This is a genomic window from Streptomyces sp. NPDC030840 (assembly GCF_055572015.1).
Genome location: NZ_JBVIEE010000008.1, coordinates 115,344 through 173,014, shown reverse-complemented (window position 1 = coordinate 173,014; position 57,671 = coordinate 115,344). Strand labels below are relative to the sequence as shown.

The window sequence follows — 57,671 nt, the reverse complement described above, 5'->3', positions numbered from 1 at the left end:
CCCCGCTCCAGGCCGAGATCAAGGATGTGGCGGCGGCGCGGGCGCTCGCCGAGGTGATGCTGCGCCGGGACCTGGTCTCGCGCGTGGAGGTCCTGTCCTTCCATGATGAGGCGCTCGCCGAGATCGCCCGGCTCGTGCCGGGCGTGCGCACCGCGCTGGTGGCCAGCCGGTACGGCACGGACGTCGTGGAGCGGGCCACGGCGGTCGGCGCGACCACGCTCGTGCTGAACATCCGGCGGATCACGCTGGAGATCGTCGAGCACGCCCGCAAGGCGGACCTGAAGATCATCGGCTGGGTGGTGAACACGCAGGACCACCTGCGGCTGGTGCGCGCGCTGCAGCTGGACGGCGCGACGACCGACTACCCGGAGATCAAACGCACCGGCCGCTTCACGGCATGACGGTCCCGCGGACGGTTCGCGGCCCTTACGCCAGCTCCTTGACCAGCAGCTCGAACTGCAGGTCGTCGCGCTGGGGGATGCCGAACCGCTCGTCGCCGTACGGGAAGGGCGTCATCCGTCCCGTACGGCGGTAGCCGCGCCGCTCGTACCAGGCGATGAGGTCGCCGCGCACGGAGATCACGGTCATGTGCATCTCCCTGGCACCCCAGGTCTCGCGCGCGACCCGCTCCGCCTCCGCGATGATGACCTTGCCGAGTCCGGCGCCCTGGAGCCGCGGGCTGACCGCGAACATCCCGAAGTACGCGTGGTCGCCGCGGTGCTCGAGCTGGCAGCAGGCGACGACGGCGCCGTCACGCTCTACCGTGAGCAGACGGCTGTCGGGCGACTTGATGACCGCGAGCACGCCCTCGGGGTCGGTGCGCTGCCCCTGCAGGATGTCCGCCTCGGTGGTCCAGCCGACGCGGCTGGAGTCCCCGCGGTACGCCGACTCGATCAGCGTGACGAGGGTGTCCACATCGGCGTCGGTCGCGTCGCGGAAGGTCAGGCCTTCGGCGGTGTCCATGGGGCGGCTCCGGATCGGTCGGTGGTACGGCGCGGGCACCGATGAGGGTAGCCCCCGGCCCACTACGCTTCCCCCGCATGGTCCACGTACTGAGCAGCCGCGTACTCCTGCGCCCCACCGACCCCGACCGCTCCCGTGCCTTCTACGGCGAGCAGTTGGGCCTTCCCGTGTACCGCGAGTTCGGCACGGGCCCCGAGCGCGGCACCGTGTACTTCCTCGGCGGCGGCTTCCTGGAGGTCGCGGGCCGCTCTCAGACTCCGCCGTCGCCCGCGCTGAAGCTGTGGCTCCAGGTCGCGGACGTGACGGCGGCGCACGAGGAACTGGCGAAGGCCGGGGTGGCGGTGCGCCGGCCTCCGGTGAAGGAGCCGTGGGGGCTGGTCGAGATGTGGATCGCGGACCCGGACGGCACGGAGATCGTGCTCGTCGAGGTGCCCGCGGACCATCCGCTGCGCTACCGCCCGGGGATCTGAGAGCCGCCGTTCACCGGCCGCGGCGCCCCGGCGCCGTCAGACGCGTGAGGCACCGAGTCTGCCCTCCAGCTGGATCAGCAACTCGCCCAGCAGCGCGGCCAGGTCGCGCTGCCGGTCGGCCTCGACCCCGGACAGCACGGCCCTCTCGTAGGCGAGTTGCTCGGGCAGGACCGCGTCGACGAGGTCGCGTCCGGCGTCGGTCAGCCGTACGTGCGCCACGCGGCGGTCGCGGGAGTCGCCGCGCCGTTCGACCAGGCCGCGTTCGGTCAGCAGCTTGAGGCGTTTGGTGACGGCGGCGCCCGAGGAGAAGGTCTCGCGGGCGATCTCACTGGGGGTCAGTTCATGGCCGGTGCGGCGCAGGGTGCCGAGGACGTCGAACTCGGGGCGGGCCAGCCCGGCGCGGCGCAGTGGCGCGTCCTCGGCCTGCTGCAGGAGTGCGGCACAGCGGTTCACCCTGCCGATGATCTCCATGGGACCGGTGTCCAGGTCGGGGTGGACCGTCTGCCACTGGCGCACCACCTTGGCCACCGTGTCCCCCGTGACCGTCCGCCCCTTGCCTGCCGTCATGCCGGTGTGCCCTCCGCAGCGTGCCGTCGTACCGTCGCCGCGAGCGTACGGTGTCCGGTTCGCTCGGCGCGCACGACCCGCTCCTCGGGCAGGGCACGTTGCCACCACTCCCCGGCCGCGGCGTCGACGGTGGCGCGCAGGTCGACGAGTGCGGCGGTGAGGCCACGGCGGGCGGCCGCCAGGGCGCCGGGGGTGGCCGAGGTGTCGGCGACGGTCCGGGCGGCGTGTTCGCGGGCGTGCTCCACGGCGGCGAGGGCTCGCTCGACACGGTCGCCCGCACGCCGGTTGGTGACGGCGACCGCCGCGACGAACCCCAGGAGAGCGCCGACGAAGGTGTCCAGGATCCGGTCGGTGACCAGCTCGGCGGGCCGCTCGAACCGTGCGAACTCGGTGACGAACAGCGCCATCGGCGTGACGCAGACGCAGCCGAGCCAGTAGTTGCGGCTGATCAGCGCCTCGGCGCCGAAGTTGAGAGCGAGGCAGCACAGCACGAGGGTGAGCGGACCGATGTGCGCGAGTGGGGCAACGGCCATGAAGGCCAGAACGCCGACGAGGTTGCCGACGACGCGCTGCACGGCCCGGTTCCAGGTGAGGGTGAGGTTGGCCTGGTAGAGCGAGGCCGCGGTGACCAGGGCCCAGTAGGGGCGGCCGACGCCGAGCGCGAGGGACGCGTACCCGGCGAGGGCACAGCCGAGCGCGGTACGGGCCGCGAGGGGCGCGAGCGGACCGAGGTCGCGCCACGACGATCGTGCGGGTACGGCCCGTTCCGCCTCCACGCCGAGGAGTTCGTCCACCGCCTCTCCCCGGGCTCGCACCCGCGGCACAGGGCCGGTGCCGCGCAGTGCGCGGGCCCATGCGCGCAGTAGCTCGGGCTCGGCGTCGGCGGGCGCGGCGAGCGCGACCTCCGCGCGGACCAGAAGCCGTTCCAGGGCGTGGCGGGGTGCCGAGCGGTCGCCGGCGGAGAACAGCGCCTGCCAGGCGGCCTGGAGCGCGGCGGCGCCGCGAGCCCTCGTTGACGCCCCGGCCGTCCCGGAGCCCGCCGTGGCGTGGGCGGCGGCCGCGTCGAGGGCCTGGGCGACGGCCCGGCGCTCCGGTCCGTACGGTCGCAGGAGACCAGGGGCCATGCACACGATCCAGGCCCAGGCGCCCGCCACGGCGGCGGGAACGAGGTGGCCGGGCACCTGGCCGAGGCTCTGCGGCACGAAGAGGGCCGCGGAACTGACGAACGTGAAGATGACGTTGGCGGGCGGCCCGATGCGGGTCGCGTCGCACAGCGCCTTCTGTACAGCGGCGAGCAGCGCGCCCACGGTGACCAGGACGACGGCGTCGGTGGTCAGCGAAGCCGTGACGAGCGCGACGCCGAGACCGCCGAGCATGCCCAGGACGACACCGGCGAGAACGCGGGCGCGCGCGGCGTACGGGCGGTTGTGGGCGTAGAGCGCGCAGAGCGATCCGGCCATCGCGTACACGGCGAGGTCGAGGCGGCCGAGCGCCACCAGCGTCAGGGTCGGCGGGGCGACCGCGGCGACGACGCTGAGCGCGGGCTTGAACCAGATGTCGGAGGGCCGCCCGAGGCTCAGTACGCCGGTGAGCGGCAGCCGGGGTGCGCGGGGAGGTCTGACATTGCCCATGGAAGAACCTTAGCAGGTGTTTTACTCGTAAACTTTTGCCGCATCTCCTTCAGCGTCCGCCCGGGCTTCCGCTCACCCGCGATGACCCTCCCGCACGCCCCCACGTACTCCTGTGCGCTCGCGTGCACACCGCGCGCGTGGGGCATGCCCTGACCGTCTGTCCGTCCTCCATCCGAACCGTCGAGCGCGGAGGTGCGCGGTGCACGGATCGGTTGCACCCGGCTGGCTGCTCGTCGCGCTGTGCGCGGCGGCCGGCGTCCACTGCCTGCTGCGGACCCGCAGCACCCTTGAGGAACAGCGCCGCGCCGCCGGTGGCGAGGCGCTCATGAGCTTCGGCATGGCCGCCATGGCGGTGCCTGCCGCCGTCCTGGCCCCGCCGCGCTGGGCGTGGGCGGCGTACGCGGCCGTGTTCGCCGCGGCCGCGCTGCACGCGCTGTGGGCGGCCAGACGGAGCCCGCACCACCTGCACCACTCGGTGGGCTCGCTGGCGATGGCCTACATGGCGGCGGTGATGGCCGACGCCCCCGGTGGTCATGGCGCGCACGCGCCCTCCGGAGTGCCCCTGCTGACCGGTGCGCTCCTGCTGTACTTCACCGTGTACGTTCTGTGGGCCGGCGCCCGCCTGATACCGGTGGCGGCCGTCACGGCAGGCACTCCCCCCGCCGGCGCCGTGGGCTGGGGCGACCGTCCCGAGGTGGCGCGGGCGTGCCGACTGTCGATGGGTATGGCGATGGTCGCCATGCTGCTGACGCTGTGAACGGGCCTCCCCCAACAGTCCGTCACCCCAGGGGCTGTACGAAACCGTGGTCTGCGTCACTTTGCCGCCCGCGGCCATGTCCCCGTCGGCCGCGTCACTCATAGGCTTCGCCCCATGATGGTCCCCGCAGCGCTGATGCTGCTCGGCGCCCTGACCGCCGTCGTCGCCCCGCGGCTGCTCGCCCGGGCCGACTGGCCGGACCGCGAACCGGTGGTCGCCCTGTGGATGTGGCAGTGCGTGGTCGTCGCCGTGCTGCTGTGCTGCGCGCTGTCGATGGCCCTGAGCGCGGCCGCCGCCTGGGTGGCCGTACGGGGTCATGTGTTCGCGCCGGCACCGCACGAGGTCGTGGAGGCCTACGCACTGGGCACGGGCGACCCGTGGGCCGCGACCACCGCCGTGGCACTCGCGTGCGGTGGCCTGTGGACCGCGGCGATGCTGGTCCGCGAAATCCTGCGGGCCCGTCGGCGCCGTCGGCAGCGGCGGGCCGAACTCCTGGTGCGCGCCCCGCTGTTGCCGGGCGAGGAGCCCGGCACCGACCGTCTCGTGGTCCTGGAGGGCGAGCGCAGCGACGCCTGGTGGCTGCCGGGGGCGGCTCCCCAACTGGTCATCACCACGGCCGCGTTGCGGCGCCTGAAGGGGCGGCAGCTGGACGCCGTCCTCGCCCACGAGCAGGGGCACGCGCGGGCGCGGCACGACTGGCTGCTGCACTGCTCGGCCGCGCTCGCGAACGGGTTTCCGCAGGTGCCCGTGTTCGCCGCGTTCCGTGACGAGATGCACCGGCTGGTCGAACTGGCCGCCGACGACATGGCCTCCCGCCGCTTCGGCCGCCTCACGATCGCCCTGGCACTCGTCGGGCTCAACGAGGACCGGGGGGTTTTCGGCCCTTGTCCGACCCCGGAGGCGCATGTCCCGCAGCGCGTGAACCGGCTCCTCACTCCCCCCGACCGGCTCACCGCCGCCCGGCGCCTGCGTCTGACGGCGGCCGCGGCGCTGGTGCCGGTCATCCCCCTGCTGGTGGCCTTCGGACCGGGGCTGCGGGCGCTCGGCTGACCCGTCGGAGCGCCTCCGCGCAGCGCGGCCGGGGTTCACGGGAGCCGTCCGGACATGACTCAACGAGCCGACCGGACGGGATGGTTCCCATCGCGCCACGTGAGGGGGACCTCACGCTTTGGCGTTGGCCTTCGGCCCCACTGGTCGGCGAGGATCGCTCTATGCACCCCGTGTCCGTCGACTCACCGCCCCGCCCGCCCGGCAGCCGGACCGTCGTTCGCGTCGCCGGCGCCCTCGCCCTGCCCTTCGTGCTGCTCCTGCTGCTGGTGACCGTCTCCTGGCATCCGCTGATGTCGCTCGACGGCGACGTCGCGCGCACCACGCACGGCTGGGCGGTCGAGGAGCGGGGCGTCACCCAGGTGTTCCGCGTCCTGACGGACTGGGTCTGGGACCCCGTCACGATGCGGCTCATCGCCGCGGTCACCGTCGTGTGGCTCGCGTGGAGGCACGCGGCCCGGATGCTCGCCGTGTGGGTGGCGGGGACCTGTGCCCTGGGCACCCTCCTGCAGCAGGGCCTCAAGGCCGCCGTCGGCCGGGAGCGGCCCGTGTGGCCGGACCCCGTGGACTCGGCCCACTACGCGTCGTTCCCCTCGGGCCACGCCATGACGGCCACGGTGGTGTGCGGCCTGGTGCTGTGGCTGCTGCACCTCTACCGCGCCGGACGCGTCCTGTGGCGGACGGCGGTCACCGTGTCGGTGGTCTCCGTCGTGGGCGTGGGTGCCACCCGGGTCTGGCTGGGTGTGCACTGGGCGTCCGACGTGGTGGGCGGCTGGCTGCTGGGCGCGCTGACCGTGGCGCTGGCAGTGTGGTCGTACGAGAAATGGCTTGGCGCGACGCGTCCTTGACCGGGGTGGGAGCCGGCACGAAGGATCCTCGTCATGACGATCAAAGCCGTGCTCTTCGACTTCTCCGGCACGCTCTTCCGTATCGAGTCCACCGAGTCCTGGCTCCGCGCGGTGCTGGCGGAGACCGGTGCCGCGCTGCCGGAGCCCGAGCTGATCCGGACCGCCGAGGCGCTGCAGAGGGCAGGTGCCCTGGCGGGCGGGGCGTTCCCCGAGACGCCGCCGGCAGGTGAGCTGGGCGCGCTGTGGGCGACCCGGGACCAGAGCGCGGAGCACCACCGGGCCGCGTACACCGGTCTCTCCCGGCAGGTGTCGCTGCCGGATCCGCGGCTGCACGACGCCCTGTACGAGCGCCATATGACACCGGCCGCCTGGGACCCGTATCCGGACGCGGCCGACGTCCTGGCCGGGCTGCACGAGCGCGGTGTGGCCGTCGGGGTGGTCAGCAACATCGGCTGGGACCTGCGGCCCGTGTTCCGGCACCACGGTCTCGACCCGTATGTGGGCGCCTACGTGCTGTCGTACGAACACGGCGTCCAGAAGCCCGATCCGCGGCTGTTCGCCGTCGCGTGCGAGGCGCTGGGCGCGGCGCCGGAGGACACGCTGATGGTCGGAGACCACCCGGCCGCCGACGGCGGTGCGGCGGCCCTGGGGTGTGCGGTGCACTTCGTGGACCATCTGCCGGCGGCGCAGCGGCCGGACGGCCTGCGGCCGGTACTCGACCTGATCGGCTGACGGCCCCGGCGGCTCTCGTACCCGTCCCGGACCATCCCCCGCGTGGCCCGGGACGGGCAGCTCAGGGCGCATCCACGCAGAGTGGTCACCCGGAGGCGCTGAGTATAGTTGACCGACAGCCGGTCAACGCAGGGGTTACAGGATCTCCCCACGCCACGCCTCGGTCAACGAAGAATCGCGGCAGCGTTGCCCGCAACAGCTTCCGCGGGCGGCAGTTGGACCCGTCAGTGAGCGCGGGTACGAGGAGACGACGCCCGGCGCCGAGATGACGCGACGTCACGCGCCGGGCCGGAGCGGGTGTCCCGCCGGGCCCCGGAGAGCCCGGCGGGACGCGTCGAGAGACGCGTGTCAGGCGGATCAGCCGAAGTAGTCCGGCTGCGTCTGCACGTTGAGCTCACCCAGGCGCACCCACTTGGCCGGGTCCGTGCGGCGGTCGCTGATCTTCAGGACGTCGAGGCCCTTGGCGATGTCGTTCGAGTAGATGTACCCGTTGTAGTAGTACGCCGACCACGAGCCGGCGGTCGTGACCTGATCGGTGGTCAGCGGACCGCGCTCGAAGTAGGCGATCTCCTTGGGCTTCGAGGAGTTGGTGAAGTCCCAGACGGAGACACCACCCTGGTACCAGGCCTGGACCATGATGTCCCTGCCCTTGACCGGGATCAACGAGCCGTTGTGGGCCACGCAGACCTCGGTGTCGGCCTGGTGGCGGTCGATCTTGAAGTAGCTGCGGAAGACGAGCTTGCGCTTGTCGCCCTTGCCGACGATGTCGTAGATGCCGTCGGCACCGCGGTTCGGGCCGATCTCCGCGTTGCAGGTGGCCGCGCCGCCGCCACCCAGCTCGTCGGTGAAGACGACCTTGTTCGCCCTCTGGTTGAAGGTCGCCGAGTGCCAGAACGCGAAGTTCACGTTGTCCTGGACGCGGTCGATGACTTTCGGGCGCTCCGGGTCCTTGATGGAGAACAGGATGCCGTCGCCCATGCAGGCGCCCGCCGCGAGGTCCCTGGAGGGCAGCACGGTGATGTCGTGGCAGCCGGTCGTCTTGGACACGCCCGGGTTGGTGGGCCCGCCCGGGTTGCCGCCGCCGTCCGGCCCCTCACCGGGGAAGAGCACCGGGAAGCCCACGACCGCCGCCTTCTCGGGCGCCTTGCGCGGCACCTTGATGACCGAGATGCCGTCGTGCGGCGGCTGACAGTCGGGGAAGGATGCGCTCGGCGAGTACGAGGAGACGTACACGTAGACGTTCTTGCGCTCGGGCACCAGCGTGTTGGTGTGGGAGCCGCAGGCGGTCTCGACGGCGGCGACGTACCGCGGGTTCCTCTTGTCGCTGATGTCGAAGACCTTGATGCCCTCCCACGAGGACTTCTCGGTCGCGGGCTGCGTGGTGCTGTTGCAGGAGCTGTCGCTGCGCGAGGAGTCCGTGGACAGGAAGAGCAGGTTGCCGGAGACGGAGATGTCGTTCTGCCCGCCCGGGCAGAGCACCTGGGACACGGTCTTCGGCGCCTTCGGGTTGCTGATGTCGAAGATGCGGAAGCCGTCGTAGTTGCCGGCGAAGGCGTACTTGCCCTGGAAGGCCAGGTCCGTGTTGGTGCCGGGCAGCGCGTCCTTGGGGATGTTCGTGACGTGCTGGATGTTGTCGGAGTGGACGATCTCGTCCACTCCGGGTATGTCGCCGCTCTCGATCGCCGCCCTCGCGTCGGCGGCCTCGCTCTTGGAGACCTTCTTCGGCGCGGCGGGGCTGTCCCCCGGGTCGGGGGTCGCGGCCGCCGGTCCGGCCGTGAGCAGCGCGGCCAGGAGCCCTGCCGCGGTCGCGGCAACTCCGAGGCGTCTGCGGCGGGTTCGCAGGTCGTTCAACAGGGTCACTGTGTCCTCCCTCGTAGCCGTTCCCACGGGAACGGTTCACGGACCACCGAAGTATCGTCTGCATCATGCACAGATCAACAGACGGCAACGCACTCGTAATGAATCTTTTTTGATCACACGCGCGTCGAACCGTGCTAGACCGGTCATCAACACTCACGAGGTGTACGTCAGTTCGCGTGTCCCAGGAGGTCACTGTGCTCGTTCGCCGTACGTCCCGTACGCCACTGGTCGCGGCGTTACTGGTGTCCGCCTCGCTCGCGCTGGCGGGCTGCGACTCCGGGTCCGACTCGGGCCAGGACGCCGACTCGGCCAGGTCGACCGGGCCGAAGGTGATCGCTCCCGGCGAGCCGGGCGAGGCCGCGGAGACCCTCTCCGCGGAGGAGGCCGCGGAGCACCGGGCCGAGGACGACTCCCCCAACTCCGCGGACTACGCGTACGCGCGGATGATGATCAAGCACCACTCGCAGGCCCTGGAGATGACCGGACTCGCCCCGAAGCGCGCCGAGTCGACCCAGGTGAAGCGCCTGGCGGAGCGGATCTCGGCCGCGCAGCAACCGGAGATCTCCACCATGAAGAGTTGGCTGAAATCCAACGGCGGGGAGAAGAAGGGCACTTCGGGCGAACACGCACACGAGGCGATGCCGGGAATGGCGACCGAGGCGCAGCTGAAGAAGTTGCGCGCGGCGAAGGGGAAGGCGTTCGACCAGCTGTTCCTGACTCTGATGATCACCCACCACGAGGGGGCGGTCACGATGGCCACGGACGTGAAGGCGCAGGGCAACAACATCCTGGTCGAGGAGATGGCCGACGACGTGATCGCACAGCAGGCGGTGGAGATGAGCCGGATGCGCGAGATGCTGTGACGGCGGACGCAGGCGAGCGCGCCCCGTGGGGGCGCGCGGCTGCCCCGATATGCGGCTCCGCCGCGATGAGGGTCCCCCCGATCGAGCGAAGCCGAGAGGGGGAGCGACCAGCCACGACGCACCGTCGGACAAGGCCGTGCTCCCGGCCGAGCGCTCAGCGCCGCTGGTGACGTGACGTCAGGAAGCCCTCGTCGCGCGCTCCGGCGATCAGCTTGAGCGATCTGCGGCGGCTGTGGCCGGTCGCGCGCATCACCGCGAGGACCGGATCGGCTCCCCGCTCTTGGGCGGCGCGGTACTCCTCGGCGACGCGACGCGCCCCCTCCACGCCCTGCGGCCAGGCGAGCCGGGCGCCGCACGCCTCGAAGAGCGGACCTTCGACCCAGTCGGCGAGCACGGTCAGGTCGTCCAGGGACAGAGGCGGCTGGGCCCGCACCTCCTCGATGACGACGTGCTCCCCGGCCACCACGGCCAGCAGATCGACACGGGCGCCGTCGGGGAAGGCCAGCCGTGCGTTGTACCAGGCGGTGGCTCCGTCGCGCTCCTGCACTTCCCACGCGGGCCACACGGAGACGGCCCCATCCGTACGGTCTCGACCGGAAAGGTGGACAAAGGATGCTTCCAGCACATGCGCAACGTAAGTGCATCATCACACCCGCCGCCACCACCACGCGCGCCGGGCCCCGTACGGCACCCCGTCAGCGCAGTGAGGTGCCACCCCGTCGGGTGGTATGCGCGCGCTGCCCTCCCGTCGTGGGCGGCGCGGTGCGATGCTGAAGGCATCAGCGATCTCCTCGCGTAAGGAGTTCCGCCGTGCTGCGTGTCGCCGTCGTCGGCTCGGGACCGAGCGGGGTCTATGCCGCGCAGAGCCTGGTGCAGCAGGATCCCGCGGTGCGCGTCGACGTACTGGACCGTCTGCCGTGCCCGTACGGCCTGGTGCGGTACGGGGTCGCGCCCGACCACGAGAAGATCAAGTCGCTGCAGAACAACCTGCGCGCCGTGCTGGAGCACGAGCGGGTCCGCTTCCTCGGCGGCGTCGAGGTCGGTCCGGCCGGGCTGCCGGTCGAGCGGCTGCGGGAGCTGTACCACGCGGTGGTGTACTGCGTGGGGGCCGCCACGGACCGGCGTCTCGGCATCCCGGGCGAGGAGCTGCGGGGCAGCTGGTCGGCGACCGAGTTCGTGTCCTGGTACAGCGCGCACCCGGACTCTCTCGCCGACGGGTTCGTGCTCGGGGCACGGGCGGCCGTGGTGATCGGCGTGGGGAACGTCGCGGTGGACGTGACCCGGATGCTGGCCCGGGGCGCGCCGGAGCTGAGGCCCACCGACATGCCGCAGGCGGCCCTGACGGCGCTCGCCGCCAGCAAGGTCGCCCAGGTCCACATGGTGGGCAGACGCGGCCCGTCGCAGGCCCGCTTCACCACCAAGGAGCTGCGCGAACTGGGTGCGCTGCCGGACACCCGGGTGAGCGTGAACCCCACGGAGCTGGAGCTGGACCCGGCGTACGTCGACCCGTCCGGGCTCCCCGCACCCCAGCGCCGCAACGTGGAGGTGCTGCGCGGCTGGGCTTCTCCGCCCGCGGGGGACGACCGGCACAGCATCCGGCTGCGCTTCTTCCTGCGGCCGGTCGAGTTCCTCGCCGACGGCGACCGGGTGTGCGGGGTGCGCTTCGAGCGGACGGAGCCGGACGGGCGGGGCGGGGTGACGGGCACCGGGCGGTACGAGGAGATCGAGGCCCAGCTGGTGCTGCGTTCGGTGGGGTATCGCGGGGTGCCGCTCGACGGGCTGCCGTTCGACGCCGAGCACGGCACGGTGCCGCATCTGGCCGGGCGGGTGCTGCGTGAGGACGTGGTGGCTCCGGGCGAGTACGTGGCCGGATGGATCAAGCGGGGTCCGACCGGCGTGATCGGGACCAACCGGCCGTGCGCCAAGGAGACGGTGACCTCGCTGCTCGAGGACGCCCCCGTCCTCGTCCGGCGGGAGGTGCCCGACGACCCGCTCACCGCGCTGCGGGCGGCGGGAATCGCGCCCGTGGAGTGGTCCGGGTGGCAGGCGATCGAGCGGGCCGAGGCGGAGCTCGGGGCCTCGCTCGGGCGGGGTGTGGTGAAGCTGCCGGACTGGGAGTCGCTGCTGGCGGCGGCGCGGACGGCGCACGGCTGAGCCACGGCTTCAGCGGGTAGGGCCCTCTTCGGTGGGCATGACACCTGGCGGCAACGGCGCCGAAATCAACAAACTGTTCAAGCGCCGTACGTTCTCCTGCTGTCCGGAAGTCCCTCACTCGCCCCGCTCGCCGCCGCTCCTGGAGTGCCCATGGCCGCCCCTGCCCCCGTTCACCCCGTGGACGAGGTCCCACCCGTACGCCAGTTGGCCGCCTTCGGCCTGCAGCACGTGCTCGCGATGTACGCGGGCGCCGTCGCCGTGCCGCTGATCGTGGGCGGGGCGATGAGGCTGTCGTCCGCTGACCTGGCGTATCTCATCACCGCGGACCTGCTGGTGTGCGGGATCGCGACGCTCATCCAGTGTGTGGGTGTGTGGCGGTTCGGGGTGCGGCTGCCGATCATGCAGGGCTGTACGTTCGCGGCCGTGTCGCCGATGGTGCTCATCGGCACGGAGGGCGGGGGCCTGCCCGCGATCTACGGGTCGGTGATCGTCGCCGGACTCGCGATCATGCTGCTCGCTCCGGTGTTCGGCCGACTCCTGCGCTTCTTCCCGCCGCTCGTCACGGGCACGGTCATCCTCATCATCGGCGTCTCGCTGCTGCCGGTGGCCGGGAACTGGGCCGCCGGCGGGGTGGGCGCCAAGGACTTCGGTGAGCCGGAGAACCTGGCGCTCGCCGCGTTCGTCCTCCTCGTGGTGCTCGGTGTGCAGCGGTTCGCGCCCGTGTTCCTGAGCCGGATCGCGGTGCTGATCGGCATCGGTGTGGGGCTCGCGGTCGCGGTGCCGTTCGGGTTCACGGACTTCAGCGGGGTCGGGGACGCCGACTGGCTGGGCATCAGCACGCCGTTCCACTTCGGGGCGCCCACGTTCCATGTCTCGGCGATCGTGTCGATGCTGGTCGTGGCCCTGGTGACGATGACCGAGACGACGGGTGACCTGATCGCGGTGGGTGAGATGACCGACCGGAAGGTCGAGTCGCGTTCGCTCGCCGACGGGCTGCGGGCCGACGGCTTCTCGACCGTCCTCGGCGGTGTGTTCAACACCTTCCCGTACACGGCGTACGCCCAGAACGTCGGCCTCGTCGGCATGACCCGCGTGCGCAGCCGCTGGGTCGTCGCCACGGCGGGCGGCATCCTCGTGCTGCTCGGTCTGCTGCCCAAGCTGGGTGCGGTGGTCGCGGCGATCCCGGCGCCGGTGCTCGGCGGCGCGGGCCTGGTGATGTTCGGCACGGTCGCGGCGAGCGGCCTGCGCACGCTGGCCCGGGTGGACTTCCGCGGCAACCACAACATGACGGTCGTGGCGGTCTCGGTGGCCGTGGGGATGCTGCCGGTCGGGGTGCCGACGGTCTACGACAAGTTCCCGGAGTCGTTCCAGACGGTGATGGACAGTGGGATCAGCGCGGGCTGCCTGACGGCGATCGCGCTGAACCTGCTCTTCAACCACCTGCCCGCGAAGGCCGGTGCGGCCGCCGAGGCGTCACGGGAGGACAAGGCGTCAGGGGAGGACGAGGCGTCCCGCGAAGGCGAGGCGTCCCGCGAAGACGTCGGCCGGGCCGGACGAAAGCCGGTCGAACGACAGCAGGTGTCAGAGGCCGAAGGCCGCCAGTGACGGCGCGCCGACGGGGAGCGACTGCTCCGCCCAGATCGTCTTGCCCGTGCCGCTCGGACGGGTGCCCCAGCGGTCGGTGAGCTGGGCGACGAGGAGGAGGCCGCGGCCGCCCTCGTCGTAGGTGCGGGCGCGCCGCAGGTGAGGTGAGGTGCTGCTGGCGTCGGAGACCTCGCAGATGAGGGACTGTTCGCGGATGAGGCGCAGCTGGATGGGGGCGCCGCCGTAGCGGATGGCGTTCGTGACCAGTTCGCTCACCACGAGTTCGGTGACGAAGGCGGCGTCGTCGAGGCCCCATTGCTCCAGCTGCTCGGAGGCGTGCCGGCGGGCCGTCGCCACCATGGCCGGATCGGAGGGCAGGTCCCACACGGCCACCTGCTCCTCATCCAGGGCCCGGGTGCGGGCGATGAGAAGGGCCACGTCGTCGGCGGGGTTGTCGGGCAGGAGGGACTTCAGGACGGTGTCGCACATGACTTCCAGGCTCTCGGCCGGGACCGTCAGGGCGGAGCACAGGGCTGCGGTTCCCGCGTCCACGTCGAAGGTGCGGGCCTCGATGAGACCGTCGGTGTAGAGGGCGAGGATCGAGCTCTCCGGCAGTTCCAGTTCGGTGGCCTCGAACGGCAGCCCGCCTACGCCGAGCATCGGGCCGGCGGCCACCTCGACGACATTCACGGTTTTGTCGGGGAGGACCACGACCGGTGGCGGATGGCCGGCGGAGGCGACCGCGCAGTGCCGGGACACCGGGTCGTACACGGCGTACAGACAGGTGGCTCCTATCTCACCGCCGGTGTCGTTCTCGGCGGCGGCGAGATGTCCGACCAGGTCGTCGAGGTGGGTGAGCAGTTCGTCCGGCGGCAGGTCGACGTCGGCCAGCGTCCACACGGCCGTACGGAGCCGGCCCATCGTGACGGAGGCGTGGATGCCGTGGCCGACGACGTCGCCGACGACCAGCGCCACCCGGGTGCCCGACAGCGGGATCACGTCGAACCAGTCGCCGCCCACGCCCGCCTGCGACAGCGCCGGCAGATAGCGGGAGGCGAACTCGACGGCCGCCTGTCCCCCGGTGGCCTGCGGTAGCAGGCTTCGCTGCAGGGCGAGCGCGGTGGTCCGCTCCCGGGTGTAGCGCCGGGCGTTGTCCACGCACACGGCCGCCCGGCTGGCCAGCTCCTGCGCCAGCGACACGTCGTCGTGGTCGAAGGCGTCGGGGCTCTCGGGGGTCAGCAGCCGTACGAAGACCGCCACGCCCAGGGTCGTGCCGCGCGCCACCAGAGGCACCGCCATCAGCGAGATGGCGTGGCCCTCCGCCTCGCGCAGCCTGTCGGAGCGGGCGCCGTGCCGCGTCAACCACGCGTCGAGGTCCGGTGAGCCGGTCCGGCTGAGCACCACATCACCGGAGGCCAGTGCGCGGGCGGGCGGTGACGCGGGCGGATAGACGTCCGCCGCGCCAAGGTCGATCACGGCCTCCGGCGCACCCGGTGTGAGGGAGTGGTGAGCGACGCGGCGCAGCTCCACCTCGGCGCCGGTCACGCCGACGGCGGGCTCCTCGCCCTCCAGTACCGCGTCCAGCAGGTCCACGCTGGCGAAGTCCGCGAGCCGGGGCACGACCAGCTCGGCCAGCTGCCGGGCGGTGTGGACCACGTCCAACTTGGTGCCGATGGTTCCGGCGGCCTCGTTCAGCAGGGCCAGACGCTGCCGCGCCGCGAACTGCTCGCTGCTGTCGAAGGCGGCGAGCGCGGTGCCGATGAGCTTGCCGGAACCGTCCCGCACCGGCCACATCTCGGTGTTCCAGGCGTGCATGCGCCGACCGGACGGCGAACGGGTCCAGCTCTCGTAGTGGACCGGCTGCCCGGTGTCCACCACGATCTCCAGATGGCGCAGGAAACCGCGGTGGGGCTCGACGTCCTCCACGGTGTCCAGGAAGTACCGGTGCCGGAACACCTCCCAGGGCTGCCCCATGACCTGGCACCCCGCGTCGTTCATCCGCAGGTAGTGCTGCCCGGTGTCGAAGACGGACATCGACATGGAGGCCTGCTGGAACGCCAGGTCACCCAGGTTCCGTTCCCCCGCGTCGGGCGGCGAGGCGATGATCGCGTACTCCGGTCGCTCGCCCTGGAGAGGGCAGACGCGCAGCGCCAGTTCCACGCGCCGTCCGTCGCGGTGCCGTACGGGGACGACGGCGGGCCCCTCGCGCAGTTCACGCCAGGCCTCGGTCGTGTCCCTGTCCACCAGTTCCTCCGCCGGCCGGCCGGTGACCTCGGCGGCCGTGAACCCGGTCAGCAGCCGGGCGCCCTCGCTCCAGCCCGTGACGGTGCCCCGCGCGTCGACCACAGCCATGGCGTCACCGGCCGGGGCCGCCCGCTCCTCGTCGCGCGGCGGCGTCACCATATGCCCAAGAATGGTCCCGCCGAGGACGGGCTTCAAGCCGAGTCCCGCACCGGGCGCAGCGCCGGCTTCAGCGGGCGGTGAGGCCGGAAGGCCTGGGTGGAGTGCGGAAGAGCCGGGTGGGCACGGCGGCGGCCAGCGTTCGGTAGCCCTCGGGGTTGAGGTGCAGCCAGTCCCCGTCGTGGAGTTCGGCGCGCAGGCGGCGCGGGTCCGCGGGGTCGCGTACCGCACGGTCGAGGTCGATGACCGTGTCGAAGGTGCCGCTGGTTCGGATCCAGTCGTTGACGGCCTGCCGTGAGGCCTCGCGGAGCCCGGCGGGATCGTCGTACGGGGTGTTGCCGCCGAACGGCAGGAGCGTCGCGCCGTACACGCGGATGCCCTGCGCGTGGGCGCGGACGACGATCTGCTCGTAGGCGGCGATGAGGTCGGCGGTGACGGCGCGCTGGGCGGTCTCCGTGGCGGCGGCGGTGCCGATGTCGTTGATGCCCTCGAAGACGATCAGCCAGGCGACGCCGCTGCGGGCCAGGATGTCGCGGTCCAGGCGGGCGAGGGCGTTGGGGCCGAGGCCGTCGTTGAGGATGCGGTTACCGCCCGCGGCCTGGTTGAGGACGGCCACGTCGGCGGTGGCCGGATGCGCCTGGAGCCGGTCGAAGAACTGGTCGGGCCAGCGGTTGTTGCCGTTGGTCGTGGAGCCGCGGCCGTCGGTCAGCGAGTCGCCCAGGACGGCGACGGCGGCCGTGGTGGCGCGGGAGACGACCTCGACGTCGCTGAGCAGGTACCAGTGGTTGGTCGCGGTCGCCCCGGGCAGGTCGGCAGCCTTCGTGTGATCGCCGTGCCGGAGGTACGACGTGGTGCGGGAGCCGGGATGGGAGGTGAGCGCGAGGGACTTCTGGCCCTCGGCGAGGTAAGTCGTCACGGTCAGGTTCGTGCCCGGCCGGAGAGCGAGGTCGAGGGGGTCGGAGACCAGTTGGGCGCCGACGGGCACGGTGGCGGCCGCGCGTCCGTTGAACGTGACCGGCTGGAGGCTCCCGGGCTCGATCGCGCTGACTCCGGCCTGCCCGTCCTTGGGCAGGGCCACGGTCACCGCGGTGAGGGGCAGGGGGGTGGTGCCGAAAGCGTTGGAGAAGCGCAGTCGGATGCGCCCGCCGCCGGTGGAGACGCGCACTGTCTGCCGGAGGGTGGTGTCGACCAGGACGGCGTCGCTCCCGGTGAAGGGTGGGGGCGGCATGTTGCCGGGCTCGGTGAGCTGCGGCATCGCCGTCCAGGTGCTCACCCAGTGCCGTGGGGTTGTACGGGACTGCTGGGCGGCTGCCGGTTCACCGCCGTGGCCGATGGCGCCCACCGCGGACGAGGTGGCGACGAGGGCCAGCGCCAGGACGCACACGGCGATCAGGTGGGCGAGTGCTGTGCTTCGGGAAGACGACTTGTTCGCTTTCGCTGGCTTCGTTGGTTTCCTTGACCTCATGGGCCTCATGGGCCTCGTACGCCTGGTTGGCTTCGTCTGTTTCGTCGGGTGCGGCACTCCGGTCGACGGCTTCACGGCAACGTGCCTTCCTGTGCGGGGGGGGGCATGGGCAGGCGCGCGCCGGGAGTCCCGGCGCGCGCCCGGTGACGACGGTGTGGGAGGCGGTCCGTCAGGTGGCGCAGGTGGCGCCGTTGAGGGTGAAGGCGGAGGGGCTCGCGCTGATGCCGGTGTGGCTCGCCTGGTAGCCGATGCTGACACTCGCGCCCGGAGCGATCGCGGCGTTGTACGCGGCGTTGGTGGCGGTCACCGCCCCGCTCGCCGGGGCGTAGGTGGCGCCCCACCCGTTGGTGATGGTCTGGCCGGCGGGGAGCGTGAAGCCGAGCTTCCAGCCGTTCACAGTGGTGGTGCCCGTGTTGGTGATGGTCACCGAGCCGGTCAGGCCGGTGCTCCAGGCGTTGGTGGTGGCGGAGACCTTGCAACCGCCGGGCTGGGGCTGGGGTGCTGGGCCGCCACTGTCCAGGCCGAAGAAGGTGATCACGCGCGCCGCCATGCCCGTGGTGATCAGGTTGTGGCCGACGCCCTGGAGGCTGATGGCCTCAACAGGGGCCCGGTCACCGGTCGAGCCGTAGCGGGTGCGGGTCCAGCCCGAGGCGGGCGAGTCGGTGCGGGCGGGCGTCCGGCTGATGCCCTGCACGTCGGTCCACTGCTTGATCATCTCCCCGAAGTTGGGGTAGCGCAGGACGTCGTCCTCGGTGCCGTGCCAGAGCTGCATGCGGGGGCGGGGGCCGGTGTAGCCGGGGTAGGCGTTGCGGACGAGGTCGCCCCACTCCTTGGGGGTGTGGGTCACGGTGCCGTTCGCACAGGCGCTGTTCCACTCGGAGCCGTCGGTGGTGGCGAAGCAGCCGAAGGGCACGCCCGCGAACGCCGCGCCCCCGGCGAACACGTCCGGGTAGTCGCCGAGCAGGACGTTGGTCATCATCGCGCCCGAGGAGACGCCGGTGGCGAAGATGCGGCCGGTGTCGGCGTCGTAGGTGCGGGTGACGTAGTCGATCATGGACTTGATGCCCACCGGGTCACTGCCACCGCCCCGTCTGAGCGCCTGGGGCGAGGAGACGTCGAAGCACTTGCTGCTGCGGGTGACCGACGGGTAGATCACGATGAACCCGTAGCGGTCCGCCAGGGAGGCGAACTCGGTGTTCTGGTAGAACACCGGACCCGAGCCGGTGCACCAGTGGACGGCCACGAGGACCGCGGGGTTCTCGGTGACGGTGTCCGGCACGTACAGGTACATCTGGAGGTTGCTGGGATTGGTGCCGAAGTTCGTCACCTCGGTCAGGGAGGCGGTCGGTGCCACGCCCCCGGCCGGGGCGGCGGGAGCCACCCGCGCACCTGGCGGCACGGCTGTGGCCCCGGGAGCCGCCGAGGAGTGAGGGGCGGCGAACAGCACCGCCGCGAGTAAGGGGACCAGCCCAGCGAAGAGCGCGAGGAATGCCGTACGGAACGGTCTCCTCGCCATGGTGCCGACAGTGGTGGACACGTCCTCGTCCCTTTCTTTCTGATCGCGGCTCGTACGGCATCGCTCAGCGGACAGCTGCGGGGAAGCGGAACAACTGCGGCGAAGCGGAACAGGTGCGGGGAAGCGGAACAGGTGCGGGGAAGCGGAACAGGTGCGGGAAGCGAAGGGAATCGTGGCATGCACATGCCTGCCGCGGAAGCGCTCCCACACTCCGAAAAGATTCGACGGCCGCCCCCGGAGATCCCGCCGCCGGCACCCGCGGCCGGACGGCGGGGGGGATGGCGAAATCCTCCTGCGCGAACCGTTGACCAGAAAGCGCTTACCCCCTACGTTCCGTTCAGAAGCGTGACCCGGCAGCTTCATCTCCTCTTGGGAGAGGAGCGACGGAAGGTCTTTACCACCTGGGGCATTGCACGCCTTGGTGCTCCACGACCTTCCCGTCGGGCAGGCTCCGCTCGCGCGCGGCGATCAGAATGGCGAACAGCGGTCATGTATATGACCCCCAGTGATCCACCTGGCACTTCTGAAGGGAAGCACCCGCATGCGCACTCTCCCCCCACGCACAGGAGCGCACAGATCCGCCCTGACGGCGGTCGCCGCGGCCGCCCTCGCGGCCGTCGCCGTGGCCGCCGTTCCCCAGCCGGCGGGTGCCGCCGAGTCCTCGCCCATCGGATTCGGTGAGGGCACCACCGGCGGGGGCGGCGCCACCCCGGTGACCGTGTCGACACTGTCCGCCTTCAAGACGGCCGTCACCGGAAACGCGTCGAAGGTGGTACGTGTCAATGGCCTGATCCCGCTGAGCGGTCAGGTCGACATCGGCTCGAACACGACGGTCCTGGGCGTCGGTTCGTCGTCCGGCTTCACCGGCGGCGGCCTTCGGATCAAGGAAGCGACCAACGTCGTCGTCCGCAACCTCAACATCAGCAAGCCGGTCGCACCCGCCGACGGCATCACGGTCCAGGAATCGACGAAGGTGTGGATCGACCACAACTCCTTCTCGGCGGACCGCGACCACGACAAGGACTACTACGACGGCCTTCTCGACATCAATCACGGTTCCGACTACGTGACGGTGTCCTGGAACACCTTCAAGGACCACTTCAAGGGGTCGCTGGTCGGCCACAGCGACAACAACGCCTCGGAGGACACCGGCCACCTGAAGGTGACGTACCACCACAACAGCTTCAGCAACGTCTACTCGCGCATCCCGAGCCTGCGCTTCGGCACCGGGCACTTCTACAACAACTACGTGAACGGCGCCGACACCGCCTGCCACTCGCGCATGGGCGCCCAGATGCTCGTCGAGAACAACGTCTTCCGCTCGACGAAGATCGCGGTCACCACGAACCGCAGCAGCGACGTCGACGGCTACGCGAACCTGCGCGGAAACGACCTCGGCGAGGCCGCCACCGAGGTCTCCAGGACCGGCAGCTTCACCAGCCCGCCCTACAGCTACACGGCCGAATCCGCCTCGTCCGTCGTCGCCTCGGTGACGTCCGGAGCGGGCGCGGGAAAGCTCTGACCCCCACGGGATCCCCCCACCGCCACCCCCACACCCCCACACCGAAGAACAGTCCACACCACACCGGACAGAAGGAATCGGGACATGACTTCTGCGCCACGCCCGCGCGCCCGTACGCGCGCGCTGACCGGAGCGCTGGCCACACTCGGCCTCTCGGTTGGCATGATCATGACAGGCAGCCTCTCTCCGGCGAGTGCCGCCACCTGGCCCACCCCGAACGGCAGCCAGGGCGTCTCCTCCACCATCCCGGTCTCCGGCACCAAGGACTACGGGATGAAGCGCCTCTACGGCACCGGCGACCTGGGCAGCGGCGGCCAGGACGAGGACCAGGGACCGATCCTGGAGCTGGCCGACGGCGCCGTACTGAAGAACGTCATCCTCGGTGCCCCCGCCGCGGACGGCATCCACTGCAAGGGCAGCTGCACGCTGCAGAACGTCTGGTGGGAGGACGTCGGCGAGGACGCGGCGACGTTCAAGGGCACCTCGTCCTCCAGCGTCTACACCGTCTCCGGCGGCGGCGCCAAGGAAGCCAGCGACAAGGTGTTCCAGTTCAACGGCGCCGGAACGCTGAACGTCTCGAACTTCGCGGTGAAGAACTTCGGCACCTTCGTCCGGTCGTGCGGCAACTGCTCCAAGCAGTACAAGCGGACGATCAACCTCAACACCCTCGAGGTGAACTGGAAGGGCGGCAAGATCGCCGGTATCAACACCAACTACGGCGACAGCGCGACCCTGAGGAACATCACGATCGTCGGGGACTCCAGCAAGAAGATCGTCCCCTGCCAGAAGTACATCGGCAACAACACGGGCGCCGAGCCGCCCACGAACGGCAGCGGGCCCGACGGCACGTACTGCAAGTACGCGGCGTCCGACATCAAGTACAGCTGAGCCCGCTCAGTCCGCCGGGTCCGCCGCGCCCGGCTCGGGCGGCGGTCGGCTCCGGGTGACGTCCGGGAGAGCTCCGGAAGAGTTCCGGGCGGCTGCGCGAGGCACCTTCGGTGGGTGTCCTCGTGCAACCGCCTCCGGCGTGCGCAGGGAGCTGGAGCCCTACCAGGTCTTCCGCCCCCAGAGCGGCCCGACGCGTTCCCACTCCTCGTCCCACTCGTCCATGCGCCGGCGCTCCATGCGGCCACGGGCGAGGCGGCCGCCCACGAAGGGGACGCCCGCGGCGGTCACGCCCACGAGGACGCCGATCAGTGAGGAACGCAGACGGGCCTCGGACCGTGTGGCCGGCTTGGTGACCATGCGGCCCTCGGAGTCCGTCCAGACCGTGACCGGCGTACCGACCGCGCTGGCGGGCGCGACCCGGGTCTGCCCGGTGTGGGCGGAGCCGTCCGTCGCCGTCCAGCGGACCTCGGCCCACACCCGTTCGGATCCCGACGCGGACGGCGTGGCCGTCCCCGGGGCGTTCTCGGTGAGCCGCGCCACGACGGGGCGCCACTCGACGCGCTGCCGGTCGAGGTTGTGCTCGACGGACCGCGTCGCCAGCAGGCCGGTGACCACCCCGCCGAGGACGGTGAGCGTCCAGGCCGCGAGGACCACCCATGCCTCGAGCCGGTCGCTGCGGCGCCGCAGCGGGTTCCGCCGCCAGCGCCACAGCCACACCTTCGGACCTCGGAATGCCGCCATCGTGGGCACCCTCCTCACGCACGCGCAGAAAAGCCAGGACCGCTCTCCCATACGCGGGTGGCTTCCCCGATGCTCATGACGAATACGTCACCCCGGCCGGACGGCGTGTTCCGCACGGTCGGCGCACGCTCGGGCAGCGTCGGATCCCCGCCAGGAGAGTGGCTCGTCCGGCGTGCCCGCTCCTCGTCACACACCCGCTCCGACCTGCGGCAACAGCGTCTGCGGGGGTGATTGTCAGTGGTGGGGTGCAGACTGGCCCATGTCTGAGACAACGACGTCCCGGAGGTGGCCGGTATGGCCGACATCCTGCTCACTGTAGGCACACGCAAGGGTCTGTTCATCGGACGGCGACGCGGCGGCGCATGGGAGTTCGACGAGAGTCCGTACTTCAACGCGCAGGCCGTGTACGCGGTCGCGATCGACACCCGCACCGACACCCCCCGGCTGCTGGTCGGCGGTGACAGCGCGCACTGGGGGCCGTCCGTCTTCCACTCCGACGACCTCGGCCGGACCTGGACCGAGCCCGCCCGGGCCGCCGTGAAGTTCCCCAAGGACACCGGGGCGTCGCTGGAGCGGGTGTGGCAGCTGCATCCCTCGGCGGCCGAGCCCGACGTGGTGTACGCGGGCACGGAGCCGGCCGCGCTGTACCGCTCGGCGGACCGCGGGGAGAGCTTCGAGCTCGTCCGGCCCCTCTGGGAGCACCCCACGCGCGGCAAGTGGGTGCCCGGTGGCGGCGGGGAGGGCCTGCACACCATCCTCACCGACCGTCGCGACCCTCGGGCGATGACGGTCGCCGTCTCGGCGGCCGGCGTGTTCCGCACCCAGGACGGGGGCGCGAGCTGGGCGCCGTCCAACTCCGGTGTCTCCGCGGTGTTCCTGCCGGATCCGGACCCCGAGTTCGGCCAGTGCGTGCACAAGATCGCGAGAGACGCGGTGACCCCTGACCGGATGTACCTGCAGAACCACTGGGGTGTGTACCGCAGCGACGACGCGGGCGCCCACTGGACGGACATCGGCGAGGGACTGCCGTCCACGTTCGGCTTCGCCGCGGCGGCCCATCCGCACCGTGGGGACACCGCGTACGTCTTCCCGATCACCGCCGACGCGGATCGCGTGCCGGCCGGGCGGCGTTGCCGTGTCTTCCGCACGGCGGACGCGGGCAAGACCTGGGAGCCGCTGTCGGCGGGCCTGCCGCAGGAGGACCACTACGGCACGGTGCTGCGCGACGCGATGTGCACGGACGACGCCGACCCGGCGGGCGTGTACTTCGGGAACAGAAACGGAGAGGTGTACGCGTCTGCGGACGACGGCGACAGCTGGCGGCAGTTGGCGTCCCACCTGCCGGACGTGCTGTGCGTGCGCGCGGCGGTCGTGGGCTGACGCACGGGCGGGTGCCCGGGGTGACCGAGGGGGGAGGTCGTGCGCCAAGTCCGGTGGAGAGGTGACCCTTTCGTCAACCCGGCGGTCAGGCGCGGTCACTCATCGGCCACTGCGTGATCAACGCCGTGCGCGCGGCGGCGGGGTGACGCTCCTGGCACCACGACCGTTGCAGGACATCGTCGAAGCGGGCTGCGTGGGTCCTGGCCCTCGGGGGCCGAACGGATCGCCCGGAGGGGCGACTTGCCGCGCGCGGAGATCGCCGCGGGACACACCTGCCTCTCGGCCTCGTGTCCCGCGGCCTCCAACAGCCCTTCGACGACGTACGGGTTCTGATCGTCGGGCAGGCCGCGCCTTCGTCGAGGCCGCGGGCCCGGACGATCAGGTCCTCTCCCCCTCCACCAGCACCTGAGCCCACATCACGGCACGCCCCCGACCGTGGTGCGGTGCGTTCGCCCTCGGACATGCCACCGAAACACCGACACCATCAGGTCGCTCCCCTCGCTGTCCGGGGCGAACGCCCCGCCCACCAGGGCACCACAGCGGCACTCCGTCGTGCACGACAGCGGGAAGTTGCGGCCGAACTGGGCGTACGGGAAGGCCTGTTGCAGCTCGTCGATCACTACCGCACGTCAGCCGCGCCCAGGGGCGCCGGGCGCGTTGCCGGAGCGCGCGGCGGCCTCAAGGCACGCGCAGGCGATCACCGTTCGATGGACCCAGCTTCAAATCTTGAGCACAAATTGCACACAGATCCCTTCTTCAGATGGGCCCCGATGGTCTAGATTGACCCGTGCTTCACATGTTTGGACACGAGGCGACAAATAGTGATCTATAGGTCCGGCGCTGCGGGCAGCCAGTAGTCGCGTCCCCGGCGCCAGACCTGCGGGTGGTCAGTTCTTGGAGCCCGAGAGGGGCCCTTGGGTGTGGGGAGCACCCGAGGTTGGACGGGTTCCAGCGCACCTCAAGAGTCTGGCACGACATGCGAGTCCGCTGCCGCCTGTTGGGGTGTCAAGTGCCGCTGCGATATCGGGATGTCATGCGGGGGGGCGGGGGCCTCCCGGGGGGAGGACAGCGTGGCGCGGGAGGCGGGGGCCTCCCGAGGGGCGGAACAGTGTGAGGCGAACACGTCGAACCACTGGGGACCTGGGGGGTTCTGTGTGGCAAGGGGGATCAGTCAGCCCGTTTTCGTCGGGGCCAGGGCGTCTGGCGAACGGGACAATCAGTCAGCCCGCGATCGACTGGGAGCAGCGGTACCGCCGTGCTGTGATCACCACCGACACCGTGGCCACCGCCTGCGTGGTGACGGCGATCGGCAACTTCTTCGGGGTCCGGGACGCGGCCAACTGGCATGAGAAATGGGGAATTCTCGCCTTCGGCACCGAGCTGCTGGTGCTGGGGGCGCTTGCGGTGAGCCGGTCGTGGGCTCCGGCCGTACTCGGCCAGGGCGCCGAGGAATTCCGCCGGCTCGGACGCTCACTGTTCGCGGCGACCGTCGTCCTCGCGCTCGGCGGGATCGCCCTCACCTCGCGCAACATCAAGCTCTGGATCTTCGTCGCGATCCCCGCGATCGCGCTCGTCACCATGACCGCGCGGTACCTGCTCCGCCTCTGGCTGCACAAGCAGCGCAAGGAAGGACGTTGTCTGAGACCGGTGCTCGCTGCCGGGAGCCCGGACACCGTGCGCGACCTGATCAGCCGAACCCGCAAGTTCCCGCACATCGGCTGGCGGGTGGAGGCGGTGTGCACGACGGACGGTCGCGGGCTCGACGGTGACCAGCTGGACGGAGTGCCGGTCGTCGGCCAACTGGCGGACGTCGCCAAGCACGTCCGCCACGACGGCTACCGTGTCGTCGCGGTCACACCCGACCCGCACTGGTCACCGGACCGGCTGCAGCGGCTGGCCTGGAACCTCGAAGGCAGCGACGCCGAGATGGTCGTGGCTCCCGTGCTGATGGAGGTGGCCGGCCCGCGGCTGCACGTCGACGCGGTGCTCGGGATCCCGCTGCTGCGGGTCAGCATGCCGACCTTCACCGGGGGCCGCCGGGCGGTCAAAGAGGTCGTCGACCGGATGGGCGCGGCGATCCTGCTGATGGTGTTCGCGCCGCTGATGGTGCTCGTCGGGCTGCTCGTGGCGGTGGACGGCCCGGGTGGGGTGTTCTACCGCCAGCGCAGAGTCGGCAAGGACGGCCGCGAGTTCACCATGCTCAAGTTCCGCACCATGGTCGCCGGGGCCCACGCGGCACGTGGCCAGCTGGCCGACCTCAACGAGGGAGCCGGCCTGCTGTTCAAGGTCCGCCGGGATCCGCGGGTGACCCGGGTGGGAGCGGTCCTGCGCCGGTACTCGATCGACGAGCTCCCGCAGCTCTTCAACGTGCTCACCGGATCAATGTCGCTCGTCGGGCCCCGGCCTCCGCTGCCGGAGGAGTGCGCCGCGTACGACCCCGACATCCGGCGGCGGCTGCTGGTCAAGCCCGGCCTCACCGGCCTGTGGCAGATCAGCGGACGCAGCGACCTGCCGTGGGAGGAGGCGGTCCGCCTCGACCTGCGGTACGTGGAGGACTGGTCGCTCGCCCTCGACACAGTGATCTTGTGGAAGACGCTGCGTGCGGTGCTCCACGGGCAGGGGGCCTACTGATGCGCGGGGGTCGTCGTACGGCCGGCGCACGGACCGCAGGCCACAGGGGCCTGCCTGGGGGGAGGAACGGGTCATGAGAGTCAGCGTTTTCGGGCTCGGCTACGTGGGCTGTGTGTCGGCCGCGTGCCTGGCCAGCATGGGTCACGAGGTCGTCGGGGTGGACGTGAACCAGGTGAAGGTCGACCTGGTCAACGACGGCAAGGCCCCGGTGGTCGAGGAGCGGATCGGCGAGCTCATCGCCGAGGTCGTGCGGACCGGAGCGTTGCGCGCCACCGTCGACGTCCGCGAGGCGATCGCGGACAGCGAGATATCGCTGGTCTGCGTGGGCACGCCGTCGGAGCCCAACGGCAGCCTGTGCACCACCTACTTGGAACGGGTCACCGAGCAGATCGGCGCCGCGCTGGCCGAGCGGGGAGGGCGGCACACCGTCGTGTTCCGCAGCACCATGCTCCCGGGCACCTGCCTGAACCTGCTGGTACCGATCCTGGAGAAGTACGTCGGCGGCACGGCCGGCGTGGACATAGGGGTCGCGGTCAACCCTGAGTTCCTGCGCGAGGGCACGAGCGTGCGGGACTTCTTCGACCCGCCCAAGACCGTCATCGGCGAGCTCGACCCGGCCAGCGGCGACGCGGTGATGGCGCTGTACGACGGCTTGCCCGGCGAGGTGTTCCGGGTGCCGGTCCCGACGGCCGAGGCGATCAAGTACGCGGACAACGCGTTCCACGGCCTCAAGATCGGCTTCGCGAACGAGCTGGGCGCGGTGTGCCAGGCGCTCGGGGTGGACTCGCACCAGGTGATGGACGTGTTCCTGGCCGACCGCAAGCTGAACATCAGCCCCGCCTACCTGCGGCCCGGCTTCGCCTTCGGCGGCTCCTGCCTGCCCAAGGACCTGCGCAGCCTGGTCCACGCGGCCCAGCGGGCCGATGTCTCGGTGCCCATCCTCGCCCACGTGCTGCCCTCGAACTCCGACCATCTGCAGCGCGCGGTTGACCTGGTCGAGCGCACCGGCAAGCGCCGGGTCGGACTGTTCGGGCTGTCCTTCAAACCAGGCACCGACGACCTCCGCGAGAGCCCGCTCGTCGAGCTGGCGGAGAGGCTCTTCGGCAAGGGTTACGACCTGCGGATCTACGACGCCAACGTGAGCCTCTCCCGACTGCTCGGCGCGAACCGCGAGTACATCGAGAACCGGCTGCCGCACCTCGCACAGTTGCTCGCGGACTCCGTCGGCGAGGTGCTCGAGCACGCCGAGGTGTGCCTGGTCGGGACCAGGGATCCAGCCGTGCTGTCGGCGCTGCCCCAGGGCGGCGGCCCGGTGATTGTCGATCTCGTCCGCCTTCCCGACGCCGAGGCGCGCCGGGCCGAACCGGGGTACATGGGCCTTGCTTGGTAACGCGACCAGCGGCGACGGGCCGGACCGGCGCGCGCTGATCCTGGTGGAGAACCTGTCGGTGCCCTTCGACCGGCGGGTGTGGCAGGAGTGCACGACGCTGCGCGACGCGGGCTGGACGGTGCACGTCATCTGCCCCCAGGGAACTAAACGGGACACGGAGGCGGAGGCGGAGATCGACGGGGTGCGGATCCACCGCTACCCGTTGCGCGCGGCCACCGGAGGGCCGGCCGGCTACCTGCGGGAGTACGGATCGGCGTTGTGGCACACGGTCCGGCTGGCCCGCAAGGTCGGCCCGGTCGACGTGGTCCACGCCTGCAACCCGCCCGACCTGCTGTTCCTGCCCGCGCTGTGGCTGAAGCGGCGCGGCGCGCGGTTCGTCTTCGACCAGCACGACCTGGTACCCGAGCTGTACCTCTCCCGGTTCGGCCGCGGGGAGGATCTGCTCTACCGCGCCGTGTGCGCGCTGGAGCGGCTGACCTACCGGGCCGCCGACGTCGTACTCGCCACGAACGAGAGCTATCGGGACGTCGCGCTGCGCCGTGGCGGCCGGCGGCCGGAGGACGTGTTCGTGGTGCGCAGCGCGCCCCAGATCGATCGGTTCCAACCGGTACCGCCCGAGCCGGAGTTGAAGCGCGGCAAGCCTCATCTGCTGTGCTATCTCGGCGTGATGGGCCCTCAGGACGGCGTCGACTACGCCCTGCGGTCCCTCGCGAAGCTGCGCGACGAGGTCGGGCGGACCGACTGGCACGCGGTGTTCGTCGGCGCCGGTGACGCCTTCGACGCGATGGTGGAGCTGTCCCACCGGCTGGGACTCTCGGAGCAGGTGCAGTTCACCGGGCGCATTCCGGACGCCGACCTGGTGCGCTACCTGTCCACCGCGGACGTGTGCCTCTCCCCCGACCCGCGCAATCCGCTCAACGACGTGTCGACCATGAACAAGGTCCTGGAGTACATGGCGATGGGCCGGCCGATCGTCTCGTTCGACCTGAAGGAGGCGCGGGTGTCAGCCGGTGACGCAGCGGTCTACGCGCCCGCCAACGACGAGGCCCGGTTCGCCGAGCTCATCGCGCTGCTGCTGGACGATCCTGAGCAGCGGGCCCGGATGGGCAAGATCGGCCAGGAGCGGATCAGCGGGCAGCTTTCCTGGCGGAACTCGCAGGCGTCGCTCCTCGCCGCCTACACCGCTGCCTGCCGTGACCACGCCCCGTTGTCCGCGGGCGCCCAGGTCCGCACAGGGAAGAGGCAGCGTCGTTGAGCGATGAATCGATACGCCTGGTCACGATCGGGCGGATTTTCCGTCGGCGCTGGCGGCTTCTCGCCATCGTCGCGGTGGTGGGTGCGCTCGCCGGCTACGGCGCCTCTTCGGTGTTCCCGCCGCGTTACAAGACGTCGGCGTCGGTACTGCTCCCGGGGGCGTGGGAGGAGCGCGAGCTGCTGACTCAGGCGGAGATCGGGACCAGTTCGGTGGTACTCGATCGCGCGGCTGCCGAGCTCGGCTGGAACGGGGTCAGTGGCAGCGAGCTGCGGGATCGGGTGAGCGCCAAGGCCGCCAACGGCAACATCCTCAAGATCTCGGGTACGGCCGACTCCCCCGAGCGCGCGCAGCGGCTCTCCGACCAGGTGGCCCGGCAGTTCGTCACCTACGCCGCGCGGATCGCGGACGACACCGCCGACCCCGACGCGGCGGCGGAGTCCGAGGCACTGCGGAAGAAGGTGGCGCAGACCAACCGCCGCATCACCGAACTGGCCGGAGCGGCCGATCCGGGGCGGACGGTGGAGAGCGTGCAGGCGCGCACCGAGCTGGAGCAGTTGCGCACCGCGCTGCAGGAGGCCATGAAGAAGCTGGAAGAGGCCGACCCGGCGAACAACAAGGCCACCATGGTCGTCATGGGGTCGGCGGCCCGGCCGGAGGGCGAGGCGCCGCCGACGAGGGTGCAGCTCATCGTCGCGGGGGCGCTGCTGTTCTTCCTGCTCACGGTCATCGGCCATCTCGCCGCCGCAAGGATGAGTCGCCGGCTGCGCACCGAACCGGAGATCGCCGCCGCGCTGGGCTCGCCGCTGCTGGGTACCGTCGACGTCCCTGGTGAACAGCCCGCGCGCCGGCCGGAAGGCCGTGGTTCGCGGGTCCTGCTCCGCCGGCTGCTGGGCGTCGACACCCGGTGGGACATCCCGGCGCCGCGCACGTCCGGCGACGAGGCCGGCAGGCAGATCCGCTACCAGCGGGTGTGCGCCCGTCTCCGGGACCAGCTGCCGGCCCCCCGGCGGCTGCTGGTCGTCGTCCCGGACGATGACGAGGTCGCCCGCCGGGCCGCCGAGCAGCTCGTCGCCGAGGCCGGGAGCGATCCGCTGCTGCGGGTGGTGGGAGCGTCGGTGTCCCGGCCACTGGTACCGGACCGCGACACCGAGTCCGGTGCCCTGGTCGTCCTCAGCGCGGGCAGCCGGACCGCGGGAGAGCTCACCGGCATCGCCGAGGCGTGTGCGGACGCGGGGCACGGGATCGTCGGCATCGTCGTCGCCGGCACGGTCCGGGCCCGTCCGGCGCGGTCTGCCGGCCCTCCTGCGGAGGACGCCACTCCCGCGCTCGCGGTTCGCGGCCACGCGACGAGAGGTTCGATGTGACGATGATCAAGACCGCGGAGTCGTCGGCCGCCGCTCCGCTCCTGGACCTGCAGGCGCTGGTGGTGGCGGTGCGCAGGCGTCGCCGCCTCTGGTGCTCCTTGGCGCTGCTGGGGCTGCTGGTCGGCGCGGCGGTGGCGGTCCTGCTGCCGCCACCTCCGACCGCGGTGACCAAGGTGCTGGTCGCGCATCAGGAGGACCAGCCGAACGACACCGGCACGCTGATCCGCACCGATGTCGAGCTGTTGCGGACCACGCGGATCGCCGGCGAGGCCCTGCGCACCCTCAAGTCCTCGGAGAAGCCGGAGGACTTCATGCGGGACTACCGGGGCACCGGCCTGACCAACAACCTGCTGCAGATCGATGCGACAGGTGACAGCGACGCGGAAGCGGTGGCCCGGGCCACCGCACTGGCCGACGCGTTCATCGCGGACCATGTGAGGCGGATGCGGGAGGGCGCGACGGCCGAGGCCAAGGCCCTGCTCGAACAGCGTGACCGGCTGCGGGACGAACTCGCGCAGGTCAACAAGGCGATCGGGAACCGGACGCCGGGCAGCGACCCCAAGGAGTCGGCGGACCTCGAGTCGCTCTTCGCCAACCGGGCCCAGCTCAAGTCGAAGATCGCCGACTTCGACCAGCGCGCCGAGGAGGCGCGCATCGGCACGCCCCAGGTCATCGCCCGCACGCAGATCGTGGACGCCCCGCGCGCGGTGCGGCACTCCCTGCCCAGGGCCGCCGTCACCAACGCCGGGATCGGGCTCGTCCTCGGGCTCGTCCTCGGGCTCGCGGTGGCCGCGGTCGGCGCGGTGGTGGCGGACCGCCCGGTGCTGCGCCGGGAGATCGCGGCGAACCTGGGCGCCTCGGTCATCGCGGAGCTGCGCCGGCCGGCCGGGAGGTGGCAGCACCGGCGGACCCGGGCGGCACGGACCAGGCTCACCGCGACCCTGGCCCGCGCCGTGAGCGGCTCCGTGGAACCGGTGTCGCTGCTGGAACTCGGCTGTGCGCGCGGTGCGAGCGTGATCGCCCTGGACGTCGCCAGGGCACTGACGGCGGAGGGCCCGGTGGTCGTCATCGACGGCCTGCCGGGACCGCAGCTGGCACGCCGCCGTCAGCAGCCAGGAGACCCGGCCGTGGTCAGCGGCGAGCGTGCCGCGGCCGTGGAGCCTCAGGTGCGCCGGCTCGGCGTCGGCTCGGTCGCGCCCGGCACGGCGTGGACCGACCTGAGGTTCCTCGGTGGCCGGACCGTGCTCGTCGTGCGTGCCGGGCACGGCAGCGCCGCATGGCTGCACACCGTGGCGCGGCAGCTCGCGGACCTGGGCATTCCGGTGATCGGTGTGGTGCTGATCGACCCCGATCCGCGGGACCGGACCGACGGCACCCTGTGGGACGGGCGGCGCACCGCGCTGCGCGGCCACTACGAGCGGCTCGCCCGGCAGAACGGTGGGGGTACCTCCCACGCCGTTCAGGCGGTGGGGGACGGCGGGCTGCGGACGGAGCGGCGTTCACGGCCGGCCGTACGAGTCCCGGACAGCGACCAGGAGGCGCGGTAGGACATGTGTGGCATCGCAGGTACGTACCGATGGCCGGACGGGAAGGCCGTGACCGACCGGCTCACCGAGACCCTCGCCCACCGCGGTCCGGACGGGGCGGGCCGGTACAGCCACCCCGCCGGTGACGGCGAGGTGCACCTCGGGCACCGCCGGCTGGCCATCATCGACCTGTCCGAGACCGGCGCACAGCCGATGGTCTCGGGCGGCCTCGTCCTGACGTACAACGGCGAGCTGTACAACGCGCCCGAGCTGCGTGCCGAGCTGGCAGCCGCCGGGGTGCGCTTCCGCGGCACCTCCGACACCGAGGTGCTGCTCGAGGCCTGGCGGCGCTGGGGCACGGACTGCCTGCCCCGGCTGCGCGGCATGTTCGCGTTCGGGGTCTTCGACGAGCGGACCGGTGAGCTGGTGCTCGCCCGCGACCAGCTGGGCATCAAGCCGCTGTTCCTGCTGCGGCGCGGCGAGGGTCTGGTGTTCGCCTCCGAGCTCAAGGCGCTCGCCACCGCGACCGGTGGGAAGCTGGAGGTGGACCACGCGGCGCTGGTGGCCTCGCTGCTGTACTACTGGGTGCCGGACTCACGGTGCGCGTTCCGCGAGGCGGAGAAGCTGCCGCCGGGCAGCTGGCTGAAGGTCCGGCCCGACGGCCGGGTGGAGCGCGGCCGGTTCTGGAACCTGAAGGACGTCGCCGCCGAGGGCCGCGAGCGGGCCCGGTCCGGCGAGCGGCCGGACATCGCCGCCCTCGTGGAGGAGTCGACCCGGCGCCACCTGCTCTCCGACGTACCGGTGGCGACCTTCCTCTCGGGCGGCCTCGACTCCAGCTACCTGACCGCGCTGGCGGCCCGCCACCAGCCCGGGATCTCCGCCTACACGATCGGATTCCGCGCCGAGGACGCCAGGTTCGAGGCGATGCCGGACGACCTGCGCTACGCCCGGCGGGTGGCCGAGCGGTTCGGCGTCGACCTGCACGAGATCGAGATCGCCCCGAACGTGCTCGACCTGCTGCCGCGGATGACGTACCACCTGGACGAGCCGATCGGCGACCCAGCCGCGATCAACACGTTCCTGATCTGTACGGCCGCCCGGGAGGCCGGGGTCAAGGTGATGCTCTCGGGGATGGGCGCCGACGAACTGTTCGCCGGGTACCGCAAGCACCTGGCCAACCTGATCGCGCTGCGCTACCAGCGCGTGCCCCGGCCTCTGCGGCGCGGGGTGTCCGCGGCCGTGGACCGGCTGCCGGTCGCGACGAGCCGCCGGGGGTACCGGTCGGTGCGGTTCGCGAAGCGGTTCCTCTCCTTCGCCGATCTGCCGGAGGAGACCGCGTTCCGGCGCAGCTACACCATGTACGACCGGGACGAGCTGCTCGCCCTGGTCGATCCGGACCTGGCCCGGGCGGTCGACGACGTGCTGACCGAGCACGCGGACACCTACGAGGACAACGACCTCGACGACTTCGTCAACCGCATGTGCCTGGGCGACGCCCGGATGTTCCTGCCGGGCCTGAACCTCACGTACACGGACCGCTCCAGCATGGCCGCGTCGACCGAGGTGCGGGTGCCGTACGTGGACGTCGAGGTGGTGAAGGCGGCGTTCGCCGTGCCCGGTGAACGCAAGATCGCCGGACGTCAGGGCAAGGCCGTCCTCAAGGAGGCGGCCACCTCGATCCTGCCCCGGGAGATCGTGTACCGGCCCAAGGGCCTGTTCAGCGCCCCGCTGCGCGCCTGGATGAGCCGGGATCTGGCACCGCTGGTGCGCGAGGTGGTCAACGACGGCGAGCTCGTCCGTTCCGGGTTCCTGCGCCGCGACGCGCTGGCGCGGATGGTCGCCGAGGACGCCGCCGGGCAGCGGGACTTCTCCAAGCATCTGTGGCACGTGCTGACCCTGGAGCACTGGTATCGCGGCGCGACCTCCGGGGCCGGCCAGAACGCTCCCCTGACGGCGTAGAGACAAGAGGACTTCGGTGAAACAGGTAGTACAGAACTACAAGAGCGGCGAGCTGGCGGTTCTCGACGTGCCGGTGCCGGGGTGCAAGCCGGGCGGTGTGCTGGTCCGCAGCGCCTACTCGCTGATCTCCACCGGGACCGAGCTCATGAAGGTCTCCGAGGCCGGCATGTCGATGCTGGGCAAGGCCCGCTCCCGGCCGGACCAGGTGGCCAAGGTCATGCAGAGCGTCGCCACCAACGGGGTGCCCGCCACCTACCGCAAGGTGATGGGCAAGCTGGACTCCTACACGCCGCTGGGCTACTCGTTGTGCGGGGTGGTCGAGCAGGTCGGCGCCGGGATCGACGACGTGAAGGTCGGCGACCTCGTGGCCTGCGCCGGCAACGAGCACGCGCTGCACGCCGAGCTGAACTGGGTGCCGAAGAACCTGTACACCCCGGTGCCGGACGGCCTCGCCCCGCGGCACGCGGCCTTCGGCACCGTGGGGTCGATCGCGCTGCAGGGCGTCCGCCAGGGCGCGTCACAGCTCGGCGAGGTGGCCCTGGTCATCGGCCTCGGGCTGATCGGGCAGCTGGTCGTGCAGCTCCTCGCCGCCTCGGGCGTCCGTGTCGTCGGGGTCGACCCCGACCCGGCGCGCTGCGAGCTCGCCGAGCGCCTGGGTGCCGCGGCCTGCGGCGATCCCGCGTCCGCGGCCGTGGAGGCTTCCGTCGCCGAACTGACCGGCGGTCACGGCGTGGACCAGGTGTACCTGGCCGCCGGCGGCGGCAGCAACGAGCCCGTCGAGCTGGCCGCCCGGCTCTGCCGGGACCGCGGCCGGGTCGTCGACATCGGCAAGTGCCGCCTGGACCTGCCGTGGAACGCGTACTACGAGAAAGAGCTGGACGTCCGGTTCTCCCGCAGTTACGGTCCCGGGCGCTACGACCCGGAGTACGAGCTTCAGGGGCGGGACTACCCGATCGGCTACGTGCGCTGGACCGAGCGCCGCAACCTGGCGTGCTTCCTCGATCTCCTCGCCCTCGGCCGCGTCGACGTGGAGCCGCTGATCTCCCACATCGCCGACTTCGATGACGCCGTGGAGACGTACCAGCGCCTCAAGGACGGTGAACTGAAGGCCGTGGCCGTACTGTTCCGCTACCCCGGACACGCGGGGGAAACGGAGGAGGCGGCGGCCCCGGCGGTGGTGGTGCCCGCGGTGAAGCGGCCCAGCGGCGCGGTGCCCACCCCGGCCCGGGGTGCCAAGTCGCCGGTGCGGCTGGCGTTCGTCGGCGCGGGCAACTACGCGACGTCGATGCTGCTGCCGCACCTGGCGCAGCGCGACGGCGTGACGTTGTCGACGGTCGTCACCACGACGGCGCTGTCGGCGGCCAACGCGAAACGGAAGTTCGGCTTCGACGAGGCGACCACCGATCTCGACGCCGTGCTCGGCGACACGTCCATCGACGCGGTGTTCGTGGTCACCCGGCACAGCTCGCACGCCGATCTGACCAGGAAGGCGCTGCTGGCCGGCAAGGCCGTGTTCGTGGAGAAGCCGTTGGCGCTCACCGAGGACGAGCTGGCCGGCGTGCTCGCCGCGGTGGAGGAGTCCGGCAACGACCGGCTGCAGGTGGGCTTCAACCGCCGGTTCGCGCCGCTGCTGCAGGAGGCCAGGAAGCAGTTCGGCGCCCGGACCGGTCCGGCGAGCCTGCGCTACCTGGTCAACGCGGGCCGGCTCGATCACGGCAGCTGGTACCTCCAGCAGGGCAGCGAGGGCTCGCGGTTCGCCGGCGAGGGCGGGCACTTCATCGACACGGCGAGCTGGCTGCTCGAGGCCGACCCGGTATCGGTGTACGCGGTCGCCACGTCCGGCAACGAGGACCTGCAGGTCGTGCTGCGCTACCCGGACGGGTCCACCGCCACCATCAGCTACGTCACCACCGGCGCGCCCGGCTTCCCCAAGGAGACGCTCGACCTCCTCGCGGACGGCAGGGTGCTGCGGCTCGACGACTTCGTCCGTGCTTCGGTGTACGGCCGCAAGCGGTGGGTCAGTTCGCGGCTGCCCAAGGCCCGGGACAAGGGGCAGAACGCCGAACTGGCCGCGTTCGTCAAGGCCGTGCGGACCGGCGGGCCGATGCCCGTGCCGCTTCAGTCGCTCGTCGCCACCACCGCGGCCACCCTCGCCGTGCAGACCGGCCTGGCGAGCGGCGCGCCGGTGACGTTGGCGAGGGCCCGATGACCATGAGCGCGGGCTGGTACCTGCGGCGGCTGTCCCGGATGGGGCCGCGGGAGGTCGCCGGCCGGGTGGGCGACACGGTGCGCAGGCGGCGGTGGCGGTCGGCGCCGCCGGACTGCCCGAGCGTGACCGGCGCACGGTTCACCGCCGTACTGCCCGCGGGGACGATCGCCGCGGTGCCACCGGACGCCGCGAAACGTCTCCTCGCCGAGGCGGACCGGCTGATGGCCGGGCACGCCGAGTACTTCGGGGTGGACCGCGACGACCTGGCCGACCCGGACTGGTGGTACGACCCGAAGACCGGGCGCCGGGCTCCGGCAGGCTACGCCTTCGACGTGCCGTACCGGAACGAGGACGCGGTCGGGGACATCAAGCAGATCTGGGAGCCGTCCCGGCACCAGTACCTCACCCAGCTCGCCGCCGCCTACGCGATCACCGGCGACGAGCGGTACGCCGAGCGCGTGGCCGAGCACCTGAGGTCGTGGTGGGTGGTCAACCCACCGCTGCGCGGCGTGCACTGGGTCAGCGGCATCGAGCTGGGCATCCGGCTGCTGTCCTGGGTGTGGATCCGCCGGCTGCTCGACGGCTGGCCGGGCGCGGCCGGGCTGTTCGAAGGCAACCCGGTGGCGCTGAAACAGATCTGGCACCACCAGCGCTGGCTGGCCGCCTTCCCCAGCCGGGGGTCGTCGGCGAACAACCACGTCATCGCCGAGGCCGCCGGGCAGTTCGCCGCGGCCTGCGCGTTCGGGTGGTTCCCCTCCTCGGCGCGTTGGCGGGCCGACGCGCTGCGGTTGCTGGAGCGGCATCTGCGCGGCAACACCTTCCCCAGTGGCCTCAACCGCGAGCTGGCCACCGAGTACCACGGGCTGGTGCTGGAGCTCGGCCTGGCCGCGGTGGCCGAGGCGGATGCCGCGGGCGTGCCGGTCCCCGCGTCGGTCCGGCTGGTGCTGCTGCGGATGACCGACGCGCTCGCGGCCGTCGTGGACAGCCGGCTGCGGCCGCCGCGCCAGGGGGACGCGGACGACGGGCACGGTCTGGTCGTGGACGGCGCGGGCACCGACCGCTGGGCCTCGCTGCTGACCACCGGGGACGCCGTGTTCGGCCGGCTCGACTGGTGGCCGGCGGTGACCGGCACCGATGTGCGCACCCCGCTGCTGGCCGCGCTCGTCCGGCCCCGGACAGTCCCTGCCGTGTCCCGCCCGGCAAGCCGGCCGGCTCACTTCGCCGACGCGGGCACGACCATCCTGCGCGGTCCGGGGAAAACGGGAGAGATCTGGTGCCGCTGCGACGGTGGTCCGCACGGGTTCCTGTCCATCGCCGCGCACGCCCACGCGGACGCGCTGTCCGTGGAGGTCCGGCACGACGGGGTCGACGTGCTCGCCGACCCGGGGACGTACTGCTATCACGGGCAGCCCGAGTGGCGGCAGTACTTCCGGTCGACCCTCGGCCACAACACCCTGCAGCTGGACGGCGGTGACCAGTCCGTCTCCGGCGGCCCGTTCCTGTGGACCCGGCATGCCAGGAGCCGCGTCCTGGTCGCGGACACCTCCGACGCGGGTGTGGCCCGCTGGTGCGCCGAGCACGACGGCTACCAGCCGGCCGTGCACCGCCGCCGGGTGGAGCTGACCGCCGCGAGCCAGGAGCTGCGGGTGGTCGACGAGGTGCGCGGCCAGCGCAGTTCGCGCCGGACCGCGCGCCTGGCGTTCCACCTCGGGCCCGCGGTCTCCGCGGACCTGGTGGGGAACCGGGCCGTGCTCACCTGGACCCGCGACGGTGAGGACCGCTCCGCGGTGCTCGACCTGCCCGGGCAGCTGAGCTGGCGGGCGCATCGCGGCGAGAGCGACCCGCCGCTGGGCTGGTACTCCGCCGGCTTCGGGCGCAGGGAACCCACCACCACGCTGGTCGGCACCGGCTTCGCCGACGGCGTGGAGGAGTTCACGACCGTACTCAGGTTCCGCGGCCAGGGGGATGTGTGGGGTTGAACAGGCGGCACTGGGCGTGGCCGGCGGCACCGCTGGCGCTGGCCCTGCTGGCGGCGACCGGCTGCGAGAGCACGCCGGGCGCGCGGCCGAAGTCGACCACCGCGCCGTCCACGTCCGTGGCCCGGGTGTGCGCCAAGCCCGCGGCCGGGCCCGCGAAGGCGCCGGCGGGCGCGGTGACGGTCGACCCCGAGGTGGTCGGTGACCTGGCCGCGAAGACCGAGAGCAGCCCCCCGAACACCACGTTCTGGCTTCGACCGGGCACGCACAGGCTCGACCCGGACCGCTACGCCCAGGTCGTCCCCAAGGAGGGGAACCGCTACCTCGGCGCGCCGGGTGCGGTGCTCGACGGCCGAAGGACCAACCAGTACGCGTTCGGCGGCACCGCCCAGGGCGTCACCATCCGCCACCTGACCGTGCAGCGTTTCGTCGCGCCGCACGACGAGGGCGTGGTCAACCACGACATGGCCGACGGGTGGGTGATCGAGCACGCGAAGATCCAGTACAACTCCGGCGCCGGGCTGATGGCCGGTGCCCGCCAGCAGGTCCGCGCCAGCTGCCTGCGCGGCAACGGGCAGTACGGAATGAACGCGTACAAGACCGGTGACTCCATCCGCGGCCTGGTGGTCGAGGGCAACGAGATCACGGGCAACAACACCGACGACTGGGAGCGCCGGCGGCCGGGCTGCGGCTGCACCGGAGGCGTCAAGTTCTGGGCCGTCAACGGTGCCGACGTACGCGGCAACTGGGTGCACGACAACCGCGGAGCCGGGTTGTGGGCGGACAACAACAACAACGACTTCCGCATCGAGAACAACCTGCTCGAGGCCAACGACGGTTCCGCGCTGATCTACGAGACCAGCTACAACGCGGTCATCCGGAACAACCGGATCCGGCGGAACAACTGGGTCGAGGGCCGCAGAGAAGCCGGCCGCGGCGACACCTTCCCGTTCGCGACCATCTACGTGTCCGAGTCCGGCGGCGAACCGCGGATCCGGGCCCGCACCGACAAGATCGAGATCTACCGGAACGTGCTGGAGAACAACTGGTCCGGGATCACCCTGTGGGAGAACGCCGACCGGTTCTGCAACAGCCCGGCCAACACCTCTACGGGTTACTGCACGTTGCTGGTGAAGGACACCGACCGCTGCGCGCGGCCGGCGATCACCACCGCGCCGCTCTACGCCGACTGCCGGTGGAGGACCAAGCGGGTGGACATCCACGGCAACCGCTTCGTGCTGGACCCGTCCGTCGTCCGGTGCACGGCGGAGTGCGGCCGCATGGCGGTGCTGTCCAACTACGGCACGTATCCGGACTGGTCGCCGTACAAGGGCCGGCGGGTGGCCGATGCGATCACCCACAAGCAGGACAACCGCTGGTACGACAACGTCTACCGCGGGCCATGGAGCTTCACCGCCGACGACCAGAGCAAGAAGCTCGACTTCGCACAGTGGCGTGGCACGCCGTACCGACAGGACGCGGGCAGCACGCTCGTCCGGCGGGACGGTGATTGAGATGGACGGGAACCCCACACCGAAGGCCGTCGGAATCGCCTGGGCGCTGCTCGGCCTCAACACGCTCGGCTCCGCCGGGGCGAGGACCATCGTCCCGCTGCCCCGCTCCCTCATCCAGATGGCCACCATGGGCGCGCTGGTCGCCGCGTTCGCGCTGGCGCTCTCGCTCAATCTCCGGCTGCGCATCCGGCCCAGCGCCTTCGTGTTCCTGCTCACCCTGCTGCTGGTGCCGAGCGTGATCTCCAGCGCGGACCTGGATTCCGGGTTCGGCGCGCTGTTCCGCTGCGCCCGGCTGGCCCTCTTCGTCGGGACCCTGTGGCTCCTCAGCCGCTGGTGGGACGGCAGCCTGACGTTCGTCCGCTACCACATCCGGATGTACTTCGCGGTGCTCGCGCTGGTGACCGCGGGCCTGGTCGTCTCGCCGGGCGCGGCCATGCCCGAGCTCTACGGCGGGCGGCTGGTCGGCGCGTTGTGGCCGCTCACCCCGCCGCAGATCGGACAGTACGCCGCGGTGATCATCGGGCTCACCGTGCTGCTCCTGCTGGGCCGCCGGACCGACGGGAGGAGCGCGGCCGTGATCATCGTGCCCTCACTCGTGCTGCTCGCGTTGACCCATACGCGGACGGCCACGGTCGGCCTGCTCGTCGGGTTGACGCTGGCGATCGGCTCGCTCGTTCTGACCAGCGCCGCCGCCCGCCGGTTCTTCGCCTGGGCGGTGCTGGTCTCCACGGTGGCCGCGGTGGGGTTCGCCTCCGCGCTGCGGGCGTGGTTCCTGCGCGGGCAGACGCAGGAGTACTTCACCAGTCTCACCGGCCGGGCCAAGGTCTGGGACGCCCTGCTGGCGGCGCCGCGGACGGGCCCGGAGAAGTTGCTGGGCACGGGCCTGAGCGACAAGTCGTTCGACGGGCTGCCGATCGACAACAGCTGGCTGGCCGTTTACCACGAGCAGGGTCTGATCGGGGTCGCCCTCGTGGCGGCGATCATCATCGTGCTGGGTGGCGTCGCGCTGCTGCGGCCGCCGTCGCTGCCCCGGGCCTGCGCGATCTTCCTGATCAGCTACGTCGCGCTCTCGTCGTACACCGAGGCCGGGCTGGGCGACGCCTCACCGTATCTGCTGCATCTGGCCCTGGCCGCCTCGCTGCTGGCGGCACCTGCCGCGGAAACGCCCCTCCCGACGCCCCCTGTCCCCCGACAACGTGTCCCGCGCTGGGCCCGGGACCGGGAGGTGACCTGACCATGCACGTCCTCGTGGTGCACAACCGCTACTCCTCGGCGCAGCCGAGCGGGGAGAACAGGGTCGTCGATGAGGAGGTGGGGCTGCTGCGCGCGGCCGGCCACCGGGTCGACGTGTTCGAGCGGCGCAGCGACGACATCGCCGGCCGGTCCCTGCTCGGCAAGGTCGCCGTGCCGCTCCTCGTGCCGTGGAACCCGGCGGTCCGCACGGAACTGGCCGCCCTGCTCCGCGCCGAGCGGCCGGACGTGGTGCACGTCCACAACGTCTTCCCGCTCCTGTCGCCCGCGGTGCTGGCCGCCTGCGCCGACGCCGGCGTGCCCGCCGTCGCCACGCTGCACAACTACACCCAGGTCTGCCCGCCCGGCACCCTGCAGCGGGAGGGCCGGGTGTGCACCGAGTGCGTCGGGTCGGCGGCGCCGCTGCCCGCCGTCCGGCACGGCTGCTACCGGAACTCCCGGCTGGCGACGGTGCCGCTCGCGGTCAGCCTGTCGGTCAACCGGCGGCGGTGGTGGTCCGGCGTGGAGCGGTTCCTCTGCATCTCCGCGGCGCAGCGCGACGTCCTGGTGCGGTCCGGCATGCCGCCCGAGCGGCTGGCGGTGAAGCACAACTTCGTACCCGACCCGGGCGCCTGCCGAGCCGGCGACGGCGAGCATCTGCTCTTTCTCGGCCGGCTCGCCGAGGCCAAGGGCGTGCGGCTGCTCATGGCCGCGTGGGACGACGTCGCCGCGGCCGGCGGTGTGGGCGTGCCGCTCGTGCTCGCCGGCTCGGGACCACTGGAGCGAGAGGTGACCGCGTGGGCGGCGGGCCGGGACGACGTGCGGTACGCCGGCCTGCTCGACCCGGAGGAGTGCCGGAAGGCCGTCGCGCGGTCGGTCGCCGTGGTGGCTCCCTCGGTGGCCCTGGAGACGTTCGGACTGGTGGTCGCGGAGGCGATGGCGGCGGGGGTCCCCGTCGTGGCCGCCGGCCACGGCTCCTTCGTCGAACTCGTCGAGGACGGGGTGACCGGGCTGCTGCACCGGCCGGGCGAGCCCGCCTCGCTCGCGTCCTGCATACGCCGGATCGCGGCCGAGCCGGCCCGCAACCGGGAGATGGGCCAGGCGGCCCGGCGCCGTTACGAGCGGGGTTTCAGCCCGGCCGTCGGCCTTGAGCGCCTGGTGGAGGAGTACCGCACCGCGATCGCGGGGCGGTCAGCACTGGCTCGCGGCGGGGACACCCGCGCGAGCAGGGGGGATGGGGACAGTAGATGACACGATGCCGACTCTGCGGCTCGGCGGCGCTGGCGAGCGTCGTCGATCTGGGGGCGACCCCGCCGTGTGAGAGCTTTCTCGCCGCGGACCGACTGGACCAGCCGGAGCCGGCGTACCCGCTGCACCTGCGGGTCTGCACCGACTGCTGGCTGGCACAGATACCTCCGCTGATCACGCCGGAGGAGACGTTCAAGGAGTACGCGTACTTCTCGTCCTACTCGACCTCCTGGGTGGAGCACGCGCGCACGTTCGTCGCCGACGCCGTACAGCGGGTGGGTCTCGGCCCCGACTCCTTCGTGGTCGAGGTCGCGAGCAACGACGGGTATCTGCTGAGGCACGTGGTGGACCGGGAGATCCGCTGCCTGGGCATCGAGCCGTCGGTGAACGTCGGCGCCGCGGCGCGGGACGCGGGTGTGCCCACGCTCACGGAGTTCCTGAGCCCGGACACCGGCGCCGCCGTCCGCGAAGAGCACGGCCCGGCGGACCTGGTCGTGGCCAACAACGTGTACGCGCACATCCCCGACGTGGTCGGCTTCACCCGGGGGCTGCGCGCCCTGGTCGCCGACGACGGCTGGGTCTCCATCGAGGTGCAGCACCTGCTGACCCTGATCGAGGAGAACCAGTACGACACGATCTACCACGAGCACTTCCAGTACTACACGGTCGCCTCCGCGATACGGGCCCTCGCGAGCGGCGGACTCACGCTCGTGGACGTCGAGTTGCTGCCCACGCACGGCGGCTCCATCCGGCTGTGGGCCCGCCCGGCCGAGGTGGCCGGCGAACCGACGCAGCAGGTGGCCGACGTGCTGGCCCGGGAGAAGGCCGCCGGGCTGCAGGAGCTGTCCGGGTACACCGAGTTCTCCGCCCGGGTTGCCAAGGTGCGCCGGGATCTGCTGCGGTTCCTCATCGAGGCGGCCGAGCGCGGCGAGACGGTCGTCGGCTACGGCGCCCCGGGCAAGGGCAACACCCTGCTCAACCACTGCGGCATCCGGCCCGACCTGCTCCCCTACACGGTCGACCGCAACCCCTACAAGCACGGCAGGTTCACCCCGGGCACCCGCATCCCGATCCTGCCGCCGGAGCAGATAGCCGCCGACAAACCGGACTACGTCCTCGTCCTCCCGTGGAACCTGCGGGCCGAGCTGGTCGAGCAGCTGTCCTTCGTCCACGACTGGGGCGGCCGGCTGGTCTTCCCCATCCCGGAACTGAGCGTTGTCGAGGTCGCGTCCCGAGAGGTCACAGCATGAAGGTCGTTCTGTTCTGCGGCGGTTACGGGATGCGGATGCGCAACGGTGCCGGCGACGACGTACCCAAGCCGATGGCGATGGTCGGGCCGCGCCCGCTGATCTGGCACGTGATGCGCTACTACGCGCACTTCGGGCACACGGAGTTCATCCTGTGCCTCGGCTACGGCGCCCACCACATCAAGGACTTCTTCCTCACCTACGAGGAGACGACGTCCAACGACTTCGTGCTGCGGGGCGGGCGGACCGAGCTGCTGTCCACCGACATCTCGGACTGGACGATCACGTTCGCGCAGACCGGCATCGAGTCACCGATCGGGGAGCGGCTGCGCCGGGTGCGGCACCACCTCGACGGCGACGAGATGTTCCTCGCCAACTACGCCGACGTGCTCACCGACGCGCCGCTGCCGGAGATGATCGAGAACTTCGCCCGGCGCGACGCCGGCGCGTCGATGATGGTGGTGCCGCCGCAGTCCTCGTTCCACTGCGTGGACCTGGGCGAGGACGGCCTGGTGGGGGGCATCACCGCGGTGAGCGAACTGCCGCTGTGGGAGAACGGCGGCTACTTCGTGCTCCGCCAGGAGGTCTTCGACCACATCCCGGAGAACGGGGACCTGGTCGCCGACGGGTGCGCCCAACTGGCCAAGCGGGGCCGGCTGGTGGCGCACCAGCACCGCGGCTTCTGGAAGCCCACCGACACCGTGAAGGAGCGGGCCGCGCTCGACGAGGCCTACGCCCGGGGCGACCGGCCGTGGGCCGTGTGGGAGCGGGACTCCGCGGTGAGGACCGCGTGATCCGGCTCGGGGCCGGGCGCCCGGAGCGGATCGTCGCGGTGGGCGCGCACTGCGACGACATCGCGATCGGCGCCGGCGGCACGCTGCTGACGTTGTGTCTCGCCCGGCCGGGTATCCGTGTCGACGCGCTGGTGCTCTCCGGCGGTGGCACCGAGCGGGAGCAGGAGGAGCAGGCCGCGCTCACCGCCTTCTGCCCGGGCGCCGACCTGCGGCTGACCGTGCTCAAGCTGCCGGACGGCCGGATGCCCGCGCACTGGGAGGAGGCCAAGGCCGCGGTCGAGGAGCTGCGGACGCGGACCGATCCGGATCTCGTGCTGGCCCCCCGTACCGATGACGCGCACCAGGACCACCGCGGCCTGGCGCAGCTGGTACCGACCGCGTTCCGCGACCACCTCGTGCTCGGCTACGAGATCGTCAAGTGGGACGGCGATCTCGGCCGGCCGGCGGCGTACCAGCCGCTGCCGCCGGAGATCGCCGAGCGGAAGGTGCGGCTGCTGCAGGAGCACTATCCCTCGCAGCGGCACCGGCCCTGGTACGACCGGGAGGCCTTCCTCGGCCTTGCCCGGATCCGCGGTATCGAATGCCACGAGCGCTACGCCGAGGCGTTCGCCGTCACCAAACTCATGCTCAACCTGGGGGGTTGAACCTTGCGCGTACTGCTGACCGGACACCAGGGCTACCTGGGCACCGTGATGGCCCCGGTCCTCAAGGCCGCCGGACACGAGGTCGTCGGCCTCGACTCCGGCCTGTTCGCCGACTGCGTCCTCGGCCCGAAACCCGCGGACCCGCAGGGGCACCGGGTGGACCTGCGCGACGTCACGGCCGACCACGTGGCCGGGGTGGACGCCGTGATCCACCTGGCCGCGCTGTCCAACGACCCGCTGGGGTCGCTGGCGCCGGAGCTCACCTACGACATCAACCACCACGCGTCCGTGCGGCTTGCCCGGCTGGCCCACGACGCCGGAGTGCGGCGCTTCCTGTACGCGTCGACGTGCTCGGTCTACGGCGCCGCCGGCGGCGACGACCTGGTGGGTGAGGACGCCCCGCTGCGCCCGGTGACCCCGTACGCGGAGTCCAAGGTGCGGGTGGAGGACGACCTGCACGCGCTGGCCGACGGCGACTTCACCCCGGTGTTCATGCGCAACGCCACCGCCTTCGGCTACTCCCCCCGGCTGCGCGCCGACATCGTGCTGAACAACCTGGTGGGTCACGCGCTGCTGTCCGGCGAGGTCCTGGTGCTCTCCGACGGCACCCCCTGGCGCCCGCTGGTGCACGCCGCCGACATCGCGCGGGCCTTCACGGCCGCGCTGACCGCGCCCCGGGAAGCGGTGCACGACCGGGCGTTCAACATCGGCAGCGAGATGAACAACGTCACGGTCGCCGAGATCGCCGCGCAGGTCGCCGAGGCGGTGTCCGGCGCGAAGGTGGTGATCACGGGCGAGACCGGCGCCGATCCGCGGTCGTACCGGGTGGACTTCTCCCGGTTCCGCGCCGCGGTGCCCGGCTTCGACTGCGAGTGGACGGTGAAGCAGGGCGCGCTCGAACTCGCCGACGCCTACCGGAAACACGGGCTGACCCGGGAGGACTTCGAGCGGCGTTTCACCCGCCTCGCCGTGCTGCGCGCGGCGTCCGAGTCCGGCGCGGTCGACGACACCCTGCGGTGGCGCCCGTGACCGCGATCGGCGAGGAGATGTACGCGCTGGTGGAGCGGCTGTACCCGTTCTGCCGGAGCATCACCGGCGATGGCGTGCGCGCCACCCTGGACATCGTCGGCGAGTACATCCCGCTGCAGACGCACGAGGTGCCGACCGGGACGCAGGTGCTCGACTGGACGGTGCCGCAGGAGTGGAACATCCGGGACGCGTACATCGCCGACGCCGCCGGCCGCCGGGTCGTCGACTTCGCCGCGTCCAGCCTGCACGTGCTCGGCTACAGCGTGCCGGTGTCGGCGACCATGCCGCTGGCCGAGCTGCGTGAGCACCTGCACACCCTGCCGGACCACCCGTCCTGGGTGCCGTACCGCACCAGTTACTACAAGCCGGAATGGGGGTTCTGCCTGGCCCAGGAGACCCTGGACGCGATGCCGGACGGCGAGTACGAGGTGTGCGTCGACTCCACCCTCGCCGACGGCCACCTCACCTACGCCGAGCACGTGGTCCCCGGGCAGGTCCCCGACGAGGTGATCGTCTCCTGTCACGTCTGCCACCCGTCGCTGGCCAACGACAATCTGGCCGGCATCGCGGTGGCGGCGTTCCTGGCCCGGTCGCTGGCGGAGCGGACGCCGTACTACACCTACCGGTTCCTGTTCGCGCCCGGCACCATCGGGGCGATCACCTGGCTGGCCCGCAACGCGGATCGGGTGGAACGGGTCAAGCACGGGCTGGTGCTGGCCTGCGCCGGAGACCCGGGGCACCTGACGTACAAGCAGAGCAGGCGAGGCGACGCGGAGATCGACCGGGTGATGCGGCACGTCCTGACGGCCTCCGAACGCCCGCACCGCGTCACCGAGTTCACTCCGTACGGCTACGACGAGCGGCAGTTCTGCTCGCCCGGGTTCAATCTCGGCGTGGGCTCGCTCACCCGTACCCCGTACGCGGGCTACCCCGAGTACCACACCTCGGCGGACAACCTGGACTTCGTCTCCCCGGAGGCGATGGCGGACACGCTCGCCGTCTGCCGCGAGGCGTTCGCCGTGCTCGACCGCAACCGGCGGTACCTGAACCTCAGCCCTTACGGCGAACCGCAGTTGGGCCGGCGTGGGCTGTACGACGCGCTCGGCGGCCGCAGCGACACCAAGCAGGCCCAGATGGCCATGCTCTGGGTGCTCAACCTGTCCGACGGCGAGCACAGTCTGCTGGACGTCGCCGAGCGGTCCGGGCTGCCGTTCGACGCCGTCGCCGCCGCGGCCGGAGCCCTGCACGGCGCCGGGCTGATCAAGGCATGACGCCGATGACCAGCGACAGGGAGGATCCGCCGACAACGGCGCCACCGGCCGGGTCAGCCAAGCGGGCCCTCGTGGGCCGGCTGTCCTGGGGACTGGCCGACCAGGCGGTCTCCAGCATGTCCAACTTCGTGGTGGGCATCTTCGTGGCCCGCTCACTGGGGGTGACCGCGTTCGGCATCTTCAGTCTGGCCTGGGTGACCTACGGCGTGGTGCTCAACGTCTCCCGCGGCCTCGCCACCGATCCGCTCACGGTGCGCTTCAGCGGCGTGCCGGACGCGTCCTGGCGCGGCGCGGTGGCCCGGTCGACCGGTACCGCACTCGGCGTCGGCTCCGCCATCGGCGCGGTCTGCCTGGTGGCCGGGCTCGGTCTCGGCGGCCGCGTGGGGCCCGCGTTCGCCTGCCTCGGCGTCATGCTGCCGGGGCTGCTGCTGCAGGACGCGTGGCGGTTCGCGTTCTTCGCCGCCGGAGCCGGGCGGAAGGCGTTCGTCAACGACGTCGTGTGGGGCGTCGCGCTCGTCCCGGCCATGGTCGTGGCGGCGCGCGTGGGCAGCGTGGCCGCGTATCTGCTCGCCTGGGGCGCGTCCGCCACGGTGGCCGCGGGGTACGGCTGCCTCCAGTCCGGCATCCGGCCCCGGGTGACCCGGGCGCGCGCGTGGCTGCGCGAACAGCGCGATCTCGGTTACCGCTACCTGGTCGAGAACGTCAGCCTCAGCGGCGCGAGCCAGCTGCGGGCCTACGGGCTCGGCGCGATCGTCGGGGTCGGCGCGGTGGGCGCGGTACGGGGCGCCGAGCTCCTGCTCGGCCCGTTCCTCGCCGTGCTGATGGGTCTTTCGCTGGTCACCGTCCCGGAGGCGGCACGGGTGCTGCGGCGGGCCCCGCACCGCCTCGGCAGGTTCTGTCTCCTGCTGGGCGGCGGGCAGGCCGCCGCCGCGCTGGTCTGGGGTGCGGCACTGCTGCTGCTGACAGACCGGCTCGGCGAACTCCTGCTCGGAGACGTCTGGCACTCCGCCGCCCAGCTCATCGTGCCGGTCACCCTCGGGGTCGCGGGCGCCGGCCTCGGCACCGGCGCGGCGGCCGGGCTGCGCGCGCTCGGCGCGGCCCGGCGCAGCCTGCGCTCCCAGTTGTTCGCCTCCGCCTGCTACGTCGGCGGCGGGCTCGGCGGGGCGGCCGTGGCCGGCACGGTCGGCTCGGCCTGGGGTGTCGCCGCCGCGACCGTCAGCGGTTCGGCCGTGTGGTGGCTGCACCTGCGCTCCGCCCTGCGCGAGCGCCACCCGAACCCCATCCCCGAAGTGAGGACGCCATGACCGCCCATCCCCGGCTGAGCATCGGCCTGCCCGTGTACAACGGCGAGGAGTACCTGGCCGAGTCGCTCGACGCCCTGCTCGGGCAGACGTACGAGGACTTCGAGCTGGTCATCTCGGACAACGCCTCGACCGACGGGACCCAGGACATCTGCCGCAAGTACGCGGCTCAGGACTCGCGCGTCCGGTACATCCGGCTGCCCCGGAACATCGGCGCCGCTCCGAACCACAACTACGTGTTCACCGAGTGCCACGGCGAGCTGTTCAAGTGGGCCTCGCACGACGACCTGTACGCACGGGACCTGCTGCGGCGCTGTGTGGAGGCGCTGGACGAGCGGCCCCATGTGATCCTCGCGCACGCCGACCAGGCGGTCATCGACGAGGACGGGAAGGTGAAGGTCCCGTACGAGTACACGCTCGCCACCGCCTCGCCGCACGCGCCGGAGCGTTTCCGCAGCATGCTGTTCGAGCCCGGCGGCGACGACTTCTACGGGGTGATGCGGGCCGACGTGCTGCGCCGGGTCAAGCCGCACGACAGCTACCACCACGCGGACCGGACGTTCGTCGCCGAGATCGGCCTGCACGGGCCCTTCCACCAGGTGCCGGAGCTGCTGTACTTCCGCCGCGACCACCCCACCCGCGCCGAGCGGGCGAACCCGTCCAAGCGCTCCCGGTGCGTCAACCTGGATCCGCGCCGGGCGGGCGTGCTGCACCCGACGCCCCGGCTGCTCGCCGAGTACGTCGGGGGCTTCGTCTCGGCGATCCGGCGGGCTCCGCTGTCCTCGGCCGACCGGCGCGCGTGCTACCGCCACCTCGCCGCATGGATGACCAGCCGGGCCCGGCCGGGCGCCGGCGAGCGGGTCGAGGACCGCGCCCCGGTCGACCCGGCCAAGTTCGACGTCTCCGTCGACGCCCTCGTCGCGGGCCGTGAGGGGCGGCGGGCATGAGGACGGCGACACGCGTCGGGGTGTTCGGTCTGCTCGGCTCCGGCAACCTCGGCAACGACGGGTCGCTCGAAGCCGTGCTCGGCTACCTCCGCGCCGAGCACCCGGAGGCGGTCGTGGACGCGCTGTGCGGCGGACCCGAGTCCGTCACGGCCCGGTTCGGGATCCCCGCGACGCGGCTGCACTGGAACCGCGGGGAGTACCGGACGGCGTCACGTGCGGGCGCGATCGCGGCCAAGGGCCTGGGCAAACTCATCGACGTCGTCCGCACCGCCGCCTGGGTGCGCCGGCACGACGTGGTGGTCGTGCCGGGCATGGGCGTCCTGGAGGCCACGCTGCCGCTGCGGCCGTGGGGTTTCCCGTACTCGCTGTTCCTGCTGTGCGCGAGCGGCCGGGTGCTGCGCACCCGGGTCGCGCTGGTCGGCGTCGGCGCGGACGCGATCAGCGACCGGCCGACCCGGGCCCTGGTGCGCTGGTCGGCGCAGCTGGCCGCGTACCGGTCGTACCGGGACGACCTGTCCCGCGACGCGATGCGGGCGATGGGCGTGGACACCGCGCGCGACGAGGTCTACCCGGACCTCGCGTTCGCCCTGCCGGCGCCACCGACGAGCGCGCCCTCCAACTCGCCGGGCCCGGTCTGCGTCGGCGTCATGGACTTCCACGGCGGCAACGACGACCGCGCCCGGGCCGAGGAGATCCACCGCCGCTACCTCGACGGGACGACCCGGTTCGTCCGCGCGCTGGTCGAGGAGGGCAGGCCGGTCCGGCTGCTCACCGGCGACGCGTGCGACGCGCCGGTGGTCGCCGCGATCCTCGACGCGGTGGACTCGCCGCTGGTCACCGCCGCCGAGGCGGCCTCGCTGGCCGACCTGATGGAGGAGATGGCGGCTGCCGACTCCGTGGTGGCGACCAGGTACCACAACCTGGTCTGCGCGCTGAGAACCGGCACCCCGACGCTCGCACTCAGCTATGCGGCGAAGAGCGACGCGCTGATGGCCCGGATGGGCCTTGGCGCGTACTGCCACCCGGCTCGGGAAGTCGACGCCGAGCGGCTGCTGGAGCAGTTCCGGGCGCTGGAGAAGCGATCGGACGACCTGCGCCGGACCCTCGCCGAGCGCAACCTGGTCGCCGCCCGGCAACTCCAGGAGCAGTTCACCCGGTTGACCGCGGCCCTGTTCCCGGCGATCGGCCACGCCCAGGCCCACGCCCGCACTCGGCAGGAGACTCCATGAAAGCGACCCATGTCCCGGCGATCGCCGGCGCATACCTGTTCGAGGCGACGCCGTACGCCGACGAGCGCGGCTTCTTCTGTCGCACCTTCGACGCCGACGTGGTCCGCTCGGTGGGCCTCGACCCGGACGCCTTCGTCCAGGACAGCCTGTCCCGTTCGGTCCGGGGCGTGGTGCGCGGCCTGCACCTGCGCTCCGGCGCCGGCGAGGCCAAGCTGGTGCGCTGCTCGTACGGGCGCGTCTTCGACGTCGTCGTGGACCTGCGGCCGGACTCGCCGACCTACCTGGGCCGGGCCTTCTTCGAGCTGTCCGGCGAGACGCAGACGACCCTGTACATCCCGGCGGGATGCGCGCACGGCTTCCAGGCGCTGACGGAAACCGCCGACACCTCGTACCGGATCGACCGCCCGCACGATCCGGCCGAGGACGTGACGATCGCCTTCGACGACCCGGAGCTCGCCATCCCCTGGCCGCTGCCGGTCACATCGATGTCCCAGCGGGACCGGGAGGCGCCGAGCCTCGCCGAGGTCCTGAAGCGCAGAGAGAGCTGAGGTCGGCGTGGACACCGAACACACCGAATACACCGAGCACACCGAACACACGGAAGAGACCGAGGAGTTCACTCTTCCCCGGTCGCGGACGGCGAACGAGCGGCTCCACGCCATGGTCCCCGGGGGCGCGCACACCTACGCCAAGGGGGACGACCAGTACCCCGAGAACCTGGCCCCGGTCATCAGCCACGGCAGCGGTGCCCACGTGTGGGACGTCGACGGCAACCGCTACGTCGAGTACGGCTCCGGCCTGCGGTCGGTCAGCCTCGGCCACGCCCACCCGCGCGTGATCGAGGCGGTGCAACGGGAACTCGGCCGCGGCGGCAACTTCGTCCGGCCGTCCATCGTGGAGGTCGAGGCCGCGGAACGCTTCCTGGCCACGGTGCCGACCGCCGAGATGGTGAAGTTCGCGAAGAACGGTTCCGACGCCACGACCGCCGCGGTGCGCCTCGCCCGCGCCGTCACCGGGCGCCCGCGGGTGGCCATCTGCGCCGACCACCCGTTCTTCTCCGTCGACGACTGGTTCATCGGTACCACGCCGATGTCCGCCGGCATTCCGGCGGCGACCAACGAGCTCACCGTGGCGTTCCCCTACGGGGACCTGGCCGCCACACAGGAGCTGCTCACGCGGTACGAGGACGAGGTCGCCTGCCTGGTCCTCGAACCCGCCACCCACTCCGAGCCGCCGCCCGGGTACCTCGCCGGCCTGCGGGAGCTGGCCGACCGGCACGGCTGCGTACTCGTCTTCGATGAGATGATCACCGGCTTCCGCTGGTCCGAGGCGGGCGCCCAGGGCCTGTACGGCGTCGTCCCGGACCTCTCCACGTTCGGCAAGGCGCTGGGCAACGGGTTCGCCGTCTCCGCGCTGGCCGGGCGCCGGGACCTGATGGAGCGGGGCGGGCTGCGTCACTCCGGCGACCGGGTGTTCCTGCTGTCCACCACGCACGGCGCGGAAACGCACTCGCTGGCCGCCGCGATGGCCGTGCAGACCATCTACACCGAGGAGGGCGTCACCGCGCGGCTGCACGACCTCGGCGAGCGGTTGGCCGCCGGTGTCCGCGAGGCCGCGGACAGCATGGGCGTCGGCGACCACGTCGTCGTCCGGGGCCGGGCCAGCAACCTGGTCTTCGCCACCCTCGACGAGAACCGGCAGCCGTCGCAGGAGTACCGCACCCTGTTCCTGCGCCGGCTCCTCGCGGGCGGGGTGCTGGCCCCCTCGTTCGTGGTGAGCAGCGCGCTCAGCGACGCCGACATCGACCACACCGTCGACGTGGTGGCCCAGGCATGCGCGGTGTACCGGAAGGCGCTGGACGCCGCCGACCCCACTCCCTGGCTGGGCGGGCGGCCGGTGAAGCCCGTGTTCCGCCGCTTGGCGTGACGTGACCTGACCTGACTTGACTTCAGTGACGCTCTCACCGACCGGCGTCGGCCACCCGGTCGACCAGGTGGTCGGCCGTCCGGTCGACCAGCCAGGCGGTCGCCGGTATCACCGCCAGCGCGGTGCACCAGCCGCCGAGGACGTCCGTCGGGTAGTGCGCGCCCAGGACGACCTGCGCCCAGCCCATGGCGGCGCCGGCCACCAGCGCGGCGGCGAGCACGAGCAAGGTGCCGGCCGTCCTGCCGAGGCCGTGCCGGCCGACCACGAGCAGCGCCACCGCGAGGGCGAGCGCGGTGAGGAAGGCGGTGTGCCCGCTCGGGTAGGACAGGTTGCCGTCGCCGTGGATGGTGCGTCCCACCAGGGACTTGAGCAGCCTCGTCGTCCCCACGGACAGCCCGGTGCCGGCCACGACGAGCACCGCCGCGCGAGGACGCCGAAGCAGCAGGCAGCCCGTCACGGCGGCCACGACCAGCGTCGCCGCTCCTGCGGGCTCCCCCAAGAAGTCCGTGGCCAGAGCGACGTCCCGCCACCGCGGTCCCACACCGTCCACCGCCGCCCAGATCCGCGCGTCCACCGTGCCGGGCTCGCTGTCGTCGGCATAAAGGATGCCGAGTACGGCGACCACCAGAGCGGCGAGGGCCGCGACCGGCCCCAGCCACGAGCGCGGCGACAGGGGCCGCACCGCGGTCGCCGACCGGCCGGTCACACGCCCACCGCGTTCGGTCGGCCCGCGGTCCTTTGCCGTGATCCACGGTCCGGGTGGCGGTCGAGCCCGCAGCAGCGCTCATGGCGGAGGCGGGGACAAACCCGCGCACCGTCGCAGACCATCCGGCGGATGCCCGCACCTCCCCCTCCCGTCGGGGCCCACGTCAGGTCACCCGCCGCTACCGATGCCGCGCCCCGGCCTTCCGGCGCCGCCCCGCAAGGACATCGGAGCCAGTATCTCCCCATGATCGACGATTGTCGACGCCCTACGGCAGGCGCCAGTCCACCGGTGGCGCACCCTGTCCGACGAGCAGGTCGTTGGCCCGGCTGAACGGCCGCGAACCGAAGAAGCCCCGGTCCGCCGACATCGGGGAGGGATGCGCGGACTCGATCGCGGGGAGATCCCCGAGCAGCGGCCGCAGATTACGCGCGTCGCGACCCCACAGGATCGACACCAGCGGCTTGCCACGCGCGGCCAGCGCTCGGATGGCCTGCTCGGTGACCTCCTCCCACCCCTTGCCGCGGTGGGCTGCCGGCTTGCGGGGCGCCGTCGTCAGCGCCCTGTTGAGGAGCAGCACTCCCTGCTCGGTCCACGGCGTCAGATCGCCGTTCGACGGCCTGGGCAGCCCCAGGTCCGTGTGGAGTTCCCGGAAGATGTTCTCCAGGCTGCCCGGCAGCGAGCGCACCTCGGGCGCCACCGCGAAACTCAACCCGATGGCCATGCCCGGCGTGGGGTAGGGGTCCTGACCGACGATCAGGACGCGCACGTCGTCGAAGGGCTGCTGGAAAGCCCGCAGGACATTCGCACCGGACGGGAGGTAGGTCCGGCCGGCCGCTATCTCGGCCCGGAGGAAGTCCCCCATCGCGGCGATGCGTTCGGCCGCGGGTTCGAGAGCCTTCGCCCAGCCTGCTTCAACAAGTTCGTGCAAGGGTCGTCGTGCCACAGCGCGTCACCCTACTGGCACACGCCGGAACTCCGCACGAACACAGAAGCCCTCACGCACGGCCGCCGCCCTCGGCGCTACTCTTCCCTCCTGATCACGGTCGTCGAGTCGGCCCAGCGGGCCGCGCGGCCGGCCACGGGAAGGAGGGGAGCCTGTTGCATCCCGTGTTCCAGCCACTCCGCCATGGTCACAACGCCCGGTCAGCCCCTGGCTCTGGACACCGGCATCCCGGAACTCCCGCACACGCGGCGCATCTGTCGCACTCGGCCGCGCCGGAGGTACGGCCACTGCCGGGCAGCCTGATCACTGCCTTCCGTGGGCTCGCCTCCCACCCGTTCAGCCCCGCCGACGACCTGCTCGCCCGGCGGGGAACGCGGTCCGTGGACCGGCGCCTGCCGTGACCGGCGCCGGGGCGGTTCCCGTCGTGCTCGGCGTGGACTCGGGCGGCTCCGGGCTCCGCGTGGTGCTGGCCTCGGAGGGCAGGGCACGCACCGCCCCGCTGGTGTCCGCGGAACCGGTACGGACGGGTCCGGCGGGGATCGACGCAGGGCATCTGCTGGAGCAGCTCGTGCCCCTGGCGCGGCGGTTGCTCGACGACGCCGGCAGCGGTCCGCCGCGGGCGGTGGCCATCGGCGCCGCCGGGTTCGCGAGCCTGGGCGAGGGCATGCGCGCTGAGCTCCCGGGGGCCCTTGAGCGCGCGTTCGGTGTGCGCCGGGTCGCGCTGGCCGCCGACGCGGTCACGGCGTACGCGGGTGCTCTCGGGACGCGGGCAGGGGCGGTGGTCGCCGGTGGCACCGGGCTGATCGCGATCGGCACCGATCTGCGGAGCTGGCGCCGGGCGGACGGCTGGGGCCATCTTCTCGGTGACTGCGGTGGCGGCGCGTGGATCGGGCGGGCGGGTCTGGAGGCCGCGCTGCGCGCCCACGACGGACGGCCGGGCGGCTCGGCGCGGCTGCTGGCGCGCGCCGAGGAGCGGTTCGGGCCTGTCGCCTCCCTGCCCGGACGGCTCTATCCGCGCACCGACCGTGCCGCGGTGCTGGCCTCGTTCGCGCCCGAGGTGGCGGCGTGCGTCGAGACGGACCCGGTGGCGGCGGAGGTCCTGCGCTCGGCGGCCCGTCACATGGCCGAGTCCGTGGCCGCCGTCTGCCCCGTGTCGGGCGAGCCCCGTGTCGCTCTCACCGGTGGCCTGTTCAGGATGGGCGACCCTCTCCTCGTGCCCCTGGAGGCGGAGTTGGCGGAGCGGGTGCCGCACGCGCGGCGGGTGGCCGCCGAGGGTGATCCGCTGCACGGTGCGGTCCGCATCGCGGCAGAGTTGGCCGAGGGGGTGCCGGCCCTGCCGGGCGACGAGAGGATGCTGCACGTGCAGCTGGCCGAAAACTAGTACCATAAAACGGACTTACTTCTTGCCGTCCAGCAACTGCGAGATGAGCCGCTTCCGCTACCGCATGTCAGCGAGGAGTGACACGGTTTTGTGCCGATCGTCACGTAACTCATCAGACAAATCCGGACGGATACCGCTCACCTGCACCCTCCCCGAACAGGGGAGCCCAGGAAGCCAGTAGCATGCGGCGCCATGAGCTCCCCCACTGGGCCCGCATCCGGCCTGCCTGTACGAATGCCGCGACCCCGCCAGCCCGGGCGGCACCGCCGCCCCGAGCCCCTGGCGGCTCCTGAAGGCGCGCCCGCGCTCGTCCTCGCGGTGCCGGGCACGCCCAGCGCCGCCACACGCAGCCTCGCCGAGGAGGTCGTGAGCATCGCGCGCTCCGAGCTGCCCGGCCTGGACGCGCGGATCGGGTACCTCGACGGGGCGGGCGACGAGTTCCCCACCCTCCAGTCGGTGCTCGTCCGCGCCGCCGAGGAGCGCACCGCCCGCTTCGAGCAGGCCCGCGCCGCCGGCATGGACGTCAGGGAGCCGGAGGGCCCCGTCGCCGTCGTCGTGCCCCTGCTCGCGGGACCGGACAGCTCACTGCTGCGCCAGGTCCGCCAGGCCGTCATGGAGAGCCGTATCGCGGCCGACCTGACCGACGTCCTCGGCCCGCACCCGCTGCTCGCCGAGGCGCTGCACGTGCGGCTGTCCGAGGCCGGTCTGGCCCGCGCCGACCGCGCCCGCCTGTTCACCGTGGCGACCGCCGCGGACGGCATCATCCTCGCGTCCGTCGGCGGTGACGAGGCCGTGCAGGCGGCCGGGATCACCGGCATGCTGCTCGCCGCGCGCCTCGCCGTGCCGGTAATGGCCGCGGCGCTCGACCAGGAGGGCTCGATCTCGGCAGTGGCCGAGCAGCTGCGCTCCTCCGGTTCGCAGAACCTCGCGCTCGCCCCCTATCTGATCGGCCCGGAGATCGACGCGGGACTTCTCGACGCGGCCGCCAAGGAGGCGGGCTGCTCCGCCGCCGAGGCCCTCGGCCCGTACCCGGCGATCGGCAAGCTGGCGCTCTCGAAGTACACGTCGGCGTTGGGGATCACCCCGCAGCAGCCGCAGGGCATGCCGGTGCGCTGAGCCTCGTTGCCGCGCCCGCCGGGTTCCGTGGATGCGCCAAGGGCCCGCTCCCCTCTCGGGAGCGGGCCCTTCGCCGCTCGGGGGGTCCAGGGGCGTGCGGAACCAAGCAACCGCAGCGAATCCGCAGCCAACGAACAGCGATCAGTACCGGCCGGCGTCTCAGCCCAGGATCACGCACGAGGCCGCGGCGACCTCGACCGAGCCCTCCGGGGCGGGCACCCCCGTGTCCGGGTCGACGGAGAACCAGCTCACGTTTCCCGCGCGCTCGTTCGCGACGTACAGGAAACCGCCCGAGGCGGCGAGCGCGCGCGGCCAGTGGCCGCCGCACGGCACCGTGCCCGCCAGCGCGAGCTTCTCGCCGTCCCCGTCGGCCGTCAGGACGGAGAGCACGTCCTGGCCGCGTGTCGCCGTCCACACGAAGCGTCCGTCGGACGACACGGCGATGCCCGACGGGTAGGCGTCGCCGTCCGGGGTGCCCTGCAGGACCGGGGTCTCACCGAGCGGTGTGAGCTCACCACTGCCAAAGTCCCAGCGGCAGACGGTGACGATCGGCGCGAGTTCGTGCAGCACGTACGCGTACGAACCGTTCGGGTGGAAGGCCAGGTGGCGGGGCCCGGAGCCGGGCCTGAGCGTGGTCTGGCGGCGCAGGACCGGCACCCCGGCGTCCAGCTCGCACACCAGCACCGCGTCGGTGCCCAGGTCGACGCCGACGGCCCAGCGGCCGCTCGGGTCCGGCTGCACCTGGTGGGCGTGCGGTCCCTCCTGGCGCTGCTCGTTGGGCCCTGAGCCGGTGTGCCGGAGGACTCCGGACGCGGCGTGCGCCAGGGTGCCGTCGGCTCGCAGGGGTACCGCGGTGACGCTGCCGGAGCCGTAGTTGGCGGTCAGGACGTGTCCGGCGACGAGGCTCAGATGGGTGGGCCCGTCGCCGTGGACCGGGACGGGCGGCCCGGTGAGCTCCGGCCGGTCGCCGGTCACGCGGTACGCCGCGACCGCTCCCTCGGCCGTCTCGCTGACGCTGTAGAGGACGTCGCCGCCCGGCGCCAGGGCGAGGTACGACGGGTCGGGCACGTCGTCCGCGTGACCGAGGACGGTCAGCGCGCCGCTCGCCTCGTCCACGGCCGCCACGACGACGCCGGGACCGCCCGCGCTCGTGAACGAGCCGATGAACGCCCGCCGCCCTGTGCCGCCACCCGCGCCCACATCTGTCACTGTCCCTGTCACTGCCGTCCCCTCTCGGTGACACGCCTGCCGGCACCGTGCCGTTGGCGCAGACGGTAGCAGGAGGTCTAGACCAAAGCTCCGTCGCCCACGTTGCCACGCGCGGAGAACAGCTCAGCCCCGCGCCGGTGACGAGCGCAGGGGCGGCCAGGGCGGTGCGGGCGTGCTCCAGGCCGTCAAGTGGGCGAGTGCCTGGCGGCGCCCGGGTGCCGGCCGGGTGCGCCCGTGT

Annotated in this window: 49 protein-coding genes (2 of these 49 cut by a window edge); 35 read left to right on the top strand and 14 right to left on the bottom strand. The window is 72.1% G+C overall.

Annotation, left to right across the window (positions count from 1 at the left end; translation table 11 throughout):
- Window positions 1–401 carry the 3' portion of a glycerophosphodiester phosphodiesterase gene (locus tag ACZ49J_RS19550; RefSeq protein WP_467449493.1) on the top strand. The gene continues 283 nt to the left of window position 1, outside the view, so 401 of the gene's 684 nt are visible here — the last part of the coding sequence; its start codon lies beyond the left edge, outside the window; it ends in the stop codon at window positions 399–401.
- Window positions 402–426: 25 nt separating this feature from the next.
- On the opposite strand, the gene ACZ49J_RS19545 is transcribed toward ACZ49J_RS19550, so the two are convergent.
- Entirely contained in the window at window positions 427–963 is a 537-nt protein-coding gene (locus ACZ49J_RS19545; protein WP_467449491.1) for a GNAT family N-acetyltransferase, read from the bottom strand.
- 77 nt (window positions 964–1,040) lie between these two features.
- Here ACZ49J_RS19545 and ACZ49J_RS19540 point away from each other — a divergent pair, with 77 nt between their 5' ends.
- Window positions 1,041–1,433: a VOC family protein gene (locus ACZ49J_RS19540; RefSeq protein WP_467449490.1), complete on the top strand. Its 393-nt coding sequence runs from the start codon at window positions 1,041–1,043 to the stop codon at window positions 1,431–1,433.
- A 36-nt stretch (window positions 1,434–1,469) separates the two neighbouring features.
- Here ACZ49J_RS19540 and ACZ49J_RS19535 read toward each other — a convergent pair whose 3' ends face one another.
- On the bottom strand, window positions 1,470–2,000 hold the full coding sequence (locus ACZ49J_RS19535; protein ID WP_467449489.1) for a MarR family winged helix-turn-helix transcriptional regulator: 531 nt from the start codon (window positions 1,998–2,000) through the stop codon (window positions 1,470–1,472).
- Window positions 1,997–3,631, bottom strand: a complete 1,635-nt coding sequence (locus tag ACZ49J_RS19530; protein WP_467449487.1) for an FUSC family protein — start codon at window positions 3,629–3,631, stop codon at window positions 1,997–1,999. Before ACZ49J_RS19530 ends, ACZ49J_RS19535 begins: the two co-directional genes overlap by 4 nt.
- Window positions 3,632–3,830: 199 nt before the next feature.
- Between ACZ49J_RS19530 and ACZ49J_RS19525 the strand changes: the two genes are divergently transcribed.
- The 4 genes from ACZ49J_RS19525 (at window position 3,831) to ACZ49J_RS19510 (ending at window position 7,015) form a co-directional block, all read left to right on the top strand.
- Window positions 3,831–4,388: a DUF5134 domain-containing protein gene (locus ACZ49J_RS19525; RefSeq protein WP_467449485.1), complete on the top strand. Its 558-nt coding sequence runs from the start codon at window positions 3,831–3,833 to the stop codon at window positions 4,386–4,388.
- 114 nt (window positions 4,389–4,502) lie between these two features.
- Window positions 4,503–5,438 carry a M56 family metallopeptidase gene (locus tag ACZ49J_RS19520; protein ID WP_467449483.1) on the top strand — a complete coding sequence of 312 codons (936 nt, stop codon included), beginning with the start codon at window positions 4,503–4,505 and terminating at the stop codon, window positions 5,436–5,438.
- 161 nt (window positions 5,439–5,599) lie between these two features.
- On the top strand, window positions 5,600–6,283 hold the full coding sequence (locus tag ACZ49J_RS19515) for a phosphatase PAP2 family protein (protein ID WP_467449482.1): 684 nt from the start codon (window positions 5,600–5,602) through the stop codon (window positions 6,281–6,283).
- Between the two features lie 33 nt (window positions 6,284–6,316).
- On the top strand, window positions 6,317–7,015 hold the full coding sequence (locus tag ACZ49J_RS19510) for an HAD family hydrolase (protein WP_467449480.1): 699 nt from the start codon (window positions 6,317–6,319) through the stop codon (window positions 7,013–7,015).
- A 357-nt stretch (window positions 7,016–7,372) separates the two neighbouring features.
- On the opposite strand, the gene ACZ49J_RS19505 is transcribed toward ACZ49J_RS19510, so the two are convergent.
- Window positions 7,373–8,875 (bottom strand): LVIVD repeat-containing protein, encoded by a 1,503-nt coding sequence (locus ACZ49J_RS19505; RefSeq protein WP_467449478.1) that lies wholly within the window; start codon window positions 8,873–8,875, stop codon window positions 7,373–7,375.
- Between the two features lie 194 nt (window positions 8,876–9,069).
- Between ACZ49J_RS19505 and ACZ49J_RS19500 the strand changes: the two genes are divergently transcribed.
- Entirely contained in the window at window positions 9,070–9,738 is a 669-nt protein-coding gene (locus ACZ49J_RS19500; protein WP_467449759.1) for a DUF305 domain-containing protein, read from the top strand.
- Between the two features lie 154 nt (window positions 9,739–9,892).
- Here the strand turns inward: ACZ49J_RS19500 and ACZ49J_RS19495 are convergent, their stop codons facing one another.
- On the bottom strand, window positions 9,893–10,303 hold the full coding sequence (locus tag ACZ49J_RS19495; protein ID WP_467449477.1) for a DUF6214 family protein: 411 nt from the start codon (window positions 10,301–10,303) through the stop codon (window positions 9,893–9,895).
- 245 nt (window positions 10,304–10,548) lie between these two features.
- On the opposite strand from ACZ49J_RS19495, the gene ACZ49J_RS19490 reads away from it, so the two are divergent.
- On the top strand, window positions 10,549–11,892 hold the full coding sequence (locus ACZ49J_RS19490; protein WP_467449476.1) for an FAD-dependent oxidoreductase: 1,344 nt from the start codon (window positions 10,549–10,551) through the stop codon (window positions 11,890–11,892).
- Between the two features lie 150 nt (window positions 11,893–12,042).
- Window positions 12,043–13,497 (top strand): nucleobase:cation symporter-2 family protein, encoded by a 1,455-nt coding sequence (locus ACZ49J_RS19485; protein WP_467449474.1) that lies wholly within the window; start codon window positions 12,043–12,045, stop codon window positions 13,495–13,497.
- On the opposite strand, the gene ACZ49J_RS19480 is transcribed toward ACZ49J_RS19485, so the two are convergent.
- The 3 genes from ACZ49J_RS19480 to ACZ49J_RS19470 all read right to left on the bottom strand — a co-directional run bounded on the left by ACZ49J_RS19480 (window position 13,474) and on the right by ACZ49J_RS19470 (window position 18,878).
- Entirely contained in the window at window positions 13,474–15,879 is a 2,406-nt protein-coding gene (locus ACZ49J_RS19480; RefSeq protein WP_467449472.1) for an ATP-binding SpoIIE family protein phosphatase, read from the bottom strand. The genes ACZ49J_RS19485 and ACZ49J_RS19480 overlap by 24 nt on opposite strands.
- 67 nt (window positions 15,880–15,946) lie before the next feature.
- The gene (locus ACZ49J_RS19475; protein ID WP_467449757.1) at window positions 15,947–17,269 is read right to left on the bottom strand and encodes an SGNH/GDSL hydrolase family protein; all 1,323 of its coding nucleotides are present in this window, start codon (window positions 17,267–17,269) and stop codon (window positions 15,947–15,949) included.
- 241 nt (window positions 17,270–17,510) lie between these two features.
- Complete coding sequence (locus tag ACZ49J_RS19470; protein ID WP_467449471.1) at window positions 17,511–18,878, bottom strand: extracellular catalytic domain type 1 short-chain-length polyhydroxyalkanoate depolymerase; 1,368 nt, start codon at window positions 18,876–18,878, stop codon at window positions 17,511–17,513.
- 520 nt (window positions 18,879–19,398) lie between these two features.
- On the opposite strand from ACZ49J_RS19470, the gene ACZ49J_RS19465 reads away from it, so the two are divergent.
- On the top strand, window positions 19,399–20,379 hold the full coding sequence (locus ACZ49J_RS19465; RefSeq protein ID WP_467449468.1) for a pectate lyase family protein: 981 nt from the start codon (window positions 19,399–19,401) through the stop codon (window positions 20,377–20,379).
- An 84-nt stretch (window positions 20,380–20,463) separates the two neighbouring features.
- Window positions 20,464–21,267: a pectate lyase gene (locus tag ACZ49J_RS19460; protein WP_467449466.1), complete on the top strand. Its 804-nt coding sequence runs from the start codon at window positions 20,464–20,466 to the stop codon at window positions 21,265–21,267.
- Window positions 21,268–21,426: 159 nt separating this feature from the next.
- Here the strand turns inward: ACZ49J_RS19460 and ACZ49J_RS19455 are convergent, their stop codons facing one another.
- Entirely contained in the window at window positions 21,427–22,008 is a 582-nt protein-coding gene (locus tag ACZ49J_RS19455; protein WP_467449463.1) for an Rv1733c family protein, read from the bottom strand.
- A gap of 294 nt (window positions 22,009–22,302) precedes the next feature.
- On the opposite strand from ACZ49J_RS19455, the gene ACZ49J_RS19450 reads away from it, so the two are divergent.
- Entirely contained in the window at window positions 22,303–23,388 is a 1,086-nt protein-coding gene (locus tag ACZ49J_RS19450) for a WD40/YVTN/BNR-like repeat-containing protein (RefSeq protein WP_467449461.1), read from the top strand.
- A gap of 416 nt (window positions 23,389–23,804) precedes the next feature.
- Here the strand turns inward: ACZ49J_RS19450 and ACZ49J_RS19445 are convergent, their stop codons facing one another.
- Window positions 23,805–24,008, bottom strand: a complete 204-nt coding sequence (locus ACZ49J_RS19445; protein WP_467449460.1) for a hypothetical protein — start codon at window positions 24,006–24,008, stop codon at window positions 23,805–23,807.
- Between the two features lie 532 nt (window positions 24,009–24,540).
- Between ACZ49J_RS19445 and ACZ49J_RS19440 the strand changes: the two genes are divergently transcribed.
- From ACZ49J_RS19440 to ACZ49J_RS19340, 21 genes are all read left to right on the top strand, one after another.
- Entirely contained in the window at window positions 24,541–26,019 is a 1,479-nt protein-coding gene (locus tag ACZ49J_RS19440; RefSeq protein WP_467449458.1) for a sugar transferase, read from the top strand.
- Window positions 26,020–26,092: 73 nt separating this feature from the next.
- A complete protein-coding gene (locus ACZ49J_RS19435) occupies window positions 26,093–27,409 on the top strand; it encodes a nucleotide sugar dehydrogenase (RefSeq protein ID WP_467449456.1) in 1,317 nt (438 codons plus the stop codon).
- Entirely contained in the window at window positions 27,399–28,664 is a 1,266-nt protein-coding gene (locus ACZ49J_RS19430) for a glycosyltransferase family 4 protein (protein ID WP_467449455.1), read from the top strand. Before ACZ49J_RS19435 ends, ACZ49J_RS19430 begins: the two co-directional genes overlap by 11 nt.
- Window positions 28,661–30,028, top strand: a complete 1,368-nt coding sequence (locus ACZ49J_RS19425; protein ID WP_467449453.1) for a YveK family protein — start codon at window positions 28,661–28,663, stop codon at window positions 30,026–30,028. The genes ACZ49J_RS19430 and ACZ49J_RS19425 overlap by 4 nt, the downstream gene beginning before the upstream one ends.
- Before the next feature lie 2 nt (window positions 30,029–30,030).
- The gene (locus ACZ49J_RS19420; RefSeq protein WP_467449451.1) at window positions 30,031–31,575 is read left to right on the top strand and encodes a Wzz/FepE/Etk N-terminal domain-containing protein; all 1,545 of its coding nucleotides are present in this window, start codon (window positions 30,031–30,033) and stop codon (window positions 31,573–31,575) included.
- Window positions 31,576–31,578: 3 nt separating this feature from the next.
- The gene (gene asnB / locus ACZ49J_RS19415) at window positions 31,579–33,513 is read left to right on the top strand and encodes an asparagine synthase (glutamine-hydrolyzing) (RefSeq protein WP_467449450.1); all 1,935 of its coding nucleotides are present in this window, start codon (window positions 31,579–31,581) and stop codon (window positions 33,511–33,513) included.
- A 16-nt stretch (window positions 33,514–33,529) separates the two neighbouring features.
- A complete protein-coding gene (locus tag ACZ49J_RS19410; protein ID WP_467449449.1) occupies window positions 33,530–35,722 on the top strand; it encodes a bi-domain-containing oxidoreductase in 2,193 nt (730 codons plus the stop codon).
- A complete protein-coding gene (locus ACZ49J_RS19405; protein ID WP_467449447.1) occupies window positions 35,719–37,701 on the top strand; it encodes an alginate lyase family protein in 1,983 nt (660 codons plus the stop codon). Before ACZ49J_RS19410 ends, ACZ49J_RS19405 begins: the two co-directional genes overlap by 4 nt.
- Window positions 37,692–39,212: a right-handed parallel beta-helix repeat-containing protein gene (locus ACZ49J_RS19400; protein WP_467449445.1), complete on the top strand. Its 1,521-nt coding sequence runs from the start codon at window positions 37,692–37,694 to the stop codon at window positions 39,210–39,212. Before ACZ49J_RS19405 ends, ACZ49J_RS19400 begins: the two co-directional genes overlap by 10 nt.
- Window position 39,213: 1 nt before the next feature.
- A complete protein-coding gene (locus ACZ49J_RS19395) occupies window positions 39,214–40,446 on the top strand; it encodes an O-antigen ligase domain-containing protein (RefSeq protein WP_467449444.1) in 1,233 nt (410 codons plus the stop codon).
- 2 nt (window positions 40,447–40,448) lie between these two features.
- The gene (locus ACZ49J_RS19390; RefSeq protein ID WP_467449442.1) at window positions 40,449–41,693 is read left to right on the top strand and encodes a glycosyltransferase; all 1,245 of its coding nucleotides are present in this window, start codon (window positions 40,449–40,451) and stop codon (window positions 41,691–41,693) included.
- Entirely contained in the window at window positions 41,690–42,940 is a 1,251-nt protein-coding gene (locus ACZ49J_RS19385; protein WP_467449441.1) for a class I SAM-dependent methyltransferase, read from the top strand. Before ACZ49J_RS19390 ends, ACZ49J_RS19385 begins: the two co-directional genes overlap by 4 nt.
- Complete coding sequence (locus ACZ49J_RS19380) at window positions 42,937–43,731, top strand: glycosyltransferase family protein (protein WP_467449439.1); 795 nt, start codon at window positions 42,937–42,939, stop codon at window positions 43,729–43,731. Before ACZ49J_RS19385 ends, ACZ49J_RS19380 begins: the two co-directional genes overlap by 4 nt.
- Window positions 43,728–44,375, top strand: coding sequence for a PIG-L deacetylase family protein (locus tag ACZ49J_RS19375; RefSeq protein WP_467449438.1), 648 nt, complete (start codon window positions 43,728–43,730; stop codon window positions 44,373–44,375). Before ACZ49J_RS19380 ends, ACZ49J_RS19375 begins: the two co-directional genes overlap by 4 nt.
- A gap of 3 nt (window positions 44,376–44,378) precedes the next feature.
- Window positions 44,379–45,404, top strand: coding sequence for an NAD-dependent epimerase/dehydratase family protein (locus ACZ49J_RS19370; protein WP_467449437.1), 1,026 nt, complete (start codon window positions 44,379–44,381; stop codon window positions 45,402–45,404).
- Window positions 45,392–46,675: a DUF4910 domain-containing protein gene (locus ACZ49J_RS19365; RefSeq protein ID WP_467449436.1), complete on the top strand. Its 1,284-nt coding sequence runs from the start codon at window positions 45,392–45,394 to the stop codon at window positions 46,673–46,675. The genes ACZ49J_RS19370 and ACZ49J_RS19365 overlap by 13 nt, the downstream gene beginning before the upstream one ends.
- Window positions 46,672–47,979 (top strand): hypothetical protein, encoded by a 1,308-nt coding sequence (locus ACZ49J_RS19360; RefSeq protein ID WP_467449434.1) that lies wholly within the window; start codon window positions 46,672–46,674, stop codon window positions 47,977–47,979. Before ACZ49J_RS19365 ends, ACZ49J_RS19360 begins: the two co-directional genes overlap by 4 nt.
- Window positions 47,976–48,923, top strand: coding sequence for a glycosyltransferase family 2 protein (locus ACZ49J_RS19355; protein ID WP_467449433.1), 948 nt, complete (start codon window positions 47,976–47,978; stop codon window positions 48,921–48,923). Before ACZ49J_RS19360 ends, ACZ49J_RS19355 begins: the two co-directional genes overlap by 4 nt.
- Window positions 48,920–50,152, top strand: a complete 1,233-nt coding sequence (locus ACZ49J_RS19350; RefSeq protein ID WP_467449430.1) for a polysaccharide pyruvyl transferase family protein — start codon at window positions 48,920–48,922, stop codon at window positions 50,150–50,152. The genes ACZ49J_RS19355 and ACZ49J_RS19350 overlap by 4 nt, the downstream gene beginning before the upstream one ends.
- Window positions 50,149–50,700 carry a dTDP-4-dehydrorhamnose 3,5-epimerase family protein gene (locus ACZ49J_RS19345; protein ID WP_467449428.1) on the top strand — a complete coding sequence of 184 codons (552 nt, stop codon included), beginning with the start codon at window positions 50,149–50,151 and terminating at the stop codon, window positions 50,698–50,700. Before ACZ49J_RS19350 ends, ACZ49J_RS19345 begins: the two co-directional genes overlap by 4 nt.
- A gap of 7 nt (window positions 50,701–50,707) precedes the next feature.
- Window positions 50,708–52,078 (top strand): glutamate-1-semialdehyde 2,1-aminomutase, encoded by a 1,371-nt coding sequence (locus ACZ49J_RS19340; protein ID WP_467449427.1) that lies wholly within the window; start codon window positions 50,708–50,710, stop codon window positions 52,076–52,078.
- A gap of 34 nt (window positions 52,079–52,112) precedes the next feature.
- Here the strand turns inward: ACZ49J_RS19340 and ACZ49J_RS19335 are convergent, their stop codons facing one another.
- Both ACZ49J_RS19335 and ACZ49J_RS19330 read right to left on the bottom strand, forming a co-directional pair.
- Window positions 52,113–52,784 carry a phosphatase PAP2 family protein gene (locus tag ACZ49J_RS19335; protein WP_467449426.1) on the bottom strand — a complete coding sequence of 224 codons (672 nt, stop codon included), beginning with the start codon at window positions 52,782–52,784 and terminating at the stop codon, window positions 52,113–52,115.
- A 265-nt stretch (window positions 52,785–53,049) separates the two neighbouring features.
- The gene (locus ACZ49J_RS19330; RefSeq protein ID WP_467449425.1) at window positions 53,050–53,727 is read right to left on the bottom strand and encodes a uracil-DNA glycosylase; all 678 of its coding nucleotides are present in this window, start codon (window positions 53,725–53,727) and stop codon (window positions 53,050–53,052) included.
- Window positions 53,728–54,124: 397 nt separating this feature from the next.
- On the opposite strand from ACZ49J_RS19330, the gene ACZ49J_RS19325 reads away from it, so the two are divergent.
- Both ACZ49J_RS19325 and ACZ49J_RS19320 read left to right on the top strand, forming a co-directional pair.
- Window positions 54,125–55,108: an N-acetylglucosamine kinase gene (locus ACZ49J_RS19325; RefSeq protein WP_467449424.1), complete on the top strand. Its 984-nt coding sequence runs from the start codon at window positions 54,125–54,127 to the stop codon at window positions 55,106–55,108.
- 192 nt (window positions 55,109–55,300) lie between these two features.
- Window positions 55,301–56,224: a sirohydrochlorin chelatase gene (locus tag ACZ49J_RS19320; protein WP_467449422.1), complete on the top strand. Its 924-nt coding sequence runs from the start codon at window positions 55,301–55,303 to the stop codon at window positions 56,222–56,224.
- Window positions 56,225–56,383: 159 nt separating this feature from the next.
- Here ACZ49J_RS19320 and ACZ49J_RS19315 read toward each other — a convergent pair whose 3' ends face one another.
- Window positions 56,384–57,424, bottom strand: coding sequence for a lactonase family protein (locus tag ACZ49J_RS19315; protein WP_467449756.1), 1,041 nt, complete (start codon window positions 57,422–57,424; stop codon window positions 56,384–56,386).
- Window positions 57,425–57,618: 194 nt separating this feature from the next.
- Window positions 57,619–57,671, bottom strand: partial view of a hypothetical protein gene (locus ACZ49J_RS19310; RefSeq protein ID WP_467449793.1) — the 3' portion only. The gene runs 145 nt beyond the window's last position; only the last 53 of its 198 coding nucleotides appear in the window; the start codon falls outside the window, past its right edge; the stop codon is at window positions 57,619–57,621.

Excerpts from the sequence above, each read along its gene's own strand:
- ACZ49J_RS19540 (WP_467449490.1), top strand. The coding sequence starts at position 1,041 with ATGGTCCACGTACTGAGCAGCCGCGTACTCCTGCGCCCCACCGACCCC.
- asnB (WP_467449450.1), top strand. The coding sequence starts at position 31,579 with ATGTGTGGCATCGCAGGTACGTACCGATGGCCGGACGGGAAGGCCGTG.
- ACZ49J_RS19360 (WP_467449434.1), top strand. The coding sequence starts at position 46,672 with ATGACGCCGATGACCAGCGACAGGGAGGATCCGCCGACAACGGCGCCA.
- ACZ49J_RS19380 (WP_467449439.1), top strand. The coding sequence starts at position 42,937 with ATGAAGGTCGTTCTGTTCTGCGGCGGTTACGGGATGCGGATGCGCAAC.
- ACZ49J_RS19535 (WP_467449489.1), bottom strand. The coding sequence starts at position 2,000 with ATGACGGCAGGCAAGGGGCGGACGGTCACGGGGGACACGGTGGCCAAG.
- ACZ49J_RS19420 (WP_467449451.1), top strand. The coding sequence starts at position 30,031 with ATGATCAAGACCGCGGAGTCGTCGGCCGCCGCTCCGCTCCTGGACCTG.
- ACZ49J_RS19405 (WP_467449447.1), top strand. The coding sequence starts at position 35,719 with ATGACCATGAGCGCGGGCTGGTACCTGCGGCGGCTGTCCCGGATGGGG.
- ACZ49J_RS19450 (WP_467449461.1), top strand. The coding sequence starts at position 22,303 with ATGGCCGACATCCTGCTCACTGTAGGCACACGCAAGGGTCTGTTCATC.
- ACZ49J_RS19510 (WP_467449480.1), top strand. The coding sequence starts at position 6,317 with ATGACGATCAAAGCCGTGCTCTTCGACTTCTCCGGCACGCTCTTCCGT.
- ACZ49J_RS19485 (WP_467449474.1), top strand. The coding sequence starts at position 12,043 with ATGGCCGCCCCTGCCCCCGTTCACCCCGTGGACGAGGTCCCACCCGTA.
- ACZ49J_RS19320 (WP_467449422.1), top strand. The coding sequence starts at position 55,301 with ATGAGCTCCCCCACTGGGCCCGCATCCGGCCTGCCTGTACGAATGCCG.
- ACZ49J_RS19480 (WP_467449472.1), bottom strand. The coding sequence starts at position 15,879 with ATGGTGACGCCGCCGCGCGACGAGGAGCGGGCGGCCCCGGCCGGTGAC.
- ACZ49J_RS19355 (WP_467449433.1), top strand. The coding sequence starts at position 47,976 with ATGACCGCCCATCCCCGGCTGAGCATCGGCCTGCCCGTGTACAACGGC.
- ACZ49J_RS19435 (WP_467449456.1), top strand. The coding sequence starts at position 26,093 with ATGAGAGTCAGCGTTTTCGGGCTCGGCTACGTGGGCTGTGTGTCGGCC.
- ACZ49J_RS19455 (WP_467449463.1), bottom strand. The coding sequence starts at position 22,008 with ATGGCGGCATTCCGAGGTCCGAAGGTGTGGCTGTGGCGCTGGCGGCGG.
- ACZ49J_RS19345 (WP_467449428.1), top strand. The coding sequence starts at position 50,149 with ATGAAAGCGACCCATGTCCCGGCGATCGCCGGCGCATACCTGTTCGAG.
- ACZ49J_RS19350 (WP_467449430.1), top strand. The coding sequence starts at position 48,920 with ATGAGGACGGCGACACGCGTCGGGGTGTTCGGTCTGCTCGGCTCCGGC.
- ACZ49J_RS19465 (WP_467449468.1), top strand. The coding sequence starts at position 19,399 with ATGCGCACTCTCCCCCCACGCACAGGAGCGCACAGATCCGCCCTGACG.
- ACZ49J_RS19395 (WP_467449444.1), top strand. The coding sequence starts at position 39,214 with ATGGACGGGAACCCCACACCGAAGGCCGTCGGAATCGCCTGGGCGCTG.
- ACZ49J_RS19530 (WP_467449487.1), bottom strand. The coding sequence starts at position 3,631 with ATGGGCAATGTCAGACCTCCCCGCGCACCCCGGCTGCCGCTCACCGGC.
- ACZ49J_RS19545 (WP_467449491.1), bottom strand. The coding sequence starts at position 963 with ATGGACACCGCCGAAGGCCTGACCTTCCGCGACGCGACCGACGCCGAT.
- ACZ49J_RS19390 (WP_467449442.1), top strand. The coding sequence starts at position 40,449 with ATGCACGTCCTCGTGGTGCACAACCGCTACTCCTCGGCGCAGCCGAGC.
- ACZ49J_RS19520 (WP_467449483.1), top strand. The coding sequence starts at position 4,503 with ATGATGGTCCCCGCAGCGCTGATGCTGCTCGGCGCCCTGACCGCCGTC.
- ACZ49J_RS19385 (WP_467449441.1), top strand. The coding sequence starts at position 41,690 with ATGACACGATGCCGACTCTGCGGCTCGGCGGCGCTGGCGAGCGTCGTC.
- ACZ49J_RS19515 (WP_467449482.1), top strand. The coding sequence starts at position 5,600 with ATGCACCCCGTGTCCGTCGACTCACCGCCCCGCCCGCCCGGCAGCCGG.
- ACZ49J_RS19460 (WP_467449466.1), top strand. The coding sequence starts at position 20,464 with ATGACTTCTGCGCCACGCCCGCGCGCCCGTACGCGCGCGCTGACCGGA.